Consider the following 55580-nt stretch of genomic DNA (forward strand, 5'->3'; position numbering starts at 1 on the left):
CCGGCACGAGCCAACCGCACCGCCCACTGAAGGTATGCGGCGTAGTTCTCCTTGTCGGCGTCGATGAACACCAGGTCGAAGGGGCCGCCGGCCAGTGTCGGCAACGTGTCGAGCGCGGCGCCGACGATGACCTCGACACGGTCGGCCACACCGGCACGCTGCAGGTTGGCCCGCGCGACCTCGGCGTGCTTGGGCTCGTATTCCAGCGTCACCACCCGTCCCTGCGGTCCCACCCCGCGCGCCAGCCAGATGGTGCTGAAGCCGCCCAGGGTGCCGATCTCGAGGACGCGGCGCGCCTGGATGGCACCCGCCAGCAGGGAAAGGAATTTGCCCTGCTGCGCCGACACGGCGATTTGGGGTAACCCGGCCGCGTCGCTGGCCTGTAGCGCCGCGGCGAGGGCCGGCTCTTCGCCGATGAGTGTGTTGTCCAGGAATGCGTCCACTTCTTGCGGGGTCGGGTTTTCCGTCATGCCGCCAACGCTAGGCCGAGGTGTTTACCAGATACCCGCGGGGGGTATATAGTGGCGGTGTCTGCGACGACAGAAAGGGTGATCTGAATGGCCGAATACGACGCGGGAACGTTGCTGAGCTGTGGCCACGAGGGCTGCGGATGTCGCGTTCGCATCGAGGTTCCCTGCCACTGCTCGGGCGCGGGTGAGCCGTACCGCTGCACCTGCGGCGACGAGCTGAGGCCGGTGGAGTAGCGGCCGGGCCGGTCGCGCGGATCTGCGTGATCAGCGCCCGAACGCGCGACCGGCCAGCTCGACCCGGGCCTCCAGCCGGAGGGCGGCGGCCGACGCGCCGACGGCCACCGCGTGACCGCCGGGTTCGATGCGCCAGGTTTGCGCGGCGCCGTCGTACTGGGCGAGCAGCCGCGGATCGGCCTCGATCGTCACCCGGCGGGTTGCGCCAGCCTCGAGCTCCAGGCGCTGAAATCCCAGCAGCCGCAGGCATCGCCCGCCGGGGACCGCGGTCAAATACAGCTGCGGGACATCGGCCCCGGCGCGGTCGCCCACGTTGGCGACGGTGAAGTTCGCCGTCACTGTTTCGCCGCCGGTCACCACCAGGTCCCGGCATTCAAAGCTGGTGTAGGACAGGCCATGACCGAACGCGAACATCGGTGCCAGGCCGTTCCTGGCGAACCAGCGGTAGCCGACGTCGGCCCCTTCGAAGTAGTCGATGGTGGTCGGCGTCCCCCACGGGGCGTCCGGCTCGGGCAGGTCCGGGCGCGGCGTCTGGCCCAGCTCCACCGGGAAGGTGATCGGCAGCCGGCCCGACGGATTGACCTGTCCGGCAAGGATTTCCGCGATCGCCCGGCCGCCGGCCTGGCCCGGATACCAGGCCTGCACGACGGCGTTCACCGAGTCCAGCCACGGCATGGCCACCGGGTTTCCGGTTTCCAGCACCACGACGGTGTTCGGGTTGGCGTCCGCCACCGCGGCAATCAGCGCGTCCTGTCCCCACGGCAGCGCGAGGTCCGCGCCGTCGAAGCCCTCCCCTTCGGCGCGGACGGCGAAGACGATGGCGACATCGGCCCGCCGCGCCGCCCGCGCCGCCTCGGCCGGGCTGGCGCCGGGATCGAAATCGATCTGCGCGCCTGGAAATTGGCGGCGCAGCTCGGCGAGCGGGCTCGACGGCAGCAGGTACAGGTTACGCAACCCGGCCTCGAGGCCCAGGCCACCGAGCGGGATCACGCCGGCGTAGCCGCCGGGTGGGACGACCGCGCTCGAACCATAGCCCGCGGCGACGCCCAGCTGCGCGTATCCGCCGATGATGGCGATGCGCGCCGCGGTCTCGGGCGCGATCGGCAGGACGCCGCGGTTGGCCAGCAGCACGATCCCTTGCCGCGCGATCTGCAACGCAATGTCGTTGTGCGCGTTCATATCCGGTGCGGGCGCGGCCTCGCGCCGGTCGATGTTGACCGCGAACATCGACCGCAGGATTCGCCGGACCATGTCGGACAGGCGCTCGGAGGGCAGCGCCCCGGCGGCGTGGGCGGCCCGTAGCGGCTCGCCGAACGCCTCGGATTGCCACAGCAGCGCGTCGATTTGCGCGCCGCACTCCTGGTCGAGGCCGCCCAGCGCGCACTCCCAACCGGGCGTCCCGCCCCAGTCGGACATCACCCAACCGCGGTATCCCCAGGCAGCTTTCAGTACCCCGTTGATCAGGGCGTCGTTGGCCGCGGCGTAGTCGCCGTTGACCTTGTTGTAGGCCGCCATCACCGCGCCTGGCGATGAGCGCTCGATGGCGATCTCGAAGGCCAGCAGGTCGGATTCGCGGTGCGCGCCGGGATCGATGACCGCGTTCAGCCAGTGTCGGTTGGTCTCGTTGCAGTTCAGCGAGAAGTGCTTGACCGTCGAGATGACGCCGTGCTCCTGAATGCCGTTGACCGACTCGGCGGCGATCAACCCCGTCAAAAGCGGGTCCTCGGAAAGGTATTCGAAGTTGCGGCCGTTGCGGGGGTCACGGGCCAGGTTCATCGCACCGGCGAGCTGCACGTTGAACCCGCGGCTGCGTGCCTCGCGGCCGATCACCTCGCCGGCGGCGCGGGCCAGCACCGGGTCGAAGCCGGCGGCGAGGGCCAGACCGGCCGGCAACGCGGTGGCGGTGTCGTCCGGGCGGTAACCGGGGTTGGTGACGCCGAGACCGGCGTCGCTCATCAGCAGCGCGGGTACGCCGAGCCGCGGAATCCCGGGCACGTACCCGGCGCTCATCGGGACGCCCGGCGGGATGCGTTCGTCGCGCCGCGGCCACAGCTCGCCCGCGCCCATCACCCCGAGGATCAGCGAGAACCGCTCGTGGTCGGTCATTTGGGACTCGACTTCGCGGGCCCGCGCGTCCGGATCGCTCACCGCACACCCTCTTTCGCGTACACGACCCGCAGCACGTGCCCGAGTTCGGGGCCCATCACCAGCTCCGCCAGCTCGCAGATGGTCGCGACGAACTCCGGGCCGTGCGCCGGCTCGGCGCGGCACAGGTGATGCGCCACCTCGTGCAGCACCACCAGCTCGCGCAGCGCCCAGTCGGCGGTGTCACGGTCGGGAACCGCGATAGTGCCGGCGCCGTCACGGTTTTCGTAATGCGCCGCGGTGGCGGCCCGCCGGGGCCGCACCTGCAGCGGCGACACGCCGGGCCAGCGCCGCCGCACCGACGGCAGCGCCAGCACCTCGTCGACGTAGCGCTGGACGGAGGCGACCGACCCGAATTTCCCCTCCGGCGGCAGCGTCAGCTGAGTGCCGAAGAAATCGACGGAGGGCGATCCGTGCTCGGCGGCGCGGTCGAACAACGTCCGGACGAAGTCCTCGGCCGCATAAACCTTGGCGCGCTGCGAATCGCGGGCCCCACCGGCCCGGGTCACTGGCGCAATGCGCTCCGCGCGCCCGGCAGTTCGGCGCTGTTCCCGAGCCGCGCCCGCCGGCCGGCCCGGTCCCCCGCCCGGCGCGCCGCGGACGAATAACCCGCCGTCGCGCGGCTGACTTGATAGGTGCCGCGCGCCTTGGACGCGCCGCGGTAGAAGTCGCGCAGCTCAACGTCCTTGTCCCGCAACGCGATCGCGGTGCCGGGCGGGCGGCGGCGGTCCTTGGTGGCCTCGCGCCTGGCCTCCTCGCGGGCCTCCGCCAGGCGCTGACCGACGCGCGCCCCGAACGCGAGCTGAAAGTTGAGCCGGGCGGTGATCGTCGGCGTGGGGCGGTGCGCACCGGAGGCCAGGTAGGCATCCGACGCGCGCACCATCTGCACGACCAGGCTGGCGTAGAGGGCGTGGGTCGCGTCGATGTCCTCGGCGAAACCGTACGCGTAGACGAACGTCGAGTTCGACGCCACGTCGCAGCGCACGTCGTTGGCCAGGGCGATCAGCACGAAAAGCTGCACGTACGTCCGCAGCCCCCGGGTGCCCGCCGCACCGATGGTGATGGTGCGCTGCGTCGGGGCCTGCACCGGCGAGCGCTTGGCCGCGTGCGAGCGCGCCACGGCCAGGTCGATCGAGGCCGCCGTCGCCAGCCGCTGCGCGGCGCTCATGAAGGCGTCCGCCTCGTGCGAGTTGTCGGTGCCCTCGGCCTGACGCAGCAGCGCGGCGATGCGAGCGAGCATCTTGTCGTCGGTCATTCGCGCCACTCCTTCTCATCGCTGCGCTCTGCATCGTCGCCGGCGCGCGTCATAGGCGCCAAACTAGCGCAGCGAGACGACACATCGCCTACAACCGCTTGGAGATCCAGGAGACCACGTCGCCGAGCACCTGGTCGCGCTCCGGCTCGTTGAACACCTCGTGGTAGAGCCCGGGGTAGACCTTCAGCTCGACGTCGGTGGACCCCACGCATTCGACCAGACGGCGGCTGCCGTCGACGGGGATGAGCCGGTCGTCGGAGCCGTGCACCACCAGCAGCGGGGCCGTCAGCGCCGGCGCTCGCTGCGGCATGGTCTGCCCGACCTCCAGCAGCGCCCGCCCGACGCCGGCCGGAACTTTCCCGTGGTACACCAGCGGGTCGGCGTTGTAGGCCGCCACCACCGCGGGGTCCCGCGAGATCGCGTCGACGTCGAGTTCCTGCACCGGAAGACCGGGCACGACGACGCCGAGGACCTTCGCGGCCAGGATCATGAAAGGGGACACCAGCTCCTGGGCCGCCACCGCGGGGGCCGACAGCACCATCATGTCGTAGTTGTCCGGGCGTTCGACGCCGTAGGCGAACACGATCCCACCGCCCATGCTGTGCCCGAGGACGATGCACTTCAGGCCGGGGTGCTCCCGGGTGGCGATGCGGACCAGGGTGTCGAAGTCGGCCGTGTACTCGGAGATGTCCCGCACCAGCATCCGCTTGCCACCGGAGCGGCCGTGGCCGCGGTGGTCCAGGGCGTAGGTGACCAGCCCGGCGGAGCCGAAGCACTGCGCGACGTGGTCGTAGCGGCGGGCATACTCGCCGAGGCCGTGGGACAGCACGACCACCGCGCGGGGCGAGGTATCCGGCGTCCAGACGTCGTAGACGATGCGCACGCCGCCGAGGCCGTCGAAGGTCCGTTCAGTGCGCGTAGTCATCACGGGAAGCGTACAAGGGGTAGGCCGGTGTCGGAGACTCTGCGTAGGCTCATCTGACATGGGGCTGCTCACCGAAGACGTAGAGAAATCTGGCGGTGCCGCGGCGCTAGGCGGGGACTTCTCGACCGACGCCGAGCCGTACCGTCGCGAACTGCTCGCGCACTGCTACCGGATGACCGGGTCGCTGCACGACGCCGAGGATCTGGTGCAGGAGACCCTGCTGCGCGCCTGGAAGGCCTACGACCGTTTCGAGGGCAAGTCGTCGATGCGGACCTGGCTGCACCGCATCGCCACCAACACCTGCCTGACCGCGCTGGAGGGCCGGCAACGCCGGCCGTTGCCGACGGGGCTGGGGGCGCCGAGCTCCGACCCCACCGCCGAGCTGGTGGAGCGGAGCGAGGTGCCCTGGCTGGAACCGCTGCCGGAGCTGACCGACGACCCGGCGGACCCGTCGGTCATCGTCGGGTCACGCGAGTCGGTGCGGTTGGCGTTTGTCGCGGCGCTGCAACACCTTTCACCCCGGCAACGGGCGGTGCTGCTGCTGCGCGACGTGCTGCAGTGGAAGGCCGCCGAGGTGGCCGAGGCCATCGGCACCACCACCACCGCCGTCAACAGCCTGCTGCAGCGCGCCCGCACCCAGCTCGAGGCCGTCCAGCCCAGCTCCAGCGACCGGCTGACGCCGCCCGATTCCCCCGAAGCCCAGGACCTGCTGGACCGCTACATCGCGGCGTTCGAGGCCTACGACATCGACCGGCTGGTCGAGTTGTTCACCGCCGAGGCGATCTGGGAGATGCCGCCGTACACCGGCTGGTACCGGGGCCCGCGGGACATCATCACGCTCATCCACCAGCAGTGCCCGGCCGAACATCCCGGCGACATGCGCCTGCTCCCCGTGGTCGCCAACGGCCAGCCCGGCGCGGCCATGTACATGCGCGCCGGTGACGTGCATGTGCCGTTTCAGCTGCATGTCCTCGACATCAGCGACGGCCGGGTGGCACGGGTGGTGGCGTTCCTCGACGGCACCCTATTCGAGAAATTCGGGCTGCCCGCTACCGTGTGACGATGCCGAATCCCCCGCTCGTCACACCCGCGCCCGGGAAGCCGCTGCTGCTGTTGGGCGGCTTCGACATCGTCGACATGGGCTATGTCGCCGAGGAGTTCTTCGTCTCCGGAACGGCCGCGTCCTACGCGCCCACCACCGCGCTGGGTCCCGACGGCGGCTGGAGCGTAACACCAAGCGGCAGTGCGGAATACACCACGCGGATGGTGGCGCTGACCCCGACCGACCCGGCCCACTTCAACGGGACCGTGCTGGTGGAATGGCTCAACGTCAGCGGCGGCATCGACGCCCCCGCCGTGTGGATGATGGCGCACCGCGAAATCCTTCGCGCGGGCTACGCCTACGTCGCGGTGTCGGCCCAGAAGGTGGGGGTGGACGGCGGCGGCGAGAACCTGATGGGCTTCGACATGTCCCTGAAGAGCCAGGACCCGCTGCGCTACGCCGCCCTGAGCCACCCGGGCGACGAGTACTCCTACGACATCTTTTCCCAGGCGGGCGACCTCGTCCGCAACGGAGCGCTGGGCGAGCTGCCGGTGCGGCACGTGGTCGCCCTGGGCGAGTCGCAATCGGCCATGTTCCTGACGACCTACATCAACGCCGTCGATCCGCTCGCGCAAAGCTACGACGGGTTTTTGGTGCACTCGCGGTTCGGGTCGGCCGCGCCGCTGGACGGCGTTTCCGTCTTCGACGAGTCACACCTCGACATGCCCGAGGCGGTCGCGTTCCGCTCCGACCTGCGCGTCCCGCTGATCACGATCATCACCGAAACCGACCTCTTCGGCGGCCCGCGGGAGGGCTACTACTTCGCGCGGCAGCCGGACCACGACCGGCTGCGGGTCTGGGAGATCGCCGGGGCCGCCCATGCCGACAACTACACGATCCAGGTGGCGCCCATCGACAACGGCTCCGCGCCGCTGGAGGCGATCGTGGCCGCCTACGCGCCGACCAGCACGCTGATGGGTCAGCAGCTGGGCCACTACATCAACTTCGCGCCGCAACACCACTACGTGGTGCAGGCGGCCCTCGACGCGCTGCACACCTGGGTCCGCACCGGCGAACCGGCACCGGTGGGCCCACCGATCGAGGTCCAGCAAGGCGAGCTGCCCCGGCCCGTCCTCGATCCGCACGGCCTGGCCCGTGGCGGCGTGCGGACCCCATGGGTGGACGTGCCGATCGCACGCACGTCCGGTATCGCCGAGGCGGAAAGCATCATGGCGGCGATCTTCGGCTCCGGCGAACCGTTCGACGCGGCCACGCGGGACCGGCTCTACCCGGGCGGCGTCGCGCAATACCTCGACGGCTTCACGGCGGCGCTCGACCGCGCGATCGGCTCGGGGTTCATCCTGCCGGCCGACCGCGCCGAGATTCTCGAGCTTGCCGCCGCGACGTTCCCCCAGAACTAAAGGGCGCGTTCAGCTTTCGGCGGCCAGCACGTCACGCACCGCGGCGTCGGCCGCGCTCAGCAGGTCCGGGTCGATGCCGGCGCGGCCGCGCACCAGGACCGTGGCGCAGTTGGCCACCGGCAGCCCCTCGGCCGGGCACAGGCCGTCGGGAAGCTTGCCGATCATCGGCAGCAGCGCCAACCCGAGCCCGGAGCGCACGGCGGCGTAAAGGCCCGACAGGTCACCGCATTCGGCGGCGATTTCGTAAGCGATGCCGTGTCTTTCGAGGACTGAGAAGGCCGGCTCGCGCAACGTGCACGGCTCGGCATAGATCACCAACGGCAGCGGGTCGCCCCGGCGAGCGGCGAAAGTCCGCGCCGAAACCCACCTCAGCTGCACGACTCCCGACGCATTGGCGCGATCGAGCCCCGACCCGTCGAGCATGATCGCCAGGTCCAGCAGGCCCCGGTCGAGGGCGTCGGCCAGCGAGACGTTGCGGTCGAGCCGGAACCGCGGCCGCCGCTCGGGAAGCCGCTCACGCAGCACGCTGGTCAGGGCGGGCAGCATCACGTCCGCGCCGTGCTCGGTCGCCCCGATCGTCAGCAGCCTGTGCTCGGTGGCGCCGAGGTCGTCGAGCGCCGCGTCGTGCGCCTCCAGAATCGCCCGGGCGTGCCGCAGCACCTTCTGACCGACCTCGGTGAACAAGACGCCCCGGCCGGAGCGTTCGACCACCGGTTCGCCTACCACGCTCTCCACCTTGCGCAGGTGCTGGCTGACGGCGGACTGACTGAGGTGCAGCGCGGCGGCGGCGCGGTGAAATCCCCCACAGTCGGCGACCGCCACCAGGCTGCGCAGCGGCGCGATATCGAGCACCTGAGCCATACCGACGAACCATAGTCCGATCAGCGAATACGATCAATCGATCGACCTGATCACCTTGAAATTCTTTGGTCACCGATGATGTGATCAGCATTCGTGATCGGTTTCGATCGCTAATAATCGTTGGACGGCGTGGGTCGGCGTCGACGAACATGGGGGCATGGACCTGCCGCGCATGCCGTTGACGACTGCCTCGGCGGTCACCGTGACCTACGCGATCGGTTACCCCATCGGGGCGCTCGCGGTGGCCGCGATGACCCCGATGGCCGTCTTGGTGCTGCGATTCGGTTTGGCCGCAATCATTCTGGCGTGCTGGGCCGCCCTGGCCCGAGCGGCGTGGCCGCGGGGGGCGCAGTTCGGGCACGTTGTCGTCGCGGGTCTGCTGATCCAGGCCGTGCAATTCTGCTGCCTCTACGAGGCGCTGCTGCTCGGCGCGCCGGCGGTGCTCTGCGCGGTGGTCGTCGCGATGAACCCGGTCACCACGACGATCCTGGCCACGATGTTCCTGCGCGAGCGGCTCGGCTCGCGGCGGGTGTTCGCCCTGGCGCTGGGGGTGCTCGCGGTGCTCGCCGCGTGCGCCAAGCGGTTGATGAGCACGCACGGCGTCGACCCGGTGATCGCGCTGCTTGTGGTTGCGCTGCTTGGCCTTTCGGCCGGCGGCGTGTACCAGCAGCGGTATTGCGCCGGCGTCGACTTCCGCGCGATGAGCGCGGTGCAGAATGCCGTCGCGCTCATTCCCGCGACCGCGCTGGCGGTCCTGACCCCGTTCGCCGTGCACGACGCGACCAAGGCCGCCGTCGCGATCACCGGCATGGTGCTGATCAACGCCACGCTGGCGGTCAGCATCTACCTGCGCGCCATCAGCCTGCACGGCGCCGCGGCGGTGGCGATGCTGTTCGCCGTAATTCCGGCGGCCGCCGCGGTGCTGTCCTGGCTGATGCTCGGGCAGCGCCCGGACATCGGGGTCGCGATCGGCCTGCTCGCCGGGGGCCTGGCGTGCTGGCTCAACAGCGGGGCGTCCCGACGGCGCGACGCGGCGCCCGCGGTGTGCGCGCGGCCACGCTTAGAAGAGGCGGCTGTCCGGTGACGGGCCCGGCACCGGGCGGACCAGCCCGGCGCCGGTGATCAGCGGCAGATCCAGCGCGGACAGCAGCCCGGGTCGGGCCGCGCACACCGCCGGGATGGCGTTGACCATCCGGGACGCCCCGGCAATGCGCGCGCCGAGGTCGTGGTCGCGATCCTCGGCCATTTCGAATTCGCAACGCATGGTGGGTGATCCCTCGATCTCGACGCGGTAGAGGCCGCGGCCGGAGGCCTGGCCGTAGCCGAGGTCCTTCGGCGGGATGGTGATGTGCGGCTGCGGCCAGTCCGGCGCGAGGTCGTCGCGCATCCGCGTCACGTGGTCGAGGACGAACGTCGCCTTGTCGCCGACATATCCGGTCAGCGTGGAGCGCATCGCCGCGATGGTTCCCGCCGCGATGTGCCCGGTGGGCGTGTCGAACGACTCGGGGGCGGCGACGCGTTCGTTGGCCTCCTCGATGCGGTCGATCTTGACGCCGAGCCCCGCGGCGAGCTGGTGCAGCACCGGCCCCCAGCCGAAGGTGAATATTCCGGGCTGCGCCGCGAAGGCCTGGTACTCCGGCGGCTTGCCGAACCCGAGGATCTCGTAGACGGCCGCCCGGTCCGGGTAGGTGGCGTAGTTGAACATCTCCGTCACCCGCACCGATTCGATCCCCCGCGATACCCCCGAAAGCACGAGCGGCAGAACATCGTTCGCGAAGCCGGAGTCGATCCCGGTGGTGAAGAACGACGCACCGCCGTCGAGCGCGGCGCGCCGCAACGGGTCGGTGAACGCGCCGTCTACCCCGTCGGGATACACCAGCGGCACCACCGAACACGACACCACGTTCTTCCCGGCCCGCAGGATCGACGCCATGTCCTCGACGGCTTCCAGCGGGCGCAGGTTGGCCCCGGCGGCGTACACCACCGCGTCGGCCTCACCGGCGATCATCGCCGAAGGGTCCTGGGTCGCGACCACCCCCACCGGCGCGATTCCGCACAGCTCGCCGGCGTCGCGACCTGCCTTGGCGTCGCTGTGCACGACGACGTCGACCAGCTCCAGCTCGGGGTGATCGATCACCCCACGCAGGGCGATCAGGCCCATGGAGCCCGGGCCCCAAACCCCCACCTTCAACATCGTGATTCTCCTATTATTAGGATGCCTATCGTTAGATTTCGGACGGATCGTAAGGAGCTGCGCGTGGGTGAGTCAACCGCCAAATCACCGCCCACCGCCCGCGTGATGGATGTGCTTGCGGCCCTGGCGGATTCACCGAACGGGCGCACGTCGGCCCAGCTGGCGAAGGCCTGCTCGATCAGCACGTCGACCTGCGCCCTGGTGCTCGCCGAGCTGGAAGGGCGTGCCTGGGTAGCGCGGCACGAGGACCGCCGCTACGTGCTGGGCAGCGGCCTGTTCAGGCTGGTGCACGGGCTGCGGACGCAGTTCCCCCTGCTGGACCGGGGGCGCGACGCGCTGCGCTTCCTGCACGACGCGCTCGGCGCGGGCTGCTCGCTGTCGAGGATCGGCGAGCGCCAGCTGACCACCGTCGACGCGGTCGGCCACGGCACCGACGGCGAACACGCCGTCGGGCAGCGCTTCCCGATCGACCCGCCGTTCGGCCTGGTCGCCATGGCCTGGCGCGACGACCAATCCGTCGACGCCTGGCTGCACCGGGTCGTGCCGCGGCTGACGCGCACCGAGGTGACCCAGCATCGGCGGGTGCTGGCCGACATCCGCACCCGCGGTTACGGCGCGTGGCGGTTCGACGACACCCACCGCTCGCTGCATCACCGGCTGGCCGACGTGCTGGCCTCGCTGGAACCGACCGCGCGAGTGACCCGCCAACTGACCACGCTGATGACCATGGTGACGCTGCGATCGGTCACCGACGCGCTCGAAACCGGGCTGGCTACAACGGAATTCGTCGTATTGCCGATCTTCGGCCGGGACGGGCAACCGGAGTACCAGATCGAGATCCACCTGGGCCGCCCGGCCGGGTTGACGCTGGAAGCGCTCGATTCCGCACTGCGGCGCGCGCAGGAAATATTGGCCTAGGCTAGAGCTCATGCCCGCCACCGTCGACGTCCGCCGCGCGGCCGACCGGGCCGTCACCACGACGCCCTGGCTGAAATCCCGGCACTCGTTCTCGTTCGGCGACCACTACGACCCCGACAACACCCACCACGGGCTGCTGCTGGTCAACAACGACGACATCGTCGAGCCGGGAACAGGATTCGACACCCACCCCCACCGCGACATGGAGATCGTGACCTGGGTGCTGAGCGGAGAGCTGACCCACCGCGACTCCGCCGGTCACCACGGGACCATCTATCCCGGCCTGGCCCAACGCATGTCGGCGGGTACCGGCATCCTGCACTCGGAAAAGAACGATTCCCGCACCGAGCCAGTCCATTTCGTGCAGATGTGGGTGGCCCCCGACGAGGCCGGCATCGACCCGAGTTACCAACAGCACGAGATCGACCCCGGGCTGCTGGACGCCGGACTTGTGACCATCGCCTCAGGCATACCGGGTAATGAGGCGGCCATCACTCTGCACAACCGCAACGCCGCACTGCATGTCGCGCGGCTGCAGCCCGGCGACTCGGTTGACCTGCCACAGGCCCCCTACCTGCATCTATTCACCGCGCGAGGCCGGATCCAAGCGGCGGAAATCGGCGATCTCACCGAGGGTGACGCGGTCCGATTCGCCGACGCCGAGGCACCGCGGGTGACGGCGAGCGAGCCGTCGGAGCTGTTGGTCTGGGAGATGCACGCGGCGTTGGGAGTTTGAGGGCACCCGGCCAGCACATAGAGTGGGCACGACAGACAGGAGCCCGCATGTCTCAATCGCAGCCGCGGCACGCGGCGCCGAACCCCAAGCGAAATATCAAGGCAGTTCGGACCGTGCGGTTCTGGTCACTCCCCATCGTCGTCACGCTGGCGCTCATGTCGGCGCTGTGCGCGCTGTACCTCGGGGGCATCCTGAACCCGATGACCAACCTGCGGCATTTCCCGATCGCCGTGGTGAACGAGGACGCCGGCCCGACCGGCGCGCAGATCACCGACGGCCTGGTTGCCGGTTTGGACAAAAACAAGTTCGACGTCCGGGTGGTGTCCCACGACGAGGCGCAGCGACTGCTGGACACCGCACACGTCTACGGGGAGTTGGTCATTCCGCCCACCTTATCGTCCAACCTTCACGAGTTCGGCGCCAGCGCGGTCACGCCGGGCCGCACGACGCGTCCCTCGGTCACCATCTCCACCAACCCGCGTGCGGGCACCCTCGGCGCCAGCATCGCCGGCCAGACGCTGACCCAGGCGATGGCGGTGGCCAATGGCAAAGTGGGCCAACGGCTTTCGGCCGACGTCGCGGCCCAGACCGGGGGCGCGCCGCTGACCGGCGCGTCGGCGCTGGGCCTCGCCAACCCGATCGACGTCAAGTCCGGCGTCTACAACGCCCTGCCGAACGGCACCGGCAACGGGCTGTCGGCGTTCTACTTCGCGCTCTTGCTGCTGCTGGCAGGCTTCACCGGCAGCGTCGTGGTCAGCACGCTGGTCGACGCGCTGCTCGGTTACGTGCCGGCGGAGTGGGGCCCGGTGTACCGCTTCGCCGAGCAGGTCAAGATCTCGCGATTCCAGACGCTGCAACTCAAATGGGCCATCATGACGGTGCTGGCGCTCCTGACGTCGGCGGTCTACCTGGCCATTGCGCACGGGCTGGGCATGCCGATCCCGCTGGGATGGCAACTGTGGGCGTACGGCGTCTTCGCGATAATCGCGGTGGGCATCACGTCGAGTTCCATACTGTCGGTGCTTGGTTCGATGGGCCTGCTGGTCAGCATGCTGATCTTTGTCATCCTCGGGCTACCGTCCGCGGGCGCCACCGTCCCGCTCGAGGCCACGCCGCCGTTCTTCCGCTGGGCCGCCAAATTCGAGCCGATGCACCAGGTTTTCCTCGGCGTGCGCTCGCTGGTCTATCTCAACGGCCGCGCGGATGCCGGTCTGTCGCAGGCGTTGTGGTTGACAGGGATCGGGCTGGCCATCGGCCTCCTGCTCGGCGGCATCGTCACGCACCTCTACGACCGCAAGGGTTTCCACCGCATCCCGGGGGCGGTCGAGCTGGCCATCGCCGCGGAACACCAGGCCCAGCACCAGGCGCGGGCGCAAAAGCGCGAACGCCCCGACGCGGACCCCGCCGAAACCACACCCGACAGCCCCGCCGAGGCCGAGAGCGAAAGCCCAAGCAGGCAAACGTAATTCGAGTGCGGCCTAAGCGTCACGGATTCGTTATCGAAGTTGACAGTGTGACTGGTGTGACTGATGCTATTTATGTTGCATAGCTATCAGTGCCGAAAGGTCCATCGTGCTGACGCCCCTCGCCAGCTTGCGCCGGCTGGCGGCCTGCTGCACCGCGGTCCTCGCGTGCGCCGTGCTGGCGAGCACCACCGGACAACCCGTCGCCCACGCCGCTGACGGCCGCGACCTGCTCGCCACCGCCATCGAGACCACCAAGGGCTCGTACCTGGTCTACAACTTCGGCCCCGGTCACCCCACGCCCATGCTCAACGCCGGCGGCAGCTGGTACGAGATGAACAACGGCGGGCACCTGATGGTCATCAAGAACGCGGCGGGGCGCCTCGCGCCGCACCTCCTGGTGGACAGCCACCAGGGCGATCAGGCGCGCTGCGAGAACAATCCCGGTGCCCGCACCGGCGAGGGGCTGTGGCAGGCCTCCGAGGTCTACGCGCCGCTGCAGGCGTGGCAGCGGATGGGGCAGCCGACGATCGCGATCAACGCCAACTTCTTCGACATCCGCCCACAGAAGGGCGGCTCCTGGCGCGAGACGGGCTGCAGCTCTCCGCTGGGCGCGTTCGTCGACAACACGCACGGGCAGGGCCGGGCGAACCAGGCGGTCACCGGCACCGTCGCGTACCCGGGCAAGCAGGGCCTTTCCGGCGGAGGCGAGAGCTGGAGCGCCCTGTCGACGATGATCCTGCCGTCCGGTGGCGCGCCGTACGTGTTGCGCGCCAGGAGCCCTCAGGACTATGACGTCGCCACCCCGGTGGTCGCCGACCTGCTGAACCGCAACGAGCGGTTCGTCGCGGTGTCGGGGATCGGCCTGTTGTCCCCCGGCAAGACCGGGCAGCTCAACGACGGCGGTCCCAGCGCGGCGCGCACGGCCCTTGCGTATGTGAAGCAAAGGGACGAGATGTACATCTTCGAGGGCGGCAGCTACACGCCGGACAACATCCAGGACCTGTTCCGCGGGCTCGGTAGCGACACCGCAGTCCTGCTGGACGGCGGCGGCTCCTCGGCGATCGTGCTGCGGCGTGACACCGGCGGCATGTGGGCCGGCGCCGGCTCACCGCGGGGATCCTGCGACACCCGCCAAGTGCTGTGCGACTCCCACGAGCGCGCACTGCCCAGCTGGCTGGCCTTCAACTAACCGTCGATGGCGGCGACCCGCCTCGCCCGGCTTCGCCGCCCTCGCGATCGCCGCTGGCCTTCGGGCCGTAGCGGAAGATCAGCAGGCTCGTCGCCACCACCGCGGCCGTGACCGCGAACACCGGGGCGACGACGAAGCGCGACATCGTGGCCCCGACCAACGCGCCCGCGCACATCGTGAAAACGACGCTGAAGCGCAGCTTTTCGCGCTCACCCGTGCCGCCGGCGAGATGGCTGTCCAGGCCGAGGCTGACGATGGTCGACGTCAGCACCGTGGTGGACAGCTCCTGGATCCCGAACTGGCGCGCGCTGGAATGCTGCAGGCCGAAGGTCACCGCAAGCATGCCGATCATGATCAGCTTGGAGTTGTCGTGATAGTGCAGCACGCCCGCGCCGGCCAGAACCGACAAGGCGAGCAACAACACGATTTCGGTGGCCAGCACCGTGCTGATCCATGACCGCGTCCGTTGGTCGAAATGCCTTGCCAACCGGCCACTGACGATCGTGGTGCAGACGAAGGTGGGCAGGGCCACCACGACCGCCGTCAGGTCGATGCTGGTTCTCGGGGCCAGCCAGAAGCCGAGGAAGATCACGTTGCCGGTCATGTTCGCCACGAAGACGTGGCCGAGCACCAGGATGCTGATCGCGTCCGCGAGGCCGGTGGCGAAGGTCAGCAACAGCAGCGCGGCAACGGTCGAGCGCTCGGAGACCGGGGACGCAACGGCCATGGTCTGCTTGGGGATCCGGGGCGCTAGACCTGCGGCGTCAGGTCCAGCGAGGTGATGGTCGTCATCCTCGTCACCAGCCAATGGCCGTTGGTGCGCTTCATGAACAGCCGATAGGACAGATACTTCAGCGACGGGATGTTCTTGGTAAGCGGGCTGGTGGACGTGGTGTTGGTGTAGACGATGACGACGGCGTTCGGGTCGTCCAGCGATTCGACCGCCGCGCCGGTGACTTCGGTGCTGTTGGTGACCTTGGCCTGCTTGTTGGGGCCCACGATCGCATCGACGAACTTGCGGTACTGGGCCTCGAAGTCACCGCTGAGGTAGGCGGCGGCTCGGTCGGCGAGGCCGTCCATGTTCTCCGGGGTGTAGGTCCACAGCGTCGTGATCGCGTTGGCGGCCGTGCGCGCCACCTTCAATTTCGTTGCGGCCGTGGCGCGATCGGTCAGATATGGCTGCACCGCCGCGCCCGCGAACGCCGCGGAGCCGACGAACAGCACGGCGGCCACCGCGATGGCGATGGCGAGCCGCTTGCCGGCCAGGATCTTGCGCCGGGGGCGTCGAGCGGGCTTGGTCTCCCCCGCCTCGACCCCCTCGCCCGCTGCGGATTCCGTTGGCGGCTCGGCGCTTTCGTCGGACGCCGCGCCGGCCTCGACGGCGGTGGCTTCGGCGTCCTCGCTCGTGGGTTCGTCCGTCGTTGCCGCGGCGGCGGTTAGATCACCTGTATCAGGTTGCTGATCTTCCACTGATTCCCTTCCTGCGTGACGGTTGCCATCCAACGATTGGTGTTGTCGAATACCTGTTTTTCGTCCGGCGATTTGGAGGTCACGTCGGTGGCCACCATCACGGTGGCGGTGCCGTCGTCGTTCCAGCGTTCCAGGCCCGCGCCGAGCACGGTGCCGGTCGCGGGCTCGGCCCGGGCCACCTGGAGCAGGATTTCGTTGGCCTTCTCGTGGTATTGCTTGGCGAATTCGCCGGTGGCCTGGGCCATCACCCGTGTCACATAGTCGTTGGCGTGATACGGGTCGATGGACGTGAACTGCGCCATGAATCCCGACACGTAGCTGAGCACCTGGCGCTCCTTGGCGGCGGTGCGCACGCGCGATTGATGCGAAATCAGCATCAGGGTGCATGCCGCGATCGACGCGACCATCAGCAGCGCGGCGGCCACGCCGGCCGCCGGCTGCCACCAGCGTCGCCCCGGCGGCGCCAGGCGCGCGACGAGCAGCGGCTCCTCGCCCGGCTCAAACTTGCGGCGGGGGCTCATTTTCCGTTCCCGGGCGGTTTCGGCCTGGTCAGCACGGTGAGGTCGTCGACGCGCCAATGTTGGTCCGCGCCTTTGGCGAATTCCACCCGGACGGTGGCGCTGATCGCGCGCTCGTCGGGCCCGACGCCGCGCCGGCCCTGCAGGAACAGCAGCATCGTCGCCCGGTCCGGCGTGGCTGATTGGACCGACCCGTCGGTGGGCCAGTACTCGTTGACGACGGGATTGCCCTTCTGGACCACGTCCTGCTGCGCCGCCAGCTGGCCCCGGTACTTGTCGGTCGCCAGCGACCGCGCCCGAGCGAAGTCGTCGCGCAACGACTTTGGGTCGTACGTCAACATCTGCGCCACCATCTTGGGCCCCTGCGCCTGGATCTCTGCCCTGGTTTGATCGCTCGCCTGGTCGCGCGCGAACACCACCAGGTAGCTCACCGCGGCGCCGGCGACACACACCACCGCCGCGGTCAGGACCGCCACCGCCGTCCAGCGCCGCAACTTGGGCAGCGCCTCGTCGGATTCGACGCAGCGCACTTCCGTGCCCAGCAGCATGTCGGCGAACGTGCGACGCTGCGAATCCCACAGCGGCCAAAGCCATCCCACCACCGACACGGTGTCCAGCAGGTGAGCCAGGTCCCGCAGCAGCAATCCCCACGGCCCGATGGCCGCGCCGTCGCGGCGCACCACTCCGATTCCGAACAAGCCGCGTCCCAGGCTCCAGCCCGTGACGGTCGGCAACAGCAACCGGTTGACCAACATCAACAGGATGGCGAGGCCGGCGACCGAGACGCAGGCCCACCACCACACCGGATGCTGATCCACGGTCCAGGCGACCAACGCCATGGTCACCGCGACGGCGATGCACGGGACGGCGTCGACGGCGAACGCGGCCGCGCGAACGTGCCAGGGGGCCAAGGCATCCCGCGGAGACTCCGGTATGGCCGCCGTGGTGTGTGCCCGAGCCTGAATCTCCTCGACCACCACCGTCACTTCGTCACCTGGTCGAGCTTGGAAATCCGGTACTGCCCTTCGGCGTATGCCATCTTCACCCGCAGGCGGTAGCCGGTCTCCTTTTGCGACTGATCGCTTGCGACCTTGACGCGCATCGCGACGAGCACGTCGACCGAGCCGTCGTCGTTGTTGCGCTCCACCGCCGCACGCACATCGGCCACCTGAACGTGCACGTTCGCGGCCTGATAGGCCTGAACGACCATGTTGGTGTACAGCAGCGCCTGGGAGCGGAATGCGTCGGTGCCGCACTCGATGATCTTCTGTTCGCTCTGGACCATGGCGTTGGTGTCGGGCGCCTGGGTCGCCGACACACAATCCACCGCCGCCTTGAGCGCGGCCGCGTCGTTGCGCGCGATGACCTGGCTCTCGTGGTGATAACGCAGCGCGAAGTAGCTACCGACTCCGAGGCCGGCGGCCGACAGCACGAGCGCGGCGGCGATGCCGGAGAGCCACCCGCGTCCCAAGCGCGACGGACGGCGTTCGACGCCCGCGGGCGCGTCGGCGGAGTCGACTTCGGTTTCGGCCTCGGTGGAGTCGGCTTCGGATTCGGGCTCGGATTCAGGTTCGGATTCGGCCTCGGGTGTGGCTTCCGGCGACGCCACGTGCGCGGGCGACTCCTCGGTCGTCACCTGCGTGGCCGTCTCGTCGTCAGCAGCCGCCGGCTCCTGATGAATCTTCGGACTTGATCTCTGGGAGGGCTTGCGCAGTCGACGAAACCTCGGCATGGGTGGGGGGTTCAGCCGGCCGGCGCCAGCATCTCCTTCCATCCGTCGTCTCCTGTTTTCGTCGAGTTCTCGACGGAGTATTTCACTCCATCGGGCCCCACCAGCTCACCGCTCTGCGGGCTGTAGATGGCGGCGGGGGGCCCGCTCGGAGTGTAGACGCACGGGTTGGGCTGTTGGCCGTTGCACTGCACGGTGCCGCTGCCCGGGCGCGACAAGGGGTCGCTGGTCGGCGGCGGCGTGCCCGGGACCCGGTCCGACGGAGCCGGGTTGAGTCCGTTGTTGATGGACGGCGCCGGAATCACCATGCCGGGGCGCACCGACTGATCGCAGCGCGCCGCCGGGGCGGGGCAGGTCAGGATCTGGTTCGGGTCGCCGTACCAGGGGTTGGTGCCCGCCGGAACGTAGGGCTTAGGGTCGCGGCATTCCCGTGGGGTGGCGGCCCGCTTGCCGGGCATGTCGGTACACGGAATGTTGCGCGAACCGCGCACGCTGTTGGCCGGCGTCTCCATCGGAATCTTGCAGTAGGTGCCCGACGGCAACGGCGCCAGGTTGGTGTCCGCCGGAGACCGCCACTCCGACGCCGGAATGAACCCGGTCAGGCAGGGCGGCGGCTGGTTGATCGACAACGCCAGGTCGAGCGCGGCCTGGTTCGGGAACGGCGCGGCCACCGTCTGGGCGATCGAGGCGCCCTGGGGCAGGAAGACCAACACCTGCTCCACGCCGGTGTGGTAGCGCTTGAGCAGGTCGAACACGACTTCGAGGTTCGCCAGCGTCTGCGGCAGCGAGTCGCGGACGTCGTTGAACACCTCGTTGACCTGATCGGCGGTCGGGGCGGCCTGGCGCAGCACGCTGCGCACATGACTGTCCTCCCGCGCGGCCTGTGCGGCCAGGTTGTTCAGGTTGCGGGCCCACCGCTCGATCGCGGCGTTGGATTCGACCTGGCTGTCCAGGACCGGCCCGGAGTTCTGGATGATGTCGTTGACGTTGGTGATGTTGGTCTTGAAGTCACCGACGATCGCCTGCGTGGAGTCGACCAGCCGCTGCAGGGCCGGCCCCAACCCGCCGACTGCCTGCGCCGTCTCGTCGAGCAGCTGGCCGATCTTCTCCTTGGGCAACACGGCGAGACCCCGGTTGGCCGTGTCCAGCGCCGGCCCGATCTCGCTGGGCACGGTGCCGTGGGTGATGGTCTGGCCGTCGGCGAGGTCCTTGCCCGGGTTGCCGGTCGACACCAGGTCCAGGTACTGCTCACCGACCGCCGACACCGAGTGCACGTTCGCGACCGCGTCGACCGGGATCTTGTAGCGGCTGTCGATGCTCATCGTCGCCTTGGCGCCGTTCTCGGTGGGCTCGACGTCGGTGACCTTGCCGATGGTGATGCCGCGATAGGTCACGTTGGCCGTCGGGTACAGACCGCCGGAGGCGGGCAGGTCGGCCTTGAGTGTGTACCGGCCGACGCCGACCAGGCTCGGGATCTGCAGGTAGTAGATGCCGAGCACGAGTATCGAGATGACCGTCAGGATCCCGAAGGCGATCAGTTGGCGTCGGACGAAGGGAGTCAGCAATTCCGGTCCGCCCTTTCCACCAGGGGCCCGCCGGGCGCGTCGTTCGGGTTGGGCGTGTAGCGGACATCGGGAATCATCGACTCCGGGTCCCGCCCGTAGGACTGCTCGAGCGCCCGCAGCGCGCCCGACAACCCGGTTCCCGTCAGGAACGCGTTGTCGATCGCGCTCCAGGTGACGTCCAGGGTGATCGAAATGTTCTGGTAGTCACCGCGCATCATCTTCGGAATGGTGTCGATGTCGTAGGGCTGCGTCAGGATCAGCTTCAACGCGCCGATCAGGTACGGGGACGCCCGGCCGAGCTCCCTGAGCGGGCACTGCAGCGACTGCAGGTCCTGGTGCAGGGGGCCTCGCGCCTCGGAGAGGTACTGATCGGCGGCCGCGCTCAGCCGTCCCACCGAGTCCACGGCATTGATCAGCAGCTGCTTGGTGTCGGCGAAATGCTTGATCAGCGGCGGAATGTCGGTCAGAACTCGATCGAGGACGTCCGCCCGATTACCCACGTACGCCAGCAGCCGGTTGGTGGAGTCGATGGCGTGGGTGATGTCATCGCGCTGCTGGTTGACCTGGGTGACGAAGGTGTCCAGCTTGCCCAGGAAGGCGCGAATCTGGTTGCCCCGCCCGTTGAAGATGTTGAAGACCTCGTTCTGCAGCACCTCCAGGTTGGGGATGCCGCCACCGCGCAGGATCAGCGACAGGCTGGCCAGGGTCTGCTCGGTGGTGGGGAATGCCGAGGAGTTCTTCAGCGGAATGGTGTCGCCGTTTTTCAGCAGCTCCGGCGACGGGTTGGGCGGCGCGGCCAGCTCCACGTGCTGGGAGCCCAGCAGCGAGGTCTGGCCGATCTTGGCGGTGGCGTTCTTCGGCAGCTTGACGCTCTTGTCGATGCCCAGCGTCAGCGTCGCCACCCAGTTCTTCAGGTTGATTGCCTTGATGGAACCGACGAACACGTCGGCGACCATCACCTTGCTGTTGCCGTTGATCGCGAGCGTGTCCGGCATCTGCACGTAGAGGGTGTACGACCCGCCGCCGCTGCCTGGGCCGCCCGGGATCGCCACGTTGGAGATCCCTTTCCAGCCGCACGAGCTCAGCACCAGCGCGGCCACCAGCAGCACCAAACCCTGCCAGGCCCAACGCCGAATCAAACGGACCATTCGCACCGCAGTCACTGCCCACCTCCGAGGCCGGCGGCCGCCGGCGGCCCGCCGGCGTTGGGCGCCGGCGCCGCCACCGGCGCGGGCGTCGGAGCGACCGGGCCGGGGACCACCTCCGGCCCCGGCGGCGGCGGGGGTATCGGCACCTGCGGCGGGTTCTGACCGATCACCGGCGAGGGGCCCTCGTCGTAGGCGTTCGGCGGCCCGGGCGGAGTCTGCAAGGTCGACTGCACGGGCGGAATGTTGGGCCCGCCCATCAGTTCGGCCAGCGACTCGGGCGTCATGAGGCCCGCGGTGATCGGTCCCACCTGCTGCCCCTGCATGCCGGGGGCCACGATCCACCCGTGTTGGGTGTTGCGGTGTGACGTCGGCGTGTCCGGCGACCAGATGCCGGGGACCGTCGTGTCCTTATATCCGTCCGGCGGATGCAGGCGCGGCTCGGAGTAGGCGACATCCTTGGGCAGCGTCTCGGCCGTGCTGGCAATGTTCAGGCCGAACGGCAGGTAGTTGAACTTGATCGCGTCGAGGATCGGCGCCAGGTACTGCGCGCACAGCTCGGCGGACTCCTGGTAACCCAGCCGGCTGCCGGCCTGGATCGAGCTGCAGATGAACTGCATCGGGTTGGCGAAGTTGGTGATCGCCGGAACGGCCACCACCGCGCCGTGCGTCGGGTGATAGATCTGGTTGATGTTCGCCGCGGCCGTCGGGATGACGTGCAGCGCAGTCTCCAGCCCGTTCAGCGGATCCGGTTGCAGCAGCGTGTTCGTCGCCGTCGCCAGGTTGTTGATGTCGTGGGTCAGCACCTCGCGGTTCTGGTCCAGCCAGGGCCGCACCGTCTTTAGCAGGCCGTCGAACTGTTGTATCGCGTCGGCCAGGGCGCCGTCCGAGCTCGCGAGCCGCCCGGTGAAATCCGCCAAGTTCTCGTTCAGCGCGACGAACTGCCGGTCGTCCTGGTGCAGCGCGTTGACGAACAGGGCCAGGCTGCGCACCACCGCGAAGAAGTCGCCGCGACCCTCGTTCAACGCGGTCAGCGCCTGCGAGAGGCTGTTCAGCGTCGTGTTGAACTGCTTGCCCTTGCCGGCCAGCCCGTTCGCGTACGACTCGATGACTTCACCGAACGGACCCTTGGGCTGCTCGGGTGTTGGGCCCAGCTTGGAGATGATGTTGGTGACGCTGTTGCGCAGTTCGTCCCACTCCACCGGCACCTGGGTGCGGTCTTCGGGGATCACCGCGTTGTCGGCAAGCACCGGGCCGCCCTTGTAGACCGGCTCCAGCTGGATCGCGCGCGACGCCACCAGGGTGGGGTTGAGGATCACCGCCGACGCGCTGGCCGGCACCTTGTATTTGTTCTGGTAGTGGAAGGTGACCTTCATCTTGTCGCCGGCCGGCTCGATCTTGTCGATCGCGCCCACCCGCAGCCCCATGATCTGCACCTTGTCGCCGGCGTACAGCGCGTTGGCGGCCGGGAAGTAGGCCACGACGGTGTTGTTCGTCAGCTTCTGATACAGCCGCCAGCCGGCGTACCCGAGAACCAGGGCCAGCACGATCGCCAGCGAGCCAATGATCACCGATGTCCGGGTCAGCCTCGGCAGCCGGATGTTGCGAACATCAAAGATGGTGCTCAATTCTGGCTACCTCCCGTGATGCCGCTACCTCCCGTACCGCCGGGGTTGATGAACGGCGCCGGCAGCTGGTTCCCCGGCCCGGGCGGCGCCGGCGGTCCCGGCGGCAGGGCCGGCGCGAACGTCGACGGGGGCGGCGTCGGGCCGGCCGGTCCCAGGTTCTCGGTGCGCGCACCCGGCGGCGCCTGCGTCGGCAGCGGCACCGGGGTGCCCGGAACGTTGGGCGGCGGGTCACCCGGGCGCCCCGCGATGTTGATGCCCGGGGTGGGCGGCAGCCCGTCGGGATTGGGCGGCGACGTCTGGACGTCGACCGGCGCCGGGAAGCCGACCCCACCGAACGGACCGATGCCGGCACCCGCGCACGGCAACGGGTTCCACGGCCGCGGCAGACCCTCGTCGCCGACGGTGACGTTGCCGCCGGGGTTCGCCGGCGTGTACGAGCACGGCGACCCGGGCGGGACGGCCGGACCCGGGTGATCCGGCGTGCCCTCCAGCACCGGCGGCGCCGGCGGTGGCGCGCCGTTGGGCTGGCGGGTGCCGTTCGGGTCGGGCCACCGGAATTCCGGCAGACCCGCGCTGCGCCAGAAGTTCTCCGGGTCGATGCCGCGCTTCTTGAACGCCGCGTCGACGAACGGCTGCACGATCTGACCGGGGAACAGGTTGTGCAGCACCACCTTGAAGAACGGCCCCGACGCGATGGCCTCATTCAGCGACGGGAGGAACTTGCCGACCTCGGTGAAACCGGCGGCGAGGTCGTCCTTGCGCTGGACCAGGATGTCGCTGACCGTGCGCAGCTGTTCCAGCACGTGGTTCAGGTTGGGGTTGTCGTTGATGAACCCCTTGATCTGTTCGGAGAAGGCGGCGATGTTGCTCAGCAGCGCGTTGATGGCCTGGCCGCGCTCGTTGAAAGCGGCCAGCAACACCTTCGCGTTCACCAGTAACCGGTCGACCTGGTCGGCGCGGTCACCCAGGATGCTGGCCACCTGGTTGGACTGGGCGAGCAGGTGCTTGATCTGCTCGTCGCGCTTGCCGATCGTGTCGGAGAACTTGGCCACCCCGTCGAGCGCGGCGCTCAGGTGCGGGTAGGTCTGGTCGATGGTCTCCGAAAGCACGTGCAACGACTGCTTGACCGTGTCGATGTCCCACCCGCTGGCGGCCTTCGTCACGTCGAAGAACGCGTCATAGATCTGATAGGGCGTGGTGCTCTGACCGATCGGCAGCGAGTCGCCGGGCCGCAGCTGCTTGGTGCCCCGGTTCTCGATCTCGAGCACCTTCTTGCCCAGGATGGTGTCCGTCTTGATCGCCAGCCGGCTTTCGGTGCCGATGCTTTCGGTGCCGATATTGAACTTGATCAGGACGTGGTCGCCGTCGATGTCGAGGCTCTCCACCTTGCCGACGTCGAAGCCGGCGATGCGCACCTTGTCGCCCTTGGACAGGCCGCCGGAGTCGCTGAACTGCCCGTAGTAGTGCGGCTTGGCCATCAGCATGGGCACGCTCGTGAAGCTCTGGCCGACACCGACGACCAGCAGCGTCACCAGGATGCCCATCACGCCGATGCGCATCCGGTTGGGGGGTTCCAGCGTTCTCATTGCGGCGTGCACCTGCCCGTCGGCTGGTTGAACAGCCTGACCGTCCGAATCGGACCACCGGCCTGCAACCCGTTGATCTTGAGCGTGATGTCGCAGGCATAGAAGTTGACGAAGTCACCGTAGGAGCCGATGGTGCGCCCGATCATGTTCAGCGCCGTCGGCACCTTGTGGATGAAATCGTTCAGCTGCTCACGCTGATCGATGAGCGGCTGCTGAACGGCGTCCAGATAGTTCAGCGTGCTGTGCAGCAACCCCCGGTCCTCGGCCAGCAGGTCGGCCACCGTGCCCGCGGCGTTGCTGATGTGCGCGGTCCCGCCCGCCAACTGCTCGCTGTGGCCCTTCAGCCCGGTAATCAGGACCTCCAGGTTGTTGACGGTCTGATCGAATTGCTGGCGATGCCGAACCGTGGTGTCCAGCACGATGTTCAGGTTCTTGACCACCTCGCCGATCGCCTGGTCGCGCTCGCCGAGCTGGTTGGTCAGCTGCGCCGTCTGGTCGAGGATGTCGTTGATGGTCCCGCCCTGACCCTGGAACACCGTGACGAGCGCGGTCGCGATGGTGTTGACCTTCTGTGGGTCCAGCGCCCGAAACAGCGGCTTGAACCCACCGATCAGCGCGTCGAGGTCAAGCGCCGGCGACGTCCGCGACGCGGGGATGAATCCGCCTGGCGGTAGCACCCTCTCGGAGCCCTCGCCCTCGCCGCGTTTGAGCTCCAGGTACCGGTTTCCGATCAGGTCGAGGTAGCGGATCTGCGCCGTCGTCGACTGATAGAGCGGGATCGAGCGGTCGACGTTGAAGTCCACCCGCGCCCGCCTGCCGCCGTCCACCAGCTTCACCGAGTCGACCTTGCCGATCTCCACCCCGGACGCGCGGACGAACTGGCCCTGCCGCAGCCCGCTGACGTTGGTGAACTCGGCCGAGTACTTGTTGGTGCGGTCGAACCGCATCTGGCCGAAGACCACGACGATCATCACAGTGAAGACCAGCAGCACCAGCGAGAAGATGCTGAGTCGGACGATGGTACCGGTGATTTTCATGGGTTGATCGTGTTATCCCCTACCTGGCGGCCCCAGACGTACTCGATCGCATACGGCGAACCGGTGTCGAGGTGGTTGTACGGCGCGATGCTGTTGCCGGAGTCCATCACCAACTCGGGTGCGGGCCAGAGGTCATGGGTGATGTGCTGCCAGCAACCCGGCGCGCCCCCCGGTCCGCCGCGCGCGTTCACCCGGGGCAGGTTCTCCGGCCAGATGTACGGGTTGGGCGCCCCGCCGATCAGCGTGGCGATGTTGCCCAGGCCCGCCAGTCCCTGGGTGGGCAGCGCGAAGATCCCGATCAGGCCGACGAGGGTGATCGCCGACACCGGGTTGAGCAGCAGGCCCAGCCCGGAGAGCAGCTTCGTGTCGGCGTTGAGCGAATAGCCGTTGCCGCCGAGGAACGACCGGGCGATGGGTTCGATGTCGTGGTAGTTGCGGACCGTGCAGAACAGCTCGGGGCTGTAGGTGTCCAGCAGCTCGGCGGTCGGCACCAAATCCTTGGACCCGCGCGCCAGGTACGGCCCGCCGCGCTCGAAGATGTCCGCCCCGGTGTTACCGAACCCGGCGGCCGACAACAGCGCCTGATCCAGGTCCTTTTGCTGCGCGTTGATCGAGCGCGCGGTGACCACCGACTTGTCGAGGAAGTCGATCAGGTCCGGCGCCGCGTTGGCGTAGGTGTCGCCCAGAGCCGCCAGCGCCTGGATGTCATGACGGACCTGGGGCTGCTGCGGGTTGACGTCGTCGAGGATCGCGTTGGCGTTGACGATCGACTGCCCCACCCGGTCGCCCAGCCCGGCCAGCGATTGCGCCGCGGCGCTCAGCGTCAGGTTCAGCTTCACCGGATCCACCTGCTGCGCGATCTCGGTGATGGTCTGGAACAGCGTGTTGATCTCCGTCGTCACCGAGCGGGCGTCGATCACGGTCTGCGGCGTGATCCGTTGTGGCGACGGGTTTTTCGGCGTCGTCAGCGACACGTACTTGCCGCCGAACACCGTGGTGGCCTTGATGTCGGCGTTCACGTTGGCCGGGATCAGCTTGAGGTAGCGCGGGTAGACGTCCAGGTTGAACTTGGCCGCCGGCTTGCCGTCCTTGACGATCTCCGAGATCTTGGCCACCCGGCCGATTTCCACCCCGTTGTAGGTAACCTTCGAGCCGGGGTCCATCACCAGGCCGGCCCGGGAGGCCACCATGGTCAGGTGGTCCTTCTTGGTGAAGTCGCCGCGGAACTGCCCGTACACCAGGACGAGTGCCACGGCGGCAACGACGATCAGTGCTACCCCGGCCAACTTGTACGGCGGGTTGCGGGGCGGGTTGACCTTTCCGGGGACGCCTGGGCTGGCCATGGCTACACCGTCAATGCGAAGTTGGGGTTGACGCCGTAGAGCGCCAACGCGGCGGCCAAAACGACAACCTGGACCGACACCAGCGAGAAGCGCATCGACCGGCCGACGGCCTCGCCCACGCCGACGGGCCCGCCGCCGGCGTTGTATCCGTAGAAGCAGTGGGTGATCATCACGACGGCCGTGATGAGGATGGCCTCCACGAACGACCAGAACACGTCGTCGGGGCGCAGGAACGTCCGGAAGTAGTGCTCGTAGGTGCCGTGCGACTGGCCGTAGAGCACCGTCGTGGTGATCTGCGGGGACAGGAACGACATGATCATCGCCAGCGAGTAGAGCGGGATGATCACCACCAGCCCGGCCATGATGCGCGTGGTCGCCAGGAACGAAATCGACTTGATGCCCATCACTTCCAGCGCGTCGATTTCCTCGCTGATCCGCATGGCCCCCAACTCCGCGGTGGCGCCGGCGCCGACCGTGGCGGCCATCGAGATGCCGGTGACGACGGGCGCGGCGATGCGCACGTTGATCAGCGCGGCGAAGAAGCCGGTGAACGCCTCGACGCCGATGTTGCCCAGCGAGGCGAACCCCTGGATGGCGACCAGGGAACTACCGGACAGGGTCACGAAGCCGACGATCGCCACGGTGCCGCCGACGACGGCCATCGCGCCGGTGCCCATGCCGATCTGGGCGATGAGCCGCAGGGTCTCCTTGCGGTAGTTGCGCAGCGCGTGCGGGATGTGCCCGAGGGCCACCACGCCGAACCAGGCCATCTGCCCGATGTCGTCGAGCCCCCGGCCGAAGGCGCCCCCGTAGCGGTTGACGTTCTCGGCGGCCCGCGGAAAGCGGGCGCGCAACACGGCACCGGTCGACATGTCAGCGCCCCGTTCCGAATCGGACGCCGATGGTGGTCAGCACCACGTTGACCGCGTACAGCGCGACCACGCACAGCACCACGGTTTCGTTGACGGCGGTGCCCAGGCCCTTGGAGCCGCCGCGCACGGTCAGCCCGCGGAAACAGCCGACCAGGCCGGCGATGAGCCCGAACATGGCGGCCTTGACCGTCGCGATGACCACCTCCGGCAGGCCCGTGATGGTGGTCAGGGTCGCGAGGTAGGCCCCGCCCGACACGTTCTGCAGGTACACCCCGAACAGGTAGCCGCCCACCAGCCCGACGGTGATCACCAGCCCGTTGAGCAGCGTGGCGACCAGGGTCGCGGCGATCACCCGGGGCACCACCAGGCGGTGGATGGGGTCGATGCCGAGCACCTCCATCGCGTCGATCTCCTCGCGGATGGTGCGCGCACCCAGGTCCGCGCAGATCGCGGTGGATCCGGCGCCGGCGACCACCAGCACCGTGGTCAGCGGCCCGAGCTGGGTGACCGCGCCGATGGCGGCGCCGGCACCGGACAGGTCCGCGGCGCCGAACTGGGCCAGCAGCACGTTGAGGGTGAAGATCAGCAGCACGGTCAGCGGGATCGAGACGAAGATGGTCGGCAGGAAAGCCACCCGCATGATGAACCAGCACTGGAGGACGAATTCGCGCCATTGGAAAGGCCAGCGGAACAGCGCCTTACCGGTGAGAACACACATCCGGAAGAACCCGCCGATGAGCGTCAGCGGCGTCTCCAACTGGTCGCGCAGGTAGCCGACCAGGTGTGGACGATCCGTCGTCGAAGTCACCGGCTCCCCCTCACCTCGACCTCGTGTGCCCCGGGGGTCCGCAGCGAAACGAGTCGCACGCGCCGCCCCCTCTCCGTCCCGCGGTCGGGGGCACCCCCAGCTCGCCCCGACCATGTGTCTGTGACCATCGGCTCCCTACCCGCAAGTAGTAACGGAGACCACAGGAATGTACCCGATGGCCTTGAGCGTGTGAACTGCATCCGCACAATTAACCCTTCGTCAACAGCGGGCAAACGTTACAGTTGCCATCAGCCTTCCCCTCGCATGGTTAAATCCCTTGCTGCGGAACCGCTTTCGCTCATATTGACGGCCCCGTAGCGAACCCGTAGCTCAGTTTTGAGCACCTTTCCGGCCGGATTGCGCGGCAGTGCATCGACGATCTCGAGCGCCTTCGGATGCTTGTACCGCGCGAGACGCTCGGCCAGGAACTCTTGCAAGTCCTCCAGCCGCAGCGCCTCGCCGGTGACCGCAGCAACCGCGATGGGCACCTCGCCCCACTTCTCGTGGGCCTGGCCGATGACGGCGACTTCGACGATCTGGGGATGGCCGGCGAGAACGTTCTCGACCTCCGCGCAGTAGATGTTCTCGCCGCCGGAGATGATCATGTCCTTCTTGCGGTCCACCACCCAGACGTAGCCGTCCTCGTCCATCCGGACCAGGTCCCCGGAGTGGAACCAACCACCCGCGAAGGCCTCCGCGGTGGCCTGGGGGTTGTTCCAGTAGCCGCTCATCAATGTCGGTGCGCGGTACACGATTTCGCCGACCTCGCCGACGGGGACGTCGTTCATGTTCTCGTCGACCACCCGCGCGCTGACCGTGGGGATCACCTTGCCCACCGAGCCGCGCTTCCGGATCGCGTCTTCGCCGAGCAGCATGCAGGTGACGGGCGACATCTCGGTCTGGCCGAAGGCGGCCAATATCTGGGTCCCGGGGAACGTCGCCGACATCTCCCGCAGCAGCGCGTCCGTCGCCGGGGCGGCCCCCCACGACATGACCCGCAACCTCAGATCGCGGGGGCGCGCCCGCTGCTCCGCGCACACCGCCTGCCACTGCGCCGGAACCAGGAACAGTCCGGTGACCTTCTCCCCCGCCAGCACGTCGAGCAGCTGGCCCGGTTCGAACGCCCCCAGCGGGTAGATCACGGTCGGCACACCGAGCAACATCGACGTCAGCATGTTGCCGACGCCCGCGATGTGGAAGAACGGGACGCCGACGAAACCGACGTCGCTATTTATATCGGCGCCCATGGTGTACAGGCCGGTCATCGTCTGGCCGGTCAGGTTGGCGTGGGTCAGCACCGCGCCCTTGGGCCGGCCGGTGGTGCCCGAGGTGTACATGATCAGCGCGGGCGAATCGTTCGGGATGTCGACCCGCTCGCGCTCATCACCCGGCTCCTTGATGAGGTCCTCGTAGCCGAACAACCCTTCGTCCGTCGAGCCACCGGCGACCACGATGGTGTCGAGCATCGGCTGGATGTCGCGCACCCCGGTGGCCACCGGGGCGAGCACCGATTCGGTGATCAGCACCCGGGCCTCGCAGTCCTCGACCAGGAAGACGATCTCGGCCGAGGTGAGCCGGAAGTTGAGCGGGACCGCGATGGCGCCCAGCGAGTTGACGGCCAGGACCGACTCGACGAATTCGGGGCGGTTGAGCATCAGGATCATGACCCGGTCGCCGAAGCCGACGCCCCGGCGACTCAGCGCATCGGCCAGCGCGGTCACCCGGTCGTGCAGGCCCTGCCAGGTGACCGTGCTGCCGAGGAACCGCAGCGCCGTCGCGTTCGGTTGCATCAGCGCGTGCCGCTCCAATTGGTTGACCCAGTTCTGCCGCCGGGCCAGGTACGGCTGCTCGGTGGCCCGGGTCAGATTGGCCAATTGCGCGGTCAACTGCTGTCTCCCCTTTACCTCAGGCACCGCTTGCGCCAGCTTGATATTTGATAAAACTTGGTGTTACGTGGGTCACATTATGGCTTTAGTGCCGCTCTGACAAGACCAGACAAGACCAGCCCAAGACCCGCCCATCCCGCGAAAGCCCTGGCAGCCCGCGTGAACGCACCGATGTCGACCAAGCCGAGGACCCGGCGGCCCCTGCGCCGGGCGCAGCTTTCCGACGAGGTTGCGGCCCACCTCCGCGCGGCGATCATGTCCGGGACGTTGCGCCCGGGCACGTTCATCCGCCTCGACGAGACCGCGGCCGAGCTGGGGGTCAGCGTCACGCCGGTGCGCGAGGCCCTGCTGAAGCTCCGCGGCGAGGGCATGGTGCAGCTGGAACCGCACCGCGGCCATGTCGTGCTGCCGCTGAGCCGGCAGGACATCGAGGACATCTTCTGGCTGCAATCGACGATCGCCCAGCAGCTGGCCGCCGCGGCAACCGACCACATCACCGACGCCGAGATCGACGAGCTGGACCGCATCAACAAAGCACTCGAAGCGGCCGTCGGCTCCAGCGAGCCCACCACCATCGCGGGCATCGAGTTCGCATTCCATCGCGTCTTCAACCAGGCCAGCGGCCGGATCAAGCTGTCCTGGTTCCTGCTTAACGCCGCGCGCTACATGCCGGCGGAGGTGTACGCGGCGGATCCGGAATGGGGCGCGGCCACCGTCGCCCACCACCGGGAGTTGATTGCGGCGCTGCGCCGACGCGACGCGGACGCCGTCATAGAGCACACCGTCTGGCAGTTCACCGACGCGGCGGCCCGGCTGACCGTGATGCTGAACCGGGCCGGAAGCTTCGACTGAGCTAGTTGCTGCCCGTGGCGATCGCGAGGGCGGTCAGCCGGGCGAAGCGGGTCGCCACGATCTAGCCCAGCTGCTCGGCGCGCTGCTTGAGGTTCTCGGCGAGATGGTCGAGCACGTTGCCGGCGAGCGACTTCACCATCGGCGCGGGGACCGGCAGCGTCGTCTCCACGTCCATGTCCACCGTCAGCAGGCTCGCCGCCCCGGTTTCCACGACGCTGAACAGCTGCTCCTGCTTGGAGAACAGGTCGCCCTGCTGCAGGACGGTCTGGATCTGGTTTTCCCCCGGGTAATAGATCGCCTGGATGAACGTGGCCTGCATGCCTTGGTAATCGGCGTCGAGCCGCACCTGGCTGGGCCGCCCGTCGTCGTAGCGGGCGAGCACCCATAGGCCCTTGATCTCCTCGTTCCACTCCGGGTAGCGCTCGAAATCGCCGACGATGCCCATGATCGCCGCGGCGTTGGCACTGACCTCGACAGTCTTGCTCAAAACTGGCATCGCGCAAGCCTATCGGGCGACCGGCCGCGCTATTAATCCACGCTGGCTGTCGCCAGCAGCGAGCGGATGGCGTCGGGGATCGGCACCGGCTTGCGGCTGGTCCGATCGACGTAGACGTGCACCCAGTGCCCCAGCGCGGTGATCGGTTGCGGTTCGCCGTTGTCGCCGCGGAATACGCCGAGCCGGTACGTGACGCTGCTGCGGCCGAGGCGCGTCACCGCGAGGCCCACCGTGAGGCCCTCCGGGAAATGCAGCTCGGAGAAGTAGCGGCAGCCCGACTCGGCGACGATGCCCAGCGCGGGCGTGGCGAGCGGGTCGATCCCGACGCTGGTGTTGATCCACGCGTTGATCGCGGTGTCGAACAGTTGGTAGTAGACCGCGTTGTTGAGGTGGCCGAACATGTCGTTGTCGGCCCACCGGGTTCCCACCGGCCAAAGCACGGGGAAGTCGGCGCTGGTGAGGTTCTCCGACGGAGTCGAGGCCATGGTCTACCAGTACCGCATGGCCTGCCGAAACAGGTCCCCCAGAACCGGTTTCGTCATCTCCCGCGGGGCGTTCTGCAGCAGGCGCTGCTGGGGATAGGCGCCCTCGGTCAGGGCGGTCGCGTCGTCTTCGGTGTAGCCCACGCCGCCCAGCCCGTTCGGCATGCCCACCGCGCGCATGATCCGGATGAGTTCGTCGGCGAGCACCTCGCCGGCGTCCTCGGCGCCGGCGCCCCGCGTCTCGGCGCCGAGCAGCCACGCCCCCTCCAGGTGCCGCTCCGGGTTCGCCTGCGCGGTGAAGCGGAACGACGACGGCGCGTTGAGGATGACGGCCATGCCGTGCGGCACCAGCGGCTCGTCGGGCGGGTAACCCGTGGGACGGAAGTCACGCACCAAACCCGCCACCGCGTAAGCCATGCCGTGCGGCGCGTGGACGCCGGCATTGCCGAACGCGATGCCGGCAAGCGTTGCGGCCCACATCATTTGCTCGCGGGCCTCGCTGTCGGAGGCGTCGTGCGTCGCGCGCTCCAGATACCGTCCCAGCAGGCGCAGCGCCTCGCGGCAACCCAGGTCGCTCCACGGGTTGGCGCCCTGGCTCATCGGCCGCTGGCTGGGTCGGTCGGGGGCGCGCCGCCGCACGTAGGGTCGCGCGGTGTAGGACTCGAGGGCGTGGGACAGCACGTCAAGGCCCGCCGAGGCGACGACCTCGGGGGGCAGGCTCGCAGTGCAGTCGGGGTCGACGAGGGCCTCGGTGGGGCGCAGCGTGTGAGAGGCGATGCCGGTCTTGGCCTTCAACGACACCAGGTCGAAGATCGCGATGCCGGTCACCTCGCTGCCGGTGCCGGCCGTGGTGGGGCAGGCGAGGTGCGGCTTAAGCGGGCCGGGTATGGGCTTGCTCTCGCCGATCGGCGCATTGACATAGGTGAGGAAGTCGGCGGGATGGGTTGCGTAGAGGTTGGCGGCCTTGCAGGTGTCGATCACGGATCCGCCGCCCAGCGACACGTAGCCGTCGGGGTTGCACTCCCGCGCGAAGCGGGCCGCGTCGGAAAAGGACGCGTCGGTGGGTTCGACGTGGACGTCGGTGTAGGTGACGACGTCCAGCCCGGCCGCGACGAGCGAGTCGTGCGTCGTGGCGAAGACGGGCAGCCCGGCGACGCCGGCGTCGGTGAACAACGCCACCCGCCGCAGCCCGAGGGCGCGCGCCCTATCGCCCACCTCCGCGAGGCATCCGCGCCCGAAGGTCACCCGTGACGCGTCGACGGTGAAGGCGCCGTCGCAGTCCTCGGCAGCAATCGGGTAATCGCAGTACGGCATCCGTGCCATCCTAGGTCGATCAGCTGGGCCACCCGCGCCGCAGGGCCTGGCCCTGCAGGGCGAACAACCGCTCGGAGTCCGACCAGTCCGGCAGCAGCGAATCGAAGCCGTGACAGGCCCGCGGGAACACGTGCAGCTCGGCGGAGACCCCGGCGCGCAACAGCTGCAGCGCGTAGTCGACGGCTTCGTCGCGGAAGGGATCGATCTCCGCGCAGGTGATCAAAGCCGGTGGCAGGCCGGCGAATTGGGATCGGCGGGCGGGCACCGCGGCCGACGGTCCGGCGGCCGGACCCAGGTAGTGGCGCCACATCAGCTCCGCCGCCTCGCTGTCGAAGGCGGGGCTGGTGCAGAACTCGGCCTTGGACGCGGTCTCGCGATCGTCCAGCACCGGCTGGTGCAGCAGCTGGAACACGACGGCGGGCAGCGACCCGTCGGCGGCGCCGTGCGCCAGGCACGCCGCCAGGGCGGCGCCGGCGCTGCTGCCCCCGACCGCCAGGCGCGCCGCGTCCACGCCGAGTTCCGTCGCGGTGGCGGCCACCCAGCGCAGCACCGCGACCGCATCGTCGAGCGCGGCCGGGTAGGGGTGCTCCGGCGCCAGCCGGTAGTCGACGGACACCACCGTGCATCGGCCGCGCCGTGCCAGCTCGACGCACTGCCGGTGATCGGTGTCCAGGTTGCCCAGCGCGAAGCCGCCGGCGTGGCAGTAGATGAGTACCGGAACCGGCGCCGTCGGATCCGCCTCGCCGCCACGGTAGATGCGCACCGGCACGCCGCCGGATTCGGTCGCCACGACGTCGTCGGCGATCCGGACGCCCTGGGCGTCGGTGCGTTGGGCGGCCTCCCGGCGGCGCTGGTCGAACGGTTCGCGAATGAGCGCGATCGACTGCGCCGAGAAGTCGGTTCGCGTCGTCGCGACGGCTTGTAGGGCGGGATCCAGCCGTGCGAAGCCGTCCACACCGTAGGGGTCCGTCATTCGGCCGGGGCCTGGAAAGTGAAGTCGGCGGGCCTGAATCTGCGCGTCATTCCCCAGAAGCTACGCGCGCTGCGCGGCCACTGCGTCACCACGCGCCCGTTGGGGGCGCGGAAGTAGTTGCTGCACTGGGTGGTCCACACCGTGCCGACCATCCACCGGTCGACCTTGGCGACGAACGCCGCCAGCGCGGCGGGGCGCACCGCGACGTACGTCTTGCCCCGGCGCCGCATGTGTTTCAGCGCCCGAACGATGTAGCGCGCCTGGGCTTCGAGCATGAAGATCACGCTGTTCGAACCGACGTTGGTGTTCGGCCCGTACAGCATGAAGAAGTTCGGGAAGCCGGGGACGGCCATGCCGAAATACGCGTGGGCCCCGTCGCGCCACACCTCGCGCAGCGTCGTCCCGCCCTCGCCGGACACGTCGAGCTCGCCCAGGTAATCGGCCGCGGCGTAGCCCGTCGCGCACACCACGACGTCGACGTCGCGTTCGGTGCCGTCCTCGGTGACGAGGCTGCGCGCGCGCAGGCAGCGCGCGGGGCTGCTGAGCACCTCGACGTTGGGGCGGGTCAGAGCGGGCAGGTAGTCCGAGGAGAACACCAGCCGCTTGCAGCCCATCGGATGGTCGGGGGTCAGCTTGCGGCGCAATTCCTCGTCGGCGACGGCCTTTTCGAGCATGCCCAGCGCGATCGCCTTGAACTCCTCGGTCTTTTCGCTGCCGTGCTCGATCACCGAGATATTGGATTCGCTGCGCAGCCACAGCCGCGTGCGGTAGAGCTTCTTGGCGAACGGTATGTGGGCGAAAAGCCAGCGCTCCCGTTCGGTGTAGGGTCGGTCCGGCTTGGGCAGGATCCAGGTGGGTGACCGTTGCACCGAGTAGACCTTGTCGGCCACCTTGGCCAACTCCGGAAGCAGTTGCGAGGCCGTCGACCCGGTGCCCAGGACGGCGACCCGCGCGCCCTCGAGCGGGACCGAATGATCCCATCGGGACGAGTGCATCAGCGTGCCCGTGAACGGCTCCTCCTGCGCCAGCTCCGGGAACAGGGGCCGGGTGAACAGCCCCACGGCGGACACCACGACGTTGAAGTGGTGCCGTTCGCCGGCCGCCGTGGTCAGGCACCACCGCTGGGCGTCTTCCTCCCAACGCGCCGAGACGATTTCGGTGCGCAGCCGCAGGTGGGGGCGCAGGCCGTACTTGTCGGCGCACCGCTGGAAGTACTCCAGGATCTCGGGCTGCGCGGGCCACAGCCGCGACCAGTCCGAGTTCAGGTCGAACGAGTAGGAGTACAGGTGCGACTTGACGTCGCACGCCAGCCCCGGATACGTGTTGATCAGCCAGGTGCCCCCGACGTCGTCCTCGCGGTCGAAGATGGTGAAGTCACCGAAGCCGGCTTGGGACAACAGGATTCCCAGGGCCATGCCGCCGGGCCCGGCACCGATGATGCCGACCGACAGGCTCATCGGATCTGCAGGCATTGCCCACCGTCGACGACGAGTTCGGCGCCGGTGATGAACGACGCCTCCTCGGACACCAGGAATGCCACCGCGTCGGCGATCTCACCCGGTTGGCCGATCCGCCCGAACGCCGACGACGCGGCCAGCCGCAGCTGGGTGGCGTCGTCGAGCATCGGGGTGGCGATGGGGCCGGGAAACACCGCGTTGACCCGGATGCCGAACGGGGCCAGCTCGGCCGCGGCGTTTTGGGTCAGGCCGCGCAGCGCCCATTTGGAGGAGCCGTAGGCGCTGTGCCGCGGGAAGGGCCGGATCGCCCCGGTGCTGCAGATGTTGACGATCGCGGCGTTCTTCGTCGCACGCAGCTGCGGCAGCGTCGCCTGGATACCGAGGAAGGCGCCGAAACAGTTGACGCGCCAGGCACTTTCGAAGCCCTCGGCCGTCTCGTCGGCCAGCGAGGCGCGGTGCAGTGCGCCGGCGTTGTTGACCAGCGCGGTCAGCGCGCCGAAGCGCTCGGTCACCGTGTGGACGGCCGCCTCCCACTGCGCCGGCGAGGTGACGTCGAGCGGGACCCCGATGATCCCGTCGTCGCCCAATTCGCCTACCGCGGCGGCCAGCTCGTCGGCGCGTCGGTCGCAGGCGGCCACCGCATGGCCGGCCGAGCGCAGCCGCTGGGCCATGGCCCAGCCCTGTCCGCCGGCGGCGCCGGTCACCAGTGCGACGCGTTGACTCACGATGACGGCACCTCCGGGCTGTCGGACAGGCCACGGCTGGTGACGAATTGGCACCGCCGGCGCGAAAAGCGCCAGCGGCCGTCCACGCGGACCAGCTCGTCGTCGTAGAGGGCGGGCCTCAGGTGCAGGTCACCCGCGCGGACGAACAGCACCTGCGACCGGGCAGTGGCGGTGTTGTCGTGAACCTCGATGTGCGAGACCCCGGTCAGATGCAGCCCGCGTGGCGCGTCCTGAAACATTTTGCGGATCGCGTCATGCCCGTCGAAAGACCTTCCATAGACCAGGAATTGGGCGTCCGCGGTGAAGAGTTGCACGCATTCATCCCCGTTGCCGGCGTCCAGCGCCAGCGCGTAGGCGGCAATGAGTTCGCGTATCGCGGTCTCGGTCACTGTTCGCGAGCCTCGCGCAGGTGTTCGGCCGCGCCACGCCGCAGGGCCTGCGATTCGGCGGCCAGGGTGATCATCCGGATGCCCAGCGCCGCCATCGCTCGGCCCGTCTTGCCGTCGCCCGCGTGGATGCCGGTGATCAGGCCCGCCTCGGTGGCGGCGCGATGGATCCGGCCTATCGCGTCGAGCAGCGCCGGATGTTTGGTCGCGCCAACGACGTCCACGCCCATCGACAGGGCCAGGTCGGCCGGCCCGATGTACAGCCCGGCCAGCCCGTCGACGGCGCAGATCTCGTCGAGGCCGGACAGCGCCGCCGCGGTCTCGATCATCGCGAACACGCTGACCCGGGACTCCAACGTGGCCGGGTCGTGGCCCAGGCTGGCGCGCAGCGGGCCGAAGCTGCGGACGCCCGCCGGCGGGTAGCGGGTGGCGGCCACCGCGGCGGCCGCCTCGTCAGCCGACTCGATCATCGCGATGACGACGGCGTCGGCGCCGGCGTCGGCCACCCGCCCGATCGGCGCCGCGTCGGCGTTGGGCAGCCGCACCGCCGTGCCGATCGGCACGTGCTCGAGGCGCCGCAGCATGCCGGCGATGTCCGCGTCGTCGATGTAACCGTGCTGGGCGTCGAAACCGACGTAATCATAACCGGCCCTCGCGAATTCCTCCGGGCCGAGCAGCGTGGGTCCCGTGATCCAGCCGCCCCAGATAGGGGATCGGTCGCCGTCGAAGACGCTCATTGGGCGATCGCGATCTTGATGCGCTCGGGCGCGGGCCGGCAGGCCAGGTCGAAGGCGCCCTGCACGTCGCGGACGTCTTGGGCGCCGAAGGTGTGGGTGAGGTAGGTGCCGAGCAGCCCGGGGTGCTCGTCGGCGAACTTGGCGGCCGCGTCCAGGACCCGCCGCCGGTCCAGGGTGACACCGGATTTCAGCGTCAGGTTGTTGCGCAGCATCAGGCGCATGCTGATCGGGTAGGCCTCGTCGTCGGCCACGCCGAAATAGAACACGGTGCCGCCGGGGGCGGTAGCTTCGATGGCGTGCCCCAGGGTGGCCACCTGGTGCCCGACGGCTTCGATGACGACGTCGGCGCGGTCGGCGGGGGCCAGCTGGCTCACCCAGCGGTCGCTGGTGGCGCGCACCGGGTCGTCGACGCCGAATGCCGTTGCGTGGCTGGTGCGATCGACTGGGTCGACGCCGGTGACGCGGCGGGCGCCCGTCGCCTTGGCGACGTAGGAGAACAGCAGGCCGATCGAGCCCTGGCCGATGATCGCCACGTGCCGGCCGGCCAGGTCGGGCAGCTGTTCGCACGCATACAGGACGCAGGCCAGCGGTTGCAGGCCGATCGCCTCCGCCGGGCTGAGCGCCGGGTCGTACGGCGCCAGCATGTTGCCGTCGCTGATCACGCGTTCCATCAGGCCGTCGAACCCGGATGCCCAGCCCACCACTCGGTCGCCCGGGCGGTGATCCGGGTGACGGCTGGCGATCACCTCGCCGGCCACCTCGTGGATCGGGAACCCGTCCTTCTCGGCGGCGCTGCGCCCGTCGTCACCCGGAAGCCGGCCCCTGTTGCCGCGGAAGGCCGGCAGGTCGCTGCCACAGACGCCGGCGGCCGAAAACCGCAGCAGCACTTGGCCGTCGGCCAGCTGCTCGGGCGTCTTGTCGGGAATCGTCGTCCGCTCGAACTGGTAGGGGGCGACGATCCGGTAGGACCACACGTCAGACCTCCACCGGGATCTTGTTCCATCCCCACTGAAAGCTGGACGGCAGCCGGGTCGCGGCGTCGCCCCGGATCGCGAAGTCCGGCACCCGCCGCAGCCATTCGGCCAGCAGCACATCGATTTCCAGCCGGGCCAAATGGTAGCCGATGCAGAAGTGTTGGCCGCGGCCGAACGCGAGCACACGGCGGATGGGCCGGTTCCAGACGAATTCGTCGGGGTTCTCGTACTCCCGCTCGTCGCGGCTCGCCGACGCGAGCAGGGTGATGATGCGCTGGCCCGGCTCGATCGTCTGGCCGTGAATTGTGTACGGCTTGCGCGCCGTTCGGGCGAACCATTGCGCCGGCGCGCAGTAGCGGATCATCTCCTCGCGTGCGATCGGCACGTTGGTGGCGGGGTCGGCGTAGACCGCGGCCATCTGGTCGGGCCGCCGGCTGAGTTCCCACAGCCCGTGGGCGACGATCTTGGGCACCGTCTCGGTCCCGCCGATGAAGATGCACAGCATCTGGGTGGCGACCTCGACGTCGGACAGGGCGCTGCCGTCGGGCAACCGGTAGCCCAGCAGGCCGTCAACAACCGGGAGGGCATCGCCGGAGGAGTCGGCCCGGCGGCCCTCGACCACCGGTGTGAGGTATTCGAGGTAGTTGGGCCGTGCCTGCGCGGTGTCGACGCCCTCGCCGGGCTCGGCCAGGCTGCCGGCGTTGACCGCGGCCAACACCTGCGGTGCGAAATCGTCTGGCAGGCCCAGCAATCCGCACACCATCGATGCCGCGACGATGCCGCCGTACTCCTGGGTCAGGTCGAAGGAGCCCCGCGGCAGCAGCTCGTCGAGGCGCTCGTTGGCCAGGGTGCGAATTCGGGCCTCCAGGCCGGCGACCGACCGCGGGCGCAATGGCGCCGAATGCGCGCGCCGGATCTCGGCGTACAGATCGGTGTCGAAGACGGCGTGAAACGGCAGCGGGTGCAGCGGCGGGTCGTCGAGCGGCCCGTCGTTGTGCTGAGCCAGCACCGACGCCGCGGGCAACGTGCCTTCCGTCGCGACGAACGTTCCGTCGTTGACCTCGAGCACCTGCCAGATGTCCTCGAAGCGGGACAGCGCGTAGGTGTCCCACTGCGGCATGTAGTAGACCGGGTGCTCGTCGCGCAGAATTCGGTAGTACGGCAACGGGTTTGCCATTACTTCTGCGTCGAACGGGTCGTACGAAAAGCTCACTGCAGTGGCGAGGGGGGTAGGGCCTGCAGGATCGAGTCCTCCCAGCCGTCGCGCAGGGCCGGCGCCACGCTCATCCAGGTGACGAGCTCGGCGGGCGGGTTCTCCTTGAACGACGGGTAGTGGTTGGCGAAGCACTCCCAGCCGCCGTCCAGCGCCCAGTAGTGGATGACCTCGTTGTAGCGGAAGGTCGTGGTGAACGAACCCAGCCATCGCTTGCCGGTGCGCTCCGACCAGGGGACGTAGAGGCGCTCCAGCTCGCGGATGTAATCGTCCTGACGGCCCGGCTTGGTCTGCATGATCTCCTGAATCACCAGCGGCGCAGCGAAATTCGCCTCGCGCAGCTGGGTCAGCGTCTTGTTGCTCGGCCCCGGGTACATGATTCGGCCCTCGCCCGAGGCGCCGACGCCGGCCAGGAACTCCGACCACTTGCCGGCCGCGACCTCGTGGCTGCCGCCGCGCGCCTGGGCGGCGCCGATCCGGGCGTAGTCGGCGAACCCGTCGATTTCCCAGATGATCGTGACCTGTGGCCAGTGGCCGTTGTACGGGGTGGTCTCCCAGATGGCGAACAGCCGGGCGCCCAGCTCGTCCATCATCGGCTGGTAGGTGCCGCTGAAGGTTTCGGTGAAGGCGTCGCTTCGCCCTGATCCGAGTGAGATGGTCTCGTGCAGGTAGAGCAGTGTGTGGCCGTAGTACTTCTTCATGGGTTAAGAGAGCCGCGAGTAGGCCGCCATGTCGCACAGCAGCGGCTCGGTGGGATCGACTGAATCGCAAGCCAATCCGGCCGCCGCGAGGGCATAGCCCTTGAATCGGCGGGCCGCCGCGCTGAGCACGTGCTGCGTCCGGGTCATCGCGCGGTCGACACCCAGGGGCCAGCCGTCACCCCACAGCGCCACCTCGGTCCACCGGTCGCCCAGCGACTCGAGCACCTTTTCCCGCACCCGCGCGTCGGCGGCGAACGCCTCGGCGCTGACCGCCAGGCTCTGGCTCCTAGAGGCGGCCAGGTCCGGGCGCGCCTCGCCGTCGAATGCCTGCACGCCGAGGATCCGCAGCGCGCGGGCATCGCCGCCGTTCGGCAGCAGCGCGGTCACCTCCCAACCGGCCATCACCCGGTCGTAGAGCCAGCCCCCGGCCGATTGCACGACGTCGGCGGCGCTGGCCGCGACGACGTCCAGCCGGTACCGCAGGGGTTCGCCGTCGGCGCGGATCATTCGTGCGGCGCCGACCCGGCGGTGGTGGCTGATGTCGAACGTTGGAGTGACCATCGTTGGCGTTTCCTGCGGCGCTCGTGGTGGGCTGTTGTCACCGGACAGCGTGACACTTCGAGCGAAATTTGTAAAGGCGCCCGGCCGGGTTCAGGACTCCCGCCGCGCCTTGAGCTCGGCCAGCACCTCGTCGGTGTGCTGACCAAGTTCCGGCGCCACGGAGCGCGGCGCCCACGGCGTGCCGTGGAAGTCCGCCGGCGTGGCCACCATGGTGACGGCGGCTCCCGCTTGGGCGCCGTCCGGCACGTCGACCAGGCCGCCCGCGGCGTGAAACTGCTCGTCGGCCACCACGTCCTCGAGCGCGTTGACGGGCGACCAGAAGAAGTCGGGTTCTCCCGCGAAGACCTCCGCCCACTCGTCGAGCGACTTGGTCGCGAAGATCCCGTCCAGCTCGGCGACGAGCGCCGCGGCGTTGGCGGCGCGGGCCCGGGCGTCGGCGAATCGGGGATCGTCCAGCCACTCGGGGCGGCCGACGGCGCGACACAGTGGCGGCCAGTGCCGGTCGACGTCGAGCCCGACGATCCAGAACCGCCGGCCGTCGCCCGCCGCGTAGTTGTTCATGGCCGGGTTGCCCATCTGCTCGCGTTGTCCAACGGCGATCGGTTGGCCGGTCAGCAGGTAGGTGTTCAGGTCGAAGCTGACGGTGTAGGCGCCCTGGCGGTACAGCGAGGTGGTCACCAGTTGGCCCGCGCCGGTGCGATCCCGGGCGACCAGCGCCGCGCACACGGCGGCGGCCAGGGTCATGCCGGCCGAGTGGTCGCCCATGCCGCCCCGCTGAAAGGGCGGGGTGTCGCCGGGCCGGGTGAGCAGGTGCGCCAGGCCGGCGCGGGCCCAGAACGCCGCGATGTCGTAGGCGGCGCGGTCGGCGTCGGGCCCGGTCTCGCCGTACCCGGTGATCAGGCCGTAGACGAGGCGGGCGTTGCGGGCGGACAGCGTCGCGTAATCCAGGCCAAGACGCTGCAACGCCCCCGGACGCACGTTGGTGATGAAAACGTCTGCGTCGGAAAGCAATTCGAGCGCGGTGTCGCGATCCGTCGCGGTGGTGAGGTCCAGGACGATGCTGCGCTTGGACCGGTTGTCCATTTCGAACGGCGGGTTGACCCCGAGATCGCAGCCCAGCATCCGGCCGAACATGCGCCCCGGGTCGCCGGCCGGCGGCTCGATCTTGATCACGTCGGCGCCCCAGTCGGCCAGGATGCCGGCGGCCGCGGGTCCCGCGACCCAGACCCCGAGCTCGACGACTTTGATGCCTTCCACCGGTCCGGCCATGGCTTGCACCCTAATCAGCGTCCCGGTCGCCGTCCCTAGAGGTAGCCGTTGGGTCCGGGGAGGCCGGCCCGGCCCGTGGTCCCGGCAACAAGGGGGTTGGCTTGGAATATGACAGTACCGCTGGTATTGCCGCCCGTGAATGTGATCGTCACTTGGACCGTGTCGCCGGTAGCCATGATCGCGCCCGAAGGACTCAGGCTATTGATATTGGTGATGGGAATGAACGCGACGTTAGTACCTCCGGGGGTGTTGTTCAGGAGCGTAAAGCTCGAACCCACGGTGAGGTTCACGTTTCCGCCGGGGCTGCCGACGGGGCTGCCGATCCCCCCTTGCCCGCCAGCCCCACCCTGACCGTGAATCCACCCGCCACGTCCGCCGTCGCCGCCATTGCCGCCGTTCAGGACGATGGGTGTGGTTTGGCCGGCGGACAGCGTCGCAGTGTTGGGTCCGGCGCTGCCGCCCTGCCCGCCGCTCCCCCCGGTGCCCCATAGACCCGCGGCCCCGCCGACTCCGCCCGTGCCGCCGGTGAAGGCGTTGACACCGGCGTCCCGCAAGGCGACGCCGCCGTTGCCGCCACCGCCACCGTTGCCGTAGATGTAGCCGCCGGGTCCGCCCGCCCCGCCCGCTGCGCCGGCGCCACCGGCTCCGCCGAGGCCGCCGTTGCCGACCAACCCGGCGGCCCCGCCCGCGCCCCCGGCCACGCCGGCGTTGCCTGTTTGCGAAAAACCGTTGCCGCCGTTGCCGAGCAAAAACCCGCCGGCCCCGCCGTCGGGGTGGGCCGCCGTCCCGTTGGCACCGTCACCGATCAACGGGCGCCCGAACAACAAATTGGTGGGTGTGTTGATCACCGCCAAAAAGTCTTGCTCCACGGTCTGCAACGACGGCACGCTGGCCGCCTCGGCGGCCATATATGCGGCGCCCGCGCCGACCAACGCCTGCACGAACTGGGCATGAAATGCCGCGGCCTGGCCGCCGAGCGCCTGGAAGGCCCGCGCCTGGCCGGCAAAGACTCTTGTTATGGCCGCGGATATCTCATCACCGGCGGCAGGCGCCATCGCGGTGATCGGGGCCGTCGCCGCCGCGTTCGCCGCGGCCAGCCCCGAGCCGATCTCGGACAGATCCGATGCCGCCAGCACCAGGAAGTCGGGGGCCGCCGCCAGATACGACATCGCTGCCTCCCGTTGCGCCGTCGGCACATCGACCAACCGCAGCGTACGCAGAATCCACCCGAGTTTTCGGCTTTCCGCGAAGGCTCACGTAACGCCCGACACCCTCATCGAGCGCGAGTCAGCTCGCCAGTCGTTGGTCGCGCGCCGCGAACGGGCCGTCGTGGTCGAACTCGGCGCGGTTCGCGTTGACGTAGTCGGCGACGGTCATCGGCTTGTGGCCGCTGATGACATCGACGAGATTGTTCTCGCCGGCGAAAATCCCGTCCTGATAGTCCTGGGCGACGCTGCTGATGTGTTGGACGAAGAAGTCGGTCCGGCCCTGGGCGGTGAGGGCGGCCGCAAAGGCCGGGACCTCGACCGGCTCGTAGCGCACCGGGATGCCGAGCGCGTCGGCGATTTCCTGGGCGATGCCGTAGTGGTCGAGTTCGTGGTCGCCGACGAGCGGATAGACCTGGCGGTCGTGCGGCGCGGGATTTTGCAAAACGGCCGCGATCACCCGGGCTTGGTCGAGCCCGGAGATGGGGGCATGTCGGCCGGTGCCGAACGGGAGGCGCAGGACGCCGTCGTTGGCGTTGCGCTGCCATTGCCATTTCAGCCATTCGGCGAAGAAGGTCGGCCGGAGGTGGGTGGTTTTGAAGGCGGCGCGATCGAGCAGCCGCTCGGCCAGCCAATGCTGCTGGGCTGCATTGCTTTTCGCGTCCCGGCGAGCGGATATCTGCGACATGTTGACCACGGCGTCGACGCCGGCCTCGCTGGCGGCCTGGGCAAAGATCGCGGTGGCGGGAAGCAGGGTGCCCGGGGCGATCGGGTAGCAGAAGTACGCGGCGTCGACACCGGCCATGGCCGAGCTGACCGAGCGGAAATCGAGCAGGTCACCCGCGACGATCTCGGCACCGAGGGCGGCCAGTTCGTCGGACCGGTGGTCAACGCGGTGCACGAAGGCGCGGACCCGTTGGCCCGCATCGAGCAGGATTTTTACGGTGGGCGCTCCGGTGTTGCCGGTGGCGGCGGTGACGAGGAACAGCTGATCCGATGGCATCCTTTGCCTCCTTGCTGAGTAACGATGGCGTTAGTAAGATGTAAGCACGCACAGCTGGATAACGCAAGCGTTAGTCAAGGGGATTTCCGATGGAGTTCGAGAAGCGACTGCAAGACCGACAGGAGTGGTCGATCGGCGAGGCCTGTTCGATGTCGAAGGTTCTCGAGTTGCTCAGCACCAAGACAGCGTTCCAGGTCGTTCGCGAATTATTCTTCGGCACAACGCGCTTCGAGGATTTCGTAGAGCGGATCGGAACGTCGGCGCCGGCGGCGTCGCGGGCGCTCAAACAGCTCGAGGCGGCGGGCATCGTTTCACGCGTCCCCTATCGTGAACCGGGAAGCCGCGGCCGCGACGAGTACCGGTTGACCGAGGCCGGCGAGGACTTACTGCCCGTGTTCATGTCCCTCGTGCAGTGGGGCGACGCCTATCTGCAGGACGGCCCGGCGCCCCTGTTGTTCGTCGACGCCGACACCGGCCGACCCGTCCGGGTGCGCGTCACCACCGACGCCGGGGCGCCCGGGAAGCGGTCGGCGGACATTCGGATACGACGCAACGCCGGCGCACGGTCTAGCCTCGCACCATGAGTCTGGTTGCCGGGCGCGGTCCGCTCAGCGGCGATCCGGCCGGCAGGTTTTCCGCGCCGGTCCCCGCCGGTGTGGTCTACCTCGAGCCACACCCCCGACGCGTGCAGGCCTTCGTCAATGGCCGCCCGGTGATCGACACCGAAAAGGCCCTGATGGTGCACCGGCCGGGTCAACCACTCAGCTACGCCTTCCCGGCCGACGAGGTCGGCGACCTACCGGCCGAGCCGGAACCCGAGGCGCCGGGTTTCGTCCGGGTGCCGTGGGACGCGGTCGACACCTGGCCGGAGGAGGGCCGCAGGCTCGTCCACTATCCGCCGAACCCCTACCACCGCGTCGACTGCCGCCCGACGAAGCGCCGCCTGCGCGTCTCGGTGGGCGGCAGCACGCTGGTGGACACGGACGACACGGTGATCCTGTTCGAGACCGCGCTGGATCCCCGCCTCTATGTCGCCCCCGCGCACGTGCGCACCGAGCTGCTGCGGCGATCGGACACGTCGAGCTACTGCAACTACAAGGGTTACGCCACGTACTGGTCCACGGCCGATGTCGACGACGTCGCGTGGAGCTATGAGGACCCGCCGCCCGAAAGCCTGCCCATCAAGGGCTTTTTCAGTTTCGACGACGCCCGCGTCCAGATTGAAGCCGAGCTGCCACTCACCCGCCGTAGCTAGGACGCCCGAGCTTCAGCGTGTGCTGGGCGATCATGTTGCGGAACACCTCGAGGGTGCCGCCGTAGATGCCGAGCGGCAGCGCCAGCCGGTAAAGGTGTTCGGCCGCACCGTCACTCGCGGAGCCCTGCGTCTCGGCGGGCAGCGCGGAGGCCGGTCCCAGGAGGTCCATCAAATCCGGGGAGATGTCGCGCATCGTCTGCGCGATCGCGACGCGCCCGAACATCCCGGGCGTGGACAGCGCCGCCTCCATCCGCGCGACGGCCCGTCCGAGCCGGTATTTCACCGACGCGTCGTCCACCTGCGCGACGAGCGCCGCGACCGTGTCGACCACCTCGGCCATGATGTCGCCGTGCGCCGACATCGCCGCAACGTATTGCAGGCCATGGTCTTCCGGGTCGACCATGCCGTGTTCGGAGTCCAGCGCCGCCCGCATCACCGTCCAGCCGCCGTTGACCTCGCCGATTCGGTAGAGGTCGTCGACGCGCACGTCGCTGTAGAACACGATGTTGGTGCGGTCGCCGTCCAGGGTGCGGATGGGTTGAATCTCGATGCCCGGCGAATCCAGCGGCACCAGAAACATGGTCAGGTTCTTGTGTTTCCGGCCCTGCGGATCGGTGTTGGTGAGCAGGAAGACGTACCGGGCGTTCTGCGCATTGGAGGTGAACATCTTGGAGCCGTTGATGATCCACGCAGACCCGTCCCACGCCGCGCGGGTCTTGCAGGTGGCGACGTCGGATCCGCCCTCGGGCTCGGTGTATCCCAGGCACAGCCGGATCTCGCCGGACAGCACGCCGCGCAGGACCCGGTCGGCGAGCTCGGGAGCGCCGAACTGCTGCACCAGCCGCGCGACCACGGACGTGGTTCCCCAGTGGTACCAAGGCGTGTGGGCGCGGGCGATCTCGAGATGAAAGATGCGCCGGCGGACGGCGCTGAATCCGCCCTCGGACTCCGGCCGCCAATCCGAGGCCAGGTAGCCGGCCTCGCCCAGCGCCAGATGCACCTGCTCGTCGAAGTTTTCCCCGAACTCGCGCTGGCGGCGCAGCACTTCGTCGGTGACGTGCTTCGCGATGAAGGCCCGGGTTTCCTCAAGGAATTCCTGGTCCTCGGCGCTGAGCTCGACGGCTGAGAAGTCCATCTACATCGCGTCGATCACGAGCGTGCGGAACCGATCGAGGGTCTCGAGCGCATGCGCGATGCTGTCGCCCGGCAGGTGGACGCCGACCCACGTCACGCCCACGGCCGCAAGCTTTTCCAGGCCGCCGAGGTATGCGTCGGCGTTGAAGTCGTCGGTAGCGGGGCTGCCGCCCTCGAAGTTGCCGAAGGTGATGTCGATGGCCGACCAGTCGCGCCCCGCCGCGTCGCAGCGACGGCGCAAGTCGTCGATGCCCTCGGTGAGGCGCTCGACGGAGTCAATGACCGCGGTGCCCGCGGTCTGGGCCAGCTGCGGCGGGGCGGGAAACGGGCACCAGCCGTCGCCGTACTGGGCGACGCGCTGGCGGGCGGTTGTGGTGTTGCCGCCTATCCAGATCGGCGGAGGGCTCACCGGCCTGGGGTGCGCGGTGATGCCCTTGGCGCTGAAATGCTTGCCCTCGAACGAGATATCGTCTTCGGTCCAGATCGCCCGGATCACCTGCAGCGCCTCGTCAAACAGCTCGGCCCGCTCGTCGTAGCTCACGCCCAGCGCCGCGAATTCGCGCTTCAGGTAGCCCACGCCCACCGCGAGCGTGAACCGGCCACCCGAGAGCAGGTCCAGCGTGGCGCCGGACTTGGCCACCACGAACGGGTTTCGATACGGCAGCACCACGATGTTGGGAATCAGGCGCAGCGTGGTCGTCCTCGCCGCCGCGAAACCCAAAGCGACAAAAGGATCTACGGCGTCGTGCCCGCCCGCCTCGAGCCAACGCTGCGACGGCGCCGGGTGGTCGGTGAAGCCGAAACCGTGGATGCCCGCCGCTTCGGCGGCCGCGGCCACCTTGCCGATGCCGTCACCGCCGACCAGCTCCGGGTTGTACGGATGGCTGTGCATCGGGTGGGTGATGGTGAAGCGCATCGAATGGGTCCTGAACCGCTAGAACCGCGCGCGCGAATCGATCGCCGTGTCGCTGGTGCGCAACGGACGGATCAGCGCCTCCTGGGCGAAGGAGGCCAGCAGCTCTCCCTCCTCGCTGTGCACCGTGCCGCGCACGTACGACATTCCCGCGCCGACCTGCGTGCTCTCGTGGCTGTAGAGCAGCCACCCCGCCCAGCTCACGGGCTCGTGGAACGCGACCGAGATGCTCATCGGTGCGGTGGACACGGTCAGGTGCGCCTGGCTGGTGCCGATGCCCGGGTGCGCCCGCATGGTCGTCGAGATGCCCAGGTGCCCGGTGAAGTAGGCGAGCAGCGCCTTGGCGAGGTCGTCCCGGGTCGGGATCGGGTCATAGTGCAGCCACGCATACAGCTCGGGCGGTCCGACCTCGTCGGGGCTGTTGACGTCGACGACGTCGACCAGGCGCAGCTCCCGCCCGACCATCGGCATCGGCGAGTGGTTGGCATCCGCCGGCGGGGCCACCTCGGGGCGCGGCAGGTGGTGACGGATGACGTCGCCGGTCGGGACGTCGGCCAGCACGGTGATGCTCAGGCAGCGCCGTCCGTTCTGATGCACGGCGACCACGGCGGTCGCCGTCGACCGGCCCTCGGCCACCACGTCGAGGACGAGTTCGATCGGCGGACCGACCGTCACGGCGCGGGAGAACACCGCGTGAGCAGAACGCACCGACTTGTCCGGGAATCGTTTGGCCACCGCGACAATCGCCTGCGCCAGCACCTGGGTGCCCTCCACGACCTGCCGTTCGTCGCCGACGGCGATCCCGGTGTCTCCGGTGAAGCGGTCCTGCCCGTCGGGGCGCACGTCAAACAGGTCCAGCAGACCCTGCACCGTCCACTCGATCTGCTCGGATTCCTCAGAAGCCTTGGTCAAATCCGCTCCACCTCCGCGCTCGCAGCTCAGGGCTCAGCGTGACACTTTGAGTAGGATTTGTAAAGCTTGGCTAACAGACGCAGGGAGCGACGCAATTGGGCATCGTGACGAGCACTTCGGAGACGGCCTTCACCCATTCCGCCGAGGCGGTGTACGACTTCGTCACCAATCCGGCCAACTGGACGAAGACCTATCCCGGCAGCGCGCACATCGGCAAATTGCCGGAGCTCCCGTTGAAGGTTGGCGACACCTGGGAGGAGGCCGGCCCCGACGGCGAGCGCATCTTCAGCTGGCAGCTGGCCATCGCCGACCGGCCCACGCTGTTCGTGTTCAACTCGGTGGGTCGCCTCGGCCACGACCGCCGGGGCGAGGGCGGGATGGAGGGCCGGATTACCGTCACCTACAGGTTCACCAGGCCCGGCCAGGACGTCACGCTGTTCTCCAGAACCATGACGATCGAGGCGTACAAGCACGCGCCCTTGCCCGACGCCCTCTTTCAGCAGGCCAACCCGGCGCGGATCGACGCCTACCACGCGGCCGTCGCGCGCGAGCTGGGCGAGATTGACACCGACGCACGTCGTACGTGACACTTTTCCGATGTTTTGTAAAGGCCTGAGCGGATGATCCCGGAGCCGTTGGCCAAGGGGTTCTGCTTCGGCGAGGGCCCGCGCTGGTTCGAAGGACTGCTGTGGTTCTCCGACATGCTGGGTGAGGCCGTGCACACCGTGGACATGCGGGGCTCGGTGACCACGGTGGCGGTGCCCGGGCGCTCCCCCTCGGGCCTAGGGTTTCGCCCCGACGGGTCCCTGCTGATCGCCTCGACCGAGGACCGGCAGGTGCTGCGCTACGACGGCGAAACCGTCGAGGCCGTCGCCGACCTCGCCGCCCTGACGCCGGTCAACCTGGGCGACATGGTCGTCGACGACGCCGGGGGCGCCTACATCGGCTGCCAGGCGTTTTCCGGCGGCGCGATCATCCGCCTCGACGCCGACGACACAGCCACCATCGCGGCGGAAGACCTCGACTTCCCCAACGGCATGGTGATCACGCCGGACCGGAAGACGCTGATCGTCGCCGAGTCGACGGGGCGGCGGCTGACCGCGTTCACCATCGGCGACGACGGCGGGCTGAGCGGCCGCCGGGTTTTCGCCGACGGCCTGGACGGGCCGCCCGACGGCATCGCGCTGGACGCCGACGGCGGGGTGTGGGCGTCCATGACGCTGGCGCACCAATTCGAGCGGATCACCGAGGGCGGCGCCGTGACCGACCGCATCGACATGGGCGAGCGCGTGGCGATCGCGTGCGCGTTCGGCGGCCCCGCGCGCCGCACGCTGTTTCTGCTGTCGAGCACCGACGCGTATCCCCAGCGACTGATCGGCACCCGGCTCTCCCAGGTGGACGCGGTGACGGTCGACACCCCCGGCGCGGGCCTACCCTGACACCCGGAAGGCAGACATGACCGACTCCTATTACGAGCTGATCGATGACGCCGACCCGCGGGGCGAAAAGTTCGCGGCGACCGATTTGGCGCGCGGCACCTGGTCGGCCGCCATTCAGCACGGCGGCCCGGTGTCGGCGCTGTTGGTCCGGGCGCTGGAACGCTGCGACCAGCGCGACGACACCCGCCTCGGCCGGGTCGTCATCGACCTGCTGGGCGGGGTGCCGGCCGAGGGCGACCTGTGGGTCAGCTCGCGAGTGCAGCGGGGCGGGAAGCAAATCGAACTCGTCACCGCCGAGATGCTGGCGCCGGGGCCCGATGGCGAACCCCGGGCGGTGGCGCGCGCCAGCGGGTGGCGGTTGCAGCACCTGGACACCCAGACGCTGGCTCACGCCGCGACTCCCCTGCCCCGACCGCGGGCCGAGGCCCGCGACCGCAACCTCAAGGCGAGGGACTGGGATCGCAACTACGTGCACAGCCTGGACTGGCTGTGGCTGACCGAACCGCTGAGCGAGGGTCCGGGCGAATCCTGGATCAAACCGACCGTCGACCTCGTGAAGGGCGAGGCCATGACCCCGCTCGAGCGACTGTTCGCGGTGGCCGACTGCGCCAACGGCATCGGCAGCAAGCTGGACATCACCAAGTGGACGTTCCTCAACACCGACCTGGCGGTGCACGTGTTCCGGATCCCCGACGGCGAGTGGATCGGCATTCGCGCGGAGACAAGCTACGGGCCGGACGGAATCGGGACCACGGTCGGCACCCTTTTTGACGAGGGGGGCGCGGTCGGCGCCATTCAACAATGCGTGCTGGTGCGAGGGCGCCCTGGCCGGGAAGCGAAAAAACAGTGACACGCTCGCGATACTTCGTAAAGTTTCTCCTATGAGCCACCCGGCCCCAGCCGCGGACATCGACACCTCAACGCGTCAGCGCATCCTCGACGCCACCGCCGAGGTTCTCGGCCGCAACGGCAAGACGAAGCTCAGCCTGTCCGAGGTGGCCGCCCAGGCGGGCGTCTCGCGTCCCACGCTGTACCGCTGGTTCGCCTCCAAAGAGGAATTGCTGTCGGCGTTTTCGCAATACGAGCGGCAGAGCTTCGAGAGCGGCCTGGTCCAGGCCACCGCGGGGCTGAAAGGAGCCGACAAGCTCGACGCCGTGCTGCGCTTCATCGTTGAGTATCAGCATTCGTACTCCGGCGTGCGCATGGTCGACGTCGAACCCGAGCACACCATCGCCCAGTTCGGCCGCGTCATCCCGCAGATGCGCGACGGCCTGCAACGACACCTCTCCGGGCCCAACGCCGCGGTGCGCGCCGCGACCGTTATCCGGATCGCGATCTCGCACTACATCGTGCGCAGCGACGACGCCGACCAGTTCCTGGAGCAACTGCGCCACGCCGTCGGGATCAAGGGCGGCTCCTGATCACATCCCCGCGAGCGCGCGTGTTTGTACGGCGACACGCTGTATTACCCGTACAACTGCGCACCCTCGCGGACGAGAGGATCAGTCGAGTCGTACCACGACCTTGACGCGGCCCTTTTCGTCGCGGCTGGCGAGTGCGTGTCCGGTGCGGTCGGAACCGCCGAAGTTGAGCAGCGTGATCGGCCCGCCCTCGCCGAGGAAGTTTCGCCACCATGTCTTGCTGTCGGGCGACATGACGTTGATGACGATGCCGTCGCTGGAGCGGCGGTACCCGACCGGGGTCTGGATCGTCTTACCCGAACGCCTGCCGACATAGCGGATGTTGATCAACCCGCGCCGTACCAGTGGCCCCACAACGGGGGCATCGATCAAGCCGTCAAATACCTTGTTGATGATTCCGGCGATGGGTGTGTCGGAGATTCCGGATGCCATGAATGCCAGCGTATTTGACGTCCTCCCTGCAGTGAACTGCGGGGATTCCTCGTGCCGGCCGGCTGTCTCGATAGGCGCTCATGGGGCTATCGCCGTGGGCTGGTCGGTAGCGGAGGTTTGCGCCGAGCGGCTCTGTCGCATCACAGCTTTGGCTTTACGCCTGGCGTTGATGCGCGCCACTGACCTCCGCGAAGCCGGATGCCTGCGGCCTCGCCGCTTGCGTGCTATCGCACTACGACTGGACTTCGGCGACTCATCGACGTCGTGACGATGCCCCCAGCCCTGGCGGGCTGACGGCAAGTCCAGCCGATCGACCCCATCAGCCCCCACTTGAACGTGTAGTCCGAGGTAGGCCGAAAACAGGTCGCGATCCTCTCGAATGCCACACTCGCAGCGGTGCACTCGTTGCGAGAGCGGCTTTCTCTTACGGTTCCCGCACAGGCAGGTTTGCGACAAGGCCGTCGTGCGTGGGTTGAACTCGTAGAGTGGCTGTCCGCCGGCGCTTTCAGCCTTGCGACGCACCATCTCTACGAGCAACCCGGGTGCCCGGTCGCGCACACTGCGCGGAAAGTTCTTCTGCCACGACACATAATCGAGTCCCTCACACGCGATATCGGTGCCGTGGGCTAACAAGCGGTTGCCCAGCGCCCCATGCAGGGTTTTGCGGTGCTCGGCCAGACGGCGATGCAACTCCGCTATCCGCGCGGCCGCTTGTTGGGCCGCGTGCGAACGCTGCCAACCGCACGCGACCCACCTATGGGTGCCATCGGCGCGGAAACATTCCGGTGATCCGGCGCGATGCTGACGATCCAGATGCCGCTGCACACGGCGCAGCCTCTTGGTGTCCACCCGGATGGCATCAGCCAGCGGCTCTGCCCATCCCAACCAGCTACCGTCGGCACGCGCCACGGCCACCGCGATCTGAGACGGCCCGAGATCAAAAGAGACTCTGCCGTCGCCGACCGGATGGCGTCGGGTCGGGTGCCCATCACAGACCAGCTGCATCCGGTAGGTGTCGCGACCGTTGATCACCGTGCGCACGATCCGCGTCGTGAGCACCTTGCCCGCCTCGATCAAGGCCTCGATCTCGACGAGCTCGGCCTGCTGCTCTGCGCCGCGACGGCCCGACGCGGCTGGCGCGGCAACTGGGATGACGAACCCGGCACCCCACTGCAGCCCCACCAGCCGGCCTGCGGTATCGGTCTTGGGTCGCAGTGCACCGTTGCCGTCCTTGGCGGCCAACGAATGCAGACCACGACGGGCATTCTTCAACCGCGGTTTGCCTCTCTTGCCGAGGTGCCACTGGCGCACCGCATCAAACGCCCGCGCCCCCAGGTTCTGGGTTTCCTGGGCGGGCAGATGCTCGCGCAACCACGACTTGCGCAGCGAGGACGCGAACGACTGCGCGGCATCGGCGCTGAAACCATGCACCTGCTCAACAGAGCGGAACGCCGCCCGTCGCACCTGCCGCTCGGCGGGGCAGCAGTGCGGCAATTCTCGGGCCGCCTGCCAGGCCGGGTCGGCCTTCACCGCGCGGCTACGCACGAGGAACTCGGCGAGCACCGCGTTGTACACCCGCACCCCGGTGAAAAACCGGATCCCGATATCGCGGCACTGTGCGCCGCTCGGGCGTAGTGGCCAGTTCCGCACATGGGTGGGTGCGTACTTCGGGCGTTTTCGCGCACGCGGTTTGCCCACCGGCACTGCGGCCGGTGTCGATGCCATGCGGTAAGCCTTAGCCACAGCTCAACCGTAGAGGCCGACACTGACACCAACCACGTACCGCCGCACCCGGCACAGCGTGTCGTTGCTGCACGCGCACGTGGTGTTCGTGACCAAGTATCCCGGGGCCGTGTTCACCGATGCGATGCTCACCTTCTGCGAGCACACCGTCCGCAGCCTGTGCGCCGAGCTGGGCGTCAAATTGGCCGAGTTCAACGGCGAGGCCGACCGCGTCCACCTGTTTGTCGCCTATCAACCCACGCTCGCGATTTCTGGTCTCGCTCAACGCCTCGAGGGCCGCCCCGCATGCGCGGTCCGGCGCGAGTTCACCGATGTCTGCGTGCGCGCCCGCATGCGCGGCCACCTCTGGTCGCCGTCCTACCTCGCCGTCTCCTGCGGATACGCCCTGCCCGTCGATCATCAAGCAACACATCGACACACAGCCTCGACCACTCCGACCGCCGGGCTACGCCCGCCGACCAACGCGATGGGCTTACCCCCGACTGAAGTCCGAGGCGTGCGCCCAAGAATTCGGTCAGACGGCGCAATAAGGATCAGTCGAACAGCACGGCCGCGTTCAGGTAACCGGTCGGATCCAGCGCGGCCTTGACCGCCCGCATCGCGGCGATGTCGGCGGGCTCCCGCGACATCCCGAGGTAGGGGCGCTTCCGACTGCCTACGCCGTGCTCGGAGCTGACGTTGCCGCCGCATTGCGCGATGAGATCCATCATCGGCGCATACAGCGCCTGCTCGCGATCCGGCGGGCAACGCAACACGTTGAGGTGCAGGTTGCCCTCTCCGATGTGGCCGAACAACACGGGCAGCGCGTCGGGCGCATGCACCCCGACCAAACCGACCGCCTCCCTGGCGAATTCGCCAACGGTCGACAGCGGCAAGGACACGTCGAACTTCAGCGGCGGCCCATACACGCCCAGCACCTCGGCGAGCGATTCCCGCACCCGCCACAACCGTTGCTGCGCAGCGACGTCCACGCCGACGGCCGGCTCACCCGCCAGGCGCACGCCCTCGAGCAGGTCGGCGAGCCGATCCGTCTGGTCGTGGTCAGCGGCCAGCTCCACCAGCAGCATCCAGTCGCCCTGCACCGGCGCACCGACACCGAGGTGTTCGGCGGTCAGCGCCGCGGCCCGGCCGTCGATCAGCTCCAAAGCCGCGATCCCGTCCACGTCGCGAAACGTGCGGCCGGCATCGACCAGCGCCTCCAGTTCGGCGAACCCGCAGACCGCCGTCACCCGATGCGACGGCGTCGGGTGCAACCGCAGCTCCAGCGCAGTGATCACGCCGAGGGTGCCCTCGGCGCCGACGAACAGCGCCGGCAGGTCGTAGCCCGTGTTGTCGCGGCGCACCTCGCTGTGGCGGCGCAGCAGCGAACCGTCGGGCAGCGCCACCTGCAGGCCAAGCACCTGCTCGCCCATGTTGCCGTAGCGGACGGTGCGCAGGCCGCCGGCGTTCGTCGATGCCATGCCGCCGACGGTGGCGGTGTCGCGGGCGGCCAGATCCACGCCGAACACCAAACCCGCTGCGGCAGCAGCGTTTTGGACGA

At 68.7% G+C, this 55580-nt stretch carries 55 protein-coding genes and 3 pseudogenes (2 of these 58 cut by a window edge); 16 read left to right on the forward strand and 42 right to left on the reverse strand.

Annotation, left to right across the window (positions count from 1 at the left end; all coding sequences use genetic code 11):
* Positions 1-470, reverse strand: the 5' portion of a protein-coding gene (locus tag AC5Y4S_RS16250) for an O-methyltransferase (RefSeq protein WP_500033723.1). The gene continues 190 nt to the left of window position 1, outside the view; 470 of the gene's 660 nt are visible here — the first part of the coding sequence; the start codon lies at positions 468-470; its stop codon lies beyond the left edge, outside the window.
* Positions 471-557: 87 nt separating this feature from the next.
* Here AC5Y4S_RS16250 and mymT point away from each other — a divergent pair, with 87 nt between their 5' ends.
* Positions 558-704 (forward strand): copper-binding metallothionein MymT, encoded by a 147-nt coding sequence (mymT, locus tag AC5Y4S_RS16255; protein ID WP_081665563.1) that lies wholly within the window; start codon positions 558-560, stop codon positions 702-704.
* 30 nt (positions 705-734) lie between these two features.
* Here the strand turns inward: mymT and AC5Y4S_RS16260 are convergent, their stop codons facing one another.
* The 4 genes from AC5Y4S_RS16260 to AC5Y4S_RS16275 all read right to left on the reverse strand — a co-directional run bounded on the left by AC5Y4S_RS16260 (position 735) and on the right by AC5Y4S_RS16275 (position 5032).
* Positions 735-2852, reverse strand: a complete 2118-nt coding sequence (locus AC5Y4S_RS16260; protein WP_500033724.1) for a glycoside hydrolase family 3 protein — start codon at positions 2850-2852, stop codon at positions 735-737.
* Positions 2849-3358 carry a TIGR04338 family metallohydrolase gene (locus tag AC5Y4S_RS16265; protein WP_068136590.1) on the reverse strand — a complete coding sequence of 170 codons (510 nt, stop codon included), beginning with the start codon at positions 3356-3358 and terminating at the stop codon, positions 2849-2851. Before AC5Y4S_RS16265 ends, AC5Y4S_RS16260 begins: the two co-directional genes overlap by 4 nt.
* Positions 3355-4104: a DUF2786 domain-containing protein gene (locus AC5Y4S_RS16270; protein ID WP_085191863.1), complete on the reverse strand. Its 750-nt coding sequence runs from the start codon at positions 4102-4104 to the stop codon at positions 3355-3357. The genes AC5Y4S_RS16265 and AC5Y4S_RS16270 overlap by 4 nt, the downstream gene beginning before the upstream one ends.
* Before the next feature lie 88 nt (positions 4105-4192).
* Positions 4193-5032 carry an alpha/beta hydrolase gene (locus tag AC5Y4S_RS16275; RefSeq protein ID WP_500033725.1) on the reverse strand — a complete coding sequence of 280 codons (840 nt, stop codon included), beginning with the start codon at positions 5030-5032 and terminating at the stop codon, positions 4193-4195.
* Between AC5Y4S_RS16275 and AC5Y4S_RS16280 the strand changes: the two are divergent.
* Both AC5Y4S_RS16280 and AC5Y4S_RS16285 read left to right on the forward strand, forming a co-directional pair.
* Positions 4980-6089 (forward strand): annotated as a pseudogene (locus AC5Y4S_RS16280) (sigma-70 family RNA polymerase sigma factor). The gene AC5Y4S_RS16275 and the pseudogene AC5Y4S_RS16280 sit on opposite strands and share 53 nt — an antisense overlap.
* 2 nt (positions 6090-6091) lie before the next feature.
* The gene (locus AC5Y4S_RS16285) at positions 6092-7492 is read left to right on the forward strand and encodes an alpha/beta hydrolase domain-containing protein (protein ID WP_500033726.1); all 1401 of its coding nucleotides are present in this window, start codon (positions 6092-6094) and stop codon (positions 7490-7492) included.
* 9 nt (positions 7493-7501) lie between these two features.
* Here AC5Y4S_RS16285 and AC5Y4S_RS16290 read toward each other — a convergent pair whose 3' ends face one another.
* Entirely contained in the window at positions 7502-8353 is an 852-nt protein-coding gene (locus AC5Y4S_RS16290) for a LysR family transcriptional regulator (RefSeq protein ID WP_500033727.1), read from the reverse strand.
* Between the two features lie 172 nt (positions 8354-8525).
* On the opposite strand from AC5Y4S_RS16290, the gene AC5Y4S_RS16295 reads away from it, so the two are divergent.
* Positions 8526-9437: a DMT family transporter gene (locus tag AC5Y4S_RS16295; RefSeq protein WP_500034035.1), complete on the forward strand. Its 912-nt coding sequence runs from the start codon at positions 8526-8528 to the stop codon at positions 9435-9437.
* Here the strand turns inward: AC5Y4S_RS16295 and AC5Y4S_RS16300 are convergent.
* Positions 9414-10547 carry an NAD(P)H-dependent amine dehydrogenase family protein gene (locus AC5Y4S_RS16300; protein ID WP_500033728.1) on the reverse strand — a complete coding sequence of 378 codons (1134 nt, stop codon included), beginning with the start codon at positions 10545-10547 and terminating at the stop codon, positions 9414-9416. The two genes, AC5Y4S_RS16295 and AC5Y4S_RS16300, sit on opposite strands and share 24 nt — an antisense overlap.
* A 105-nt stretch (positions 10548-10652) precedes the next feature.
* On the opposite strand from AC5Y4S_RS16300, the gene AC5Y4S_RS16305 reads away from it, so the two are divergent.
* From AC5Y4S_RS16305 to AC5Y4S_RS16320, 4 genes are all read left to right on the forward strand, one after another.
* Positions 10653-11465, forward strand: coding sequence for an IclR family transcriptional regulator (locus AC5Y4S_RS16305; RefSeq protein ID WP_500034036.1), 813 nt, complete (start codon positions 10653-10655; stop codon positions 11463-11465).
* Between the two features lie 10 nt (positions 11466-11475).
* On the forward strand, positions 11476-12201 hold the full coding sequence (locus AC5Y4S_RS16310; RefSeq protein ID WP_500033729.1) for a pirin family protein: 726 nt from the start codon (positions 11476-11478) through the stop codon (positions 12199-12201).
* Between the two features lie 47 nt (positions 12202-12248).
* The gene (locus AC5Y4S_RS16315; RefSeq protein WP_500033730.1) at positions 12249-13667 is read left to right on the forward strand and encodes a YhgE/Pip domain-containing protein; all 1419 of its coding nucleotides are present in this window, start codon (positions 12249-12251) and stop codon (positions 13665-13667) included.
* A 79-nt stretch (positions 13668-13746) separates the two neighbouring features.
* Positions 13747-14856: a phosphodiester glycosidase family protein gene (locus AC5Y4S_RS16320; protein WP_500034037.1), complete on the forward strand. Its 1110-nt coding sequence runs from the start codon at positions 13747-13749 to the stop codon at positions 14854-14856.
* On the opposite strand, the gene AC5Y4S_RS16325 is transcribed toward AC5Y4S_RS16320, so the two are convergent.
* The 14 genes from AC5Y4S_RS16325 to fadD5 all read right to left on the reverse strand — a co-directional run bounded on the left by AC5Y4S_RS16325 (position 14849) and on the right by fadD5 (position 30443).
* Positions 14849-15583 carry a YoaK family protein gene (locus AC5Y4S_RS16325; RefSeq protein WP_500033731.1) on the reverse strand — a complete coding sequence of 245 codons (735 nt, stop codon included), beginning with the start codon at positions 15581-15583 and terminating at the stop codon, positions 14849-14851. The genes AC5Y4S_RS16320 and AC5Y4S_RS16325 overlap by 8 nt on opposite strands.
* A gap of 23 nt (positions 15584-15606) precedes the next feature.
* Positions 15607-16326 (reverse strand): Mce protein, encoded by a 720-nt coding sequence (locus AC5Y4S_RS16330; RefSeq protein ID WP_500033732.1) that lies wholly within the window; start codon positions 16324-16326, stop codon positions 15607-15609.
* Positions 16293-16847 carry an Rv1363c family protein gene (locus AC5Y4S_RS16335; RefSeq protein WP_500033733.1) on the reverse strand — a complete coding sequence of 185 codons (555 nt, stop codon included), beginning with the start codon at positions 16845-16847 and terminating at the stop codon, positions 16293-16295. Before AC5Y4S_RS16335 ends, AC5Y4S_RS16330 begins: the two co-directional genes overlap by 34 nt.
* Positions 16844-17830 carry an RDD family protein gene (locus tag AC5Y4S_RS16340; RefSeq protein ID WP_500033734.1) on the reverse strand — a complete coding sequence of 329 codons (987 nt, stop codon included), beginning with the start codon at positions 17828-17830 and terminating at the stop codon, positions 16844-16846. Before AC5Y4S_RS16340 ends, AC5Y4S_RS16335 begins: the two co-directional genes overlap by 4 nt.
* Positions 17827-18618 carry an Rv1363c family protein gene (locus tag AC5Y4S_RS16345; protein ID WP_500033735.1) on the reverse strand — a complete coding sequence of 264 codons (792 nt, stop codon included), beginning with the start codon at positions 18616-18618 and terminating at the stop codon, positions 17827-17829. The genes AC5Y4S_RS16340 and AC5Y4S_RS16345 overlap by 4 nt, the downstream gene beginning before the upstream one ends.
* A complete protein-coding gene (locus AC5Y4S_RS16350) occupies positions 18588-20138 on the reverse strand; it encodes a virulence factor Mce family protein (RefSeq protein WP_500033736.1) in 1551 nt (516 codons plus the stop codon). The genes AC5Y4S_RS16345 and AC5Y4S_RS16350 overlap by 31 nt, the downstream gene beginning before the upstream one ends.
* Positions 20132-21286 carry a virulence factor Mce family protein gene (locus AC5Y4S_RS16355; protein ID WP_500033737.1) on the reverse strand — a complete coding sequence of 385 codons (1155 nt, stop codon included), beginning with the start codon at positions 21284-21286 and terminating at the stop codon, positions 20132-20134. The genes AC5Y4S_RS16350 and AC5Y4S_RS16355 overlap by 7 nt, the downstream gene beginning before the upstream one ends.
* An 11-nt stretch (positions 21287-21297) precedes the next feature.
* Positions 21298-22911 carry a virulence factor Mce family protein gene (locus tag AC5Y4S_RS16360; RefSeq protein ID WP_500033738.1) on the reverse strand — a complete coding sequence of 538 codons (1614 nt, stop codon included), beginning with the start codon at positions 22909-22911 and terminating at the stop codon, positions 21298-21300.
* A complete protein-coding gene (locus AC5Y4S_RS16365) occupies positions 22908-24497 on the reverse strand; it encodes a virulence factor Mce family protein (RefSeq protein WP_500033739.1) in 1590 nt (529 codons plus the stop codon). Before AC5Y4S_RS16365 ends, AC5Y4S_RS16360 begins: the two co-directional genes overlap by 4 nt.
* Complete coding sequence (locus AC5Y4S_RS16370) at positions 24494-25534, reverse strand: virulence factor Mce family protein (RefSeq protein WP_500033740.1); 1041 nt, start codon at positions 25532-25534, stop codon at positions 24494-24496. Before AC5Y4S_RS16370 ends, AC5Y4S_RS16365 begins: the two co-directional genes overlap by 4 nt.
* Positions 25531-26877, reverse strand: a complete 1347-nt coding sequence (locus tag AC5Y4S_RS16375) for an MCE family protein (RefSeq protein ID WP_500033741.1) — start codon at positions 26875-26877, stop codon at positions 25531-25533. The genes AC5Y4S_RS16370 and AC5Y4S_RS16375 overlap by 4 nt, the downstream gene beginning before the upstream one ends.
* A gap of 2 nt (positions 26878-26879) precedes the next feature.
* Positions 26880-27749, reverse strand: a complete 870-nt coding sequence (locus AC5Y4S_RS16380) for an MlaE family ABC transporter permease (RefSeq protein ID WP_500033742.1) — start codon at positions 27747-27749, stop codon at positions 26880-26882.
* Position 27750: 1 nt separating this feature from the next.
* Positions 27751-28557 (reverse strand): MlaE family ABC transporter permease, encoded by an 807-nt coding sequence (locus tag AC5Y4S_RS16385; protein ID WP_067157750.1) that lies wholly within the window; start codon positions 28555-28557, stop codon positions 27751-27753.
* 248 nt (positions 28558-28805) lie between these two features.
* Positions 28806-30443 carry a fatty-acid--CoA ligase FadD5 gene (fadD5, locus tag AC5Y4S_RS16390; RefSeq protein WP_500033743.1) on the reverse strand — a complete coding sequence of 546 codons (1638 nt, stop codon included), beginning with the start codon at positions 30441-30443 and terminating at the stop codon, positions 28806-28808.
* A 171-nt stretch (positions 30444-30614) separates the two neighbouring features.
* On the opposite strand from fadD5, the gene AC5Y4S_RS16395 reads away from it, so the two are divergent.
* On the forward strand, positions 30615-31295 hold the full coding sequence (locus AC5Y4S_RS16395; protein ID WP_193376385.1) for a GntR family transcriptional regulator: 681 nt from the start codon (positions 30615-30617) through the stop codon (positions 31293-31295).
* A gap of 61 nt (positions 31296-31356) precedes the next feature.
* Here the strand turns inward: AC5Y4S_RS16395 and AC5Y4S_RS16400 are convergent, their stop codons facing one another.
* The 15 genes and pseudogenes from AC5Y4S_RS16400 to AC5Y4S_RS16470 form a co-directional block, all read right to left on the reverse strand.
* The gene (locus AC5Y4S_RS16400; RefSeq protein WP_500033744.1) at positions 31357-31791 is read right to left on the reverse strand and encodes an SRPBCC family protein; all 435 of its coding nucleotides are present in this window, start codon (positions 31789-31791) and stop codon (positions 31357-31359) included.
* 32 nt (positions 31792-31823) lie between these two features.
* Positions 31824-32276: an acyl-CoA thioesterase gene (locus AC5Y4S_RS16405; RefSeq protein WP_500033745.1), complete on the reverse strand. Its 453-nt coding sequence runs from the start codon at positions 32274-32276 to the stop codon at positions 31824-31826.
* Between the two features lie 3 nt (positions 32277-32279).
* Entirely contained in the window at positions 32280-33587 is a 1308-nt protein-coding gene (locus AC5Y4S_RS16410; protein WP_500033746.1) for a hydroxyacid-oxoacid transhydrogenase, read from the reverse strand.
* A gap of 19 nt (positions 33588-33606) precedes the next feature.
* Entirely contained in the window at positions 33607-34560 is a 954-nt protein-coding gene (locus tag AC5Y4S_RS16415; RefSeq protein WP_500033747.1) for an alpha/beta hydrolase, read from the reverse strand.
* Positions 34557-36032 (reverse strand): flavin-containing monooxygenase, encoded by a 1476-nt coding sequence (locus AC5Y4S_RS16420; protein WP_500033748.1) that lies wholly within the window; start codon positions 36030-36032, stop codon positions 34557-34559. The genes AC5Y4S_RS16415 and AC5Y4S_RS16420 overlap by 4 nt, the downstream gene beginning before the upstream one ends.
* Complete coding sequence (locus tag AC5Y4S_RS16425) at positions 36014-36742, reverse strand: SDR family NAD(P)-dependent oxidoreductase (RefSeq protein WP_500033749.1); 729 nt, start codon at positions 36740-36742, stop codon at positions 36014-36016. Before AC5Y4S_RS16425 ends, AC5Y4S_RS16420 begins: the two co-directional genes overlap by 19 nt.
* The gene (locus tag AC5Y4S_RS16430) at positions 36739-37131 is read right to left on the reverse strand and encodes a nuclear transport factor 2 family protein (protein WP_500033750.1); all 393 of its coding nucleotides are present in this window, start codon (positions 37129-37131) and stop codon (positions 36739-36741) included. Before AC5Y4S_RS16430 ends, AC5Y4S_RS16425 begins: the two co-directional genes overlap by 4 nt.
* On the reverse strand, positions 37128-37865 hold the full coding sequence (locus AC5Y4S_RS16435; RefSeq protein ID WP_500033751.1) for an HpcH/HpaI aldolase family protein: 738 nt from the start codon (positions 37863-37865) through the stop codon (positions 37128-37130). Before AC5Y4S_RS16435 ends, AC5Y4S_RS16430 begins: the two co-directional genes overlap by 4 nt.
* Positions 37862-38839, reverse strand: a complete 978-nt coding sequence (locus AC5Y4S_RS16440) for a zinc-binding dehydrogenase (RefSeq protein ID WP_500033752.1) — start codon at positions 38837-38839, stop codon at positions 37862-37864. The genes AC5Y4S_RS16435 and AC5Y4S_RS16440 overlap by 4 nt, the downstream gene beginning before the upstream one ends.
* Before the next feature lies 1 nt (position 38840).
* The gene (locus AC5Y4S_RS16445; RefSeq protein WP_500033753.1) at positions 38841-40052 is read right to left on the reverse strand and encodes a cytochrome P450; all 1212 of its coding nucleotides are present in this window, start codon (positions 40050-40052) and stop codon (positions 38841-38843) included.
* Positions 40049-40753: an NIPSNAP family protein gene (locus tag AC5Y4S_RS16450; protein WP_500033754.1), complete on the reverse strand. Its 705-nt coding sequence runs from the start codon at positions 40751-40753 to the stop codon at positions 40049-40051. The genes AC5Y4S_RS16445 and AC5Y4S_RS16450 overlap by 4 nt, the downstream gene beginning before the upstream one ends.
* A gap of 3 nt (positions 40754-40756) precedes the next feature.
* Positions 40757-41314: a hypothetical protein gene (locus tag AC5Y4S_RS16455; RefSeq protein ID WP_500033755.1), complete on the reverse strand. Its 558-nt coding sequence runs from the start codon at positions 41312-41314 to the stop codon at positions 40757-40759.
* Positions 41315-41404: 90 nt separating this feature from the next.
* Positions 41405-42583 carry a CaiB/BaiF CoA transferase family protein gene (locus tag AC5Y4S_RS16460; RefSeq protein ID WP_500033756.1) on the reverse strand — a complete coding sequence of 393 codons (1179 nt, stop codon included), beginning with the start codon at positions 42581-42583 and terminating at the stop codon, positions 41405-41407.
* 293 nt (positions 42584-42876) lie between these two features.
* Positions 42877-43752: pseudogene (locus tag AC5Y4S_RS16465) on the reverse strand (PE family protein); the annotation flags it as partial.
* Between the two features lie 118 nt (positions 43753-43870).
* Positions 43871-44791, reverse strand: coding sequence for an NAD(P)H-binding protein (locus AC5Y4S_RS16470; RefSeq protein ID WP_500033757.1), 921 nt, complete (start codon positions 44789-44791; stop codon positions 43871-43873).
* A gap of 89 nt (positions 44792-44880) precedes the next feature.
* Here AC5Y4S_RS16470 and AC5Y4S_RS16475 point away from each other — a divergent pair, with 89 nt between their 5' ends.
* Positions 44881-45375, forward strand: a complete 495-nt coding sequence (locus AC5Y4S_RS16475; RefSeq protein ID WP_500033758.1) for a winged helix-turn-helix transcriptional regulator — start codon at positions 44881-44883, stop codon at positions 45373-45375.
* Positions 45372-46046 (forward strand): DUF427 domain-containing protein, encoded by a 675-nt coding sequence (locus AC5Y4S_RS16480; RefSeq protein WP_500033759.1) that lies wholly within the window; start codon positions 45372-45374, stop codon positions 46044-46046. Before AC5Y4S_RS16475 ends, AC5Y4S_RS16480 begins: the two co-directional genes overlap by 4 nt.
* On the opposite strand, the gene AC5Y4S_RS16485 is transcribed toward AC5Y4S_RS16480, so the two are convergent.
* The 3 genes from AC5Y4S_RS16485 to AC5Y4S_RS16495 are packed head-to-tail and all read right to left on the reverse strand — an operon-like array spanning position 46030 to position 49005.
* A complete protein-coding gene (locus AC5Y4S_RS16485) occupies positions 46030-47181 on the reverse strand; it encodes an acyl-CoA dehydrogenase family protein (protein ID WP_500033760.1) in 1152 nt (383 codons plus the stop codon). The genes AC5Y4S_RS16480 and AC5Y4S_RS16485 overlap by 17 nt on opposite strands.
* Complete coding sequence (locus AC5Y4S_RS16490; protein WP_500033761.1) at positions 47182-48096, reverse strand: LLM class F420-dependent oxidoreductase; 915 nt, start codon at positions 48094-48096, stop codon at positions 47182-47184.
* 18 nt (positions 48097-48114) lie between these two features.
* Positions 48115-49005 carry an acyl-CoA thioesterase gene (locus AC5Y4S_RS16495; RefSeq protein ID WP_500033762.1) on the reverse strand — a complete coding sequence of 297 codons (891 nt, stop codon included), beginning with the start codon at positions 49003-49005 and terminating at the stop codon, positions 48115-48117.
* A gap of 95 nt (positions 49006-49100) precedes the next feature.
* Here AC5Y4S_RS16495 and AC5Y4S_RS16500 point away from each other — a divergent pair, with 95 nt between their 5' ends.
* From AC5Y4S_RS16500 to AC5Y4S_RS16515, 4 genes are read left to right on the forward strand one after another with little or no spacing between them, the layout of a single operon-like run.
* Positions 49101-49592: an SRPBCC family protein gene (locus tag AC5Y4S_RS16500; RefSeq protein ID WP_500033763.1), complete on the forward strand. Its 492-nt coding sequence runs from the start codon at positions 49101-49103 to the stop codon at positions 49590-49592.
* A gap of 33 nt (positions 49593-49625) precedes the next feature.
* Positions 49626-50444 carry an SMP-30/gluconolactonase/LRE family protein gene (locus AC5Y4S_RS16505; protein WP_500033764.1) on the forward strand — a complete coding sequence of 273 codons (819 nt, stop codon included), beginning with the start codon at positions 49626-49628 and terminating at the stop codon, positions 50442-50444.
* 16 nt (positions 50445-50460) lie between these two features.
* A complete protein-coding gene (locus AC5Y4S_RS16510; RefSeq protein WP_500033765.1) occupies positions 50461-51294 on the forward strand; it encodes a thioesterase family protein in 834 nt (277 codons plus the stop codon).
* A gap of 31 nt (positions 51295-51325) precedes the next feature.
* Positions 51326-51865 (forward strand): TetR/AcrR family transcriptional regulator, encoded by a 540-nt coding sequence (locus AC5Y4S_RS16515; RefSeq protein WP_500033766.1) that lies wholly within the window; start codon positions 51326-51328, stop codon positions 51863-51865.
* A gap of 81 nt (positions 51866-51946) precedes the next feature.
* On the opposite strand, the gene AC5Y4S_RS16520 is transcribed toward AC5Y4S_RS16515, so the two are convergent.
* Positions 51947-52297: a hypothetical protein gene (locus AC5Y4S_RS16520; protein WP_500033767.1), complete on the reverse strand. Its 351-nt coding sequence runs from the start codon at positions 52295-52297 to the stop codon at positions 51947-51949.
* Between the two features lie 78 nt (positions 52298-52375).
* Entirely contained in the window at positions 52376-54022 is a 1647-nt protein-coding gene (locus AC5Y4S_RS16525) for a zinc ribbon domain-containing protein (protein ID WP_500033768.1), read from the reverse strand.
* 40 nt (positions 54023-54062) lie between these two features.
* Here AC5Y4S_RS16525 and tnpA point away from each other — a divergent pair.
* A pseudogene (gene tnpA, locus AC5Y4S_RS16530) lies at positions 54063-54471 on the forward strand (IS200/IS605 family transposase); the annotation flags it as partial.
* 102 nt (positions 54472-54573) lie between these two features.
* On the opposite strand, the gene AC5Y4S_RS16535 reads toward tnpA, so the two are convergent.
* Positions 54574-55580 carry the 3' portion of an FAD-binding oxidoreductase gene (locus tag AC5Y4S_RS16535; RefSeq protein WP_500033769.1) on the reverse strand. Its footprint extends 334 nt past the window's final position, so the window shows 1007 of its 1341 coding nt (coding positions 335-1341); its start codon lies beyond the right edge, outside the window — the gene reads right to left on this strand; it ends in the stop codon at positions 54574-54576.

The organism is Mycobacterium sp. NGS64 (assembly GCF_059812245.1).

Excerpts from the sequence above, each read along its gene's own strand:
- mymT (WP_081665563.1), top strand. The coding sequence starts at position 558 with ATGGCCGAATACGACGCGGGAACGTTGCTGAGCTGTGGCCACGAGGGC.
- AC5Y4S_RS16270 (WP_085191863.1), bottom strand. The coding sequence starts at position 4,104 with ATGACCGACGACAAGATGCTCGCTCGCATCGCCGCGCTGCTGCGTCAG.
- AC5Y4S_RS16285 (WP_500033726.1), top strand. The coding sequence starts at position 6,092 with ATGCCGAATCCCCCGCTCGTCACACCCGCGCCCGGGAAGCCGCTGCTG.
- AC5Y4S_RS16290 (WP_500033727.1), bottom strand. The coding sequence starts at position 8,353 with ATGGCTCAGGTGCTCGATATCGCGCCGCTGCGCAGCCTGGTGGCGGTC.
- AC5Y4S_RS16295 (WP_500034035.1), top strand. The coding sequence starts at position 8,526 with ATGCCGTTGACGACTGCCTCGGCGGTCACCGTGACCTACGCGATCGGT.
- AC5Y4S_RS16300 (WP_500033728.1), bottom strand. The coding sequence starts at position 10,547 with ATGTTGAAGGTGGGGGTTTGGGGCCCGGGCTCCATGGGCCTGATCGCC.
- AC5Y4S_RS16305 (WP_500034036.1), top strand. The coding sequence starts at position 10,653 with ATGGATGTGCTTGCGGCCCTGGCGGATTCACCGAACGGGCGCACGTCG.
- AC5Y4S_RS16310 (WP_500033729.1), top strand. The coding sequence starts at position 11,476 with ATGCCCGCCACCGTCGACGTCCGCCGCGCGGCCGACCGGGCCGTCACC.
- AC5Y4S_RS16315 (WP_500033730.1), top strand. The coding sequence starts at position 12,249 with ATGTCTCAATCGCAGCCGCGGCACGCGGCGCCGAACCCCAAGCGAAAT.
- AC5Y4S_RS16325 (WP_500033731.1), bottom strand. The coding sequence starts at position 15,583 with ATGGCCGTTGCGTCCCCGGTCTCCGAGCGCTCGACCGTTGCCGCGCTG.
- AC5Y4S_RS16335 (WP_500033733.1), bottom strand. The coding sequence starts at position 16,847 with ATGAGCCCCCGCCGCAAGTTTGAGCCGGGCGAGGAGCCGCTGCTCGTC.
- AC5Y4S_RS16345 (WP_500033735.1), bottom strand. The coding sequence starts at position 18,618 with ATGGAAGGAGATGCTGGCGCCGGCCGGCTGAACCCCCCACCCATGCCG.
- AC5Y4S_RS16355 (WP_500033737.1), bottom strand. The coding sequence starts at position 21,286 with ATGGTCCGTTTGATTCGGCGTTGGGCCTGGCAGGGTTTGGTGCTGCTG.
- AC5Y4S_RS16365 (WP_500033739.1), bottom strand. The coding sequence starts at position 24,497 with ATGAGAACGCTGGAACCCCCCAACCGGATGCGCATCGGCGTGATGGGC.
- AC5Y4S_RS16370 (WP_500033740.1), bottom strand. The coding sequence starts at position 25,534 with ATGAAAATCACCGGTACCATCGTCCGACTCAGCATCTTCTCGCTGGTG.
- AC5Y4S_RS16375 (WP_500033741.1), bottom strand. The coding sequence starts at position 26,877 with ATGGCCAGCCCAGGCGTCCCCGGAAAGGTCAACCCGCCCCGCAACCCG.
- AC5Y4S_RS16380 (WP_500033742.1), bottom strand. The coding sequence starts at position 27,749 with ATGTCGACCGGTGCCGTGTTGCGCGCCCGCTTTCCGCGGGCCGCCGAG.
- AC5Y4S_RS16395 (WP_193376385.1), top strand. The coding sequence starts at position 30,615 with ATGTCGACCAAGCCGAGGACCCGGCGGCCCCTGCGCCGGGCGCAGCTT.
- AC5Y4S_RS16400 (WP_500033744.1), bottom strand. The coding sequence starts at position 31,791 with ATGCCAGTTTTGAGCAAGACTGTCGAGGTCAGTGCCAACGCCGCGGCG.
- AC5Y4S_RS16405 (WP_500033745.1), bottom strand. The coding sequence starts at position 32,276 with ATGGCCTCGACTCCGTCGGAGAACCTCACCAGCGCCGACTTCCCCGTG.
- AC5Y4S_RS16410 (WP_500033746.1), bottom strand. The coding sequence starts at position 33,587 with ATGCCGTACTGCGATTACCCGATTGCTGCCGAGGACTGCGACGGCGCC.
- AC5Y4S_RS16415 (WP_500033747.1), bottom strand. The coding sequence starts at position 34,560 with ATGACGGACCCCTACGGTGTGGACGGCTTCGCACGGCTGGATCCCGCC.
- AC5Y4S_RS16420 (WP_500033748.1), bottom strand. The coding sequence starts at position 36,032 with ATGCCTGCAGATCCGATGAGCCTGTCGGTCGGCATCATCGGTGCCGGG.
- AC5Y4S_RS16435 (WP_500033751.1), bottom strand. The coding sequence starts at position 37,865 with ATGAGCGTCTTCGACGGCGACCGATCCCCTATCTGGGGCGGCTGGATC.
- AC5Y4S_RS16450 (WP_500033754.1), bottom strand. The coding sequence starts at position 40,753 with ATGAAGAAGTACTACGGCCACACACTGCTCTACCTGCACGAGACCATC.
- AC5Y4S_RS16455 (WP_500033755.1), bottom strand. The coding sequence starts at position 41,314 with ATGGTCACTCCAACGTTCGACATCAGCCACCACCGCCGGGTCGGCGCC.
- AC5Y4S_RS16460 (WP_500033756.1), bottom strand. The coding sequence starts at position 42,583 with ATGGCCGGACCGGTGGAAGGCATCAAAGTCGTCGAGCTCGGGGTCTGG.
- AC5Y4S_RS16470 (WP_500033757.1), bottom strand. The coding sequence starts at position 44,791 with ATGCCATCGGATCAGCTGTTCCTCGTCACCGCCGCCACCGGCAACACC.
- AC5Y4S_RS16475 (WP_500033758.1), top strand. The coding sequence starts at position 44,881 with ATGGAGTTCGAGAAGCGACTGCAAGACCGACAGGAGTGGTCGATCGGC.
- AC5Y4S_RS16480 (WP_500033759.1), top strand. The coding sequence starts at position 45,372 with ATGAGTCTGGTTGCCGGGCGCGGTCCGCTCAGCGGCGATCCGGCCGGC.
- AC5Y4S_RS16485 (WP_500033760.1), bottom strand. The coding sequence starts at position 47,181 with ATGGACTTCTCAGCCGTCGAGCTCAGCGCCGAGGACCAGGAATTCCTT.
- AC5Y4S_RS16490 (WP_500033761.1), bottom strand. The coding sequence starts at position 48,096 with ATGCGCTTCACCATCACCCACCCGATGCACAGCCATCCGTACAACCCG.
- AC5Y4S_RS16505 (WP_500033764.1), top strand. The coding sequence starts at position 49,626 with ATGATCCCGGAGCCGTTGGCCAAGGGGTTCTGCTTCGGCGAGGGCCCG.
- AC5Y4S_RS16510 (WP_500033765.1), top strand. The coding sequence starts at position 50,461 with ATGACCGACTCCTATTACGAGCTGATCGATGACGCCGACCCGCGGGGC.
- AC5Y4S_RS16515 (WP_500033766.1), top strand. The coding sequence starts at position 51,326 with ATGAGCCACCCGGCCCCAGCCGCGGACATCGACACCTCAACGCGTCAG.
- AC5Y4S_RS16520 (WP_500033767.1), bottom strand. The coding sequence starts at position 52,297 with ATGGCATCCGGAATCTCCGACACACCCATCGCCGGAATCATCAACAAG.
- AC5Y4S_RS16525 (WP_500033768.1), bottom strand. The coding sequence starts at position 54,022 with ATGGCATCGACACCGGCCGCAGTGCCGGTGGGCAAACCGCGTGCGCGA.